Origin of the sequence: Acetobacter fabarum (assembly GCF_022483405.1) — a bacterium.
Classification (GTDB): Bacteria; Pseudomonadota; Alphaproteobacteria; order Acetobacterales; family Acetobacteraceae; genus Acetobacter; species Acetobacter fabarum.
This window is the reverse complement of the sequence record NZ_JAKVNI010000001.1, coordinates 1,927,672-1,975,000: the sequence shown is the minus strand read 5'-3', so window position 1 is coordinate 1,975,000 and position 47,329 is coordinate 1,927,672. Positions and strand designations below refer to the sequence as shown.

The following is a 47,329-nucleotide window of genomic DNA, read 5'->3' as shown; positions in this document are numbered from 1 at the left end:
AGGATGGCGTATGTCCGCCGTCTGGTATTTCCGAACTGCGTGGCAGCTGCCATCGGCGTAATTCCTCTCCCGTTTTGACTGTAAACTTCCGCGACAAAGAGGCTCCTAATAGGAAAGAGTTGTCCGGTCGTCAAAAACCTTGATGCGATACCCCTCCCCCGTTGCCCAGGTTGCCGTTAAAATACGGGATTGTCACAACGTTTCGGCATTGCCCTTTTGCTCTTTCCATGACATGTCATTTTCTTCACTTTCCAGACGTCTGGCAGTCCTGTTCATGTCCTTTTTTCGCTCCGGTGTTGTTTCCCTTATTGTGGCCTCGACCCTATGTGGTCAGGCCATGGCCAAGACCGCGTGCGATACCGCATCCGATGGGCAGATTGAAATTTCCATGAAGGAAGTTGGCGCAGCCATTGGCTATATGTGGGGGCATGGAACGCTAACATATGGCGGCCAGCGTTACCCTATATCGGTCAAGGGTGGTGGTGCTCTGGCCCTTGGTAGCGCAACGGTTACAGGCTCTGGCTGCGTTAGGAACCTCTCCCGGCTGGTGGATTTTGAAGGCACGTACTGGACCGTTGGCGGAGACGTTGCCATTGGCTCCGGCCCGGCTGGAATTGTGATGGAAAATGCCAAGGGTGTGGATATGTCGTTCTCCGGCAACACCCATGGCGCACACCTTTCTGGCCAGATTTCACGCCTTTATTTCAAGATTGATTCGTTCTGAACTCTTGGCGGTATTTGCAGTCAACCCGACTGCAAATACCGGGGTTGGTACACGCTCTGGGCTCTGACGCCTGAGACGAGCCGGCTTTCCAGAATAAAAATTATTTTATGCGCCCCATAGCAAAAAAGGCCTGTGGAAATCTCCACAGGCCTTTTTTGGTTACTTATTCAGCAGCAATCCTGCGGAATACCTTAGAACGCCCAAGTTGCATCACAGCTGAACCAGAACATGTTGTTCGTACCATTGTTAACGATCGGGTTAGCAACAGTGCCTGCCTGGTTGAAGGGGTGCGTGCCGTTGAGCGACTTATCCAGACGGACTTCAGGCCGGATAATGAAGCCACCCAGAGCCAGCTTTTTATTAATGAACTCCGGCTTATACGTTACACCAACCGTGAGTTCACCATAAGTTGTCGGCATGGCGCTGTAGTAAGGATACGGCTTGTTGGTCAGATACTGCGTGAAGGAGTTGAAGCTGGAATACTCCGCAATCACCATACCCGAATTATCGCGGAAAATTTCGCCACGGGCATTCAGGGTCAGCCACGGGTGGAAAGCGTATGAGAAGTACGTGCTGACACCATAAACATCGTCACGCAGGGCATCATCATGCAGATAGGTGCCGTTGACGGAAACTGTCATCTTATCATTCACATGATAAGTTGCCATGAAGTCCCCGTTATACTGCATCAGGCTGTTGGCAGGCTTACCCAGACCAGAGCTCAGCCAGCCTTCGGCGGACTGTACCTGACGGCCATTGTTGCCCTGAGGGCCAAAATGGCCGATAGCGTGCATATCCAGCTTGCCATCAAGCAGCTTGTTCCATGCAAAACCAAAATACCCTTTGGGCTTGTTGTTGTTCCCCGAAGCGCCAAAGGTTGTGGAGTTCCCCGCATCCACCCCAAGGATCCAGTCCATATGCTGGGTCAGATGCATGGTGGCCAGAATACCTACTGTTTCAAACGGTACGATATAATCGGACGCATAGTTGAAAGTGTAGAACGGACGGGCCTGTGCGGGCGTGCCCTCCGCCCCCATGATCCCGTACATCTGGCCGACCTGAACATCAATCCCGCGCTTGAAAATCCACGGCAGGTGAGCATCAATATGAGCCTGCGTAGGCGCCCACTGGTACAGACCATGCAAGGAGCCAGAACCCATGCCAATGGTCGGGTCAAAGCGTGCATCCGAGCCATACATGGCTTCAAACACAAACCCCAGACCATAGCCTTTGCCAACAGACGTGACCGGATGGGAGATGGAGCCCATAATCTGGTTAAGGGTCGCGGTGTTGGCGCGGTCGGTGTAGTACTGCGCAAAGTTGCGGCCCGAACGTGTCCAGGGGTTGCCGGTTACACCCCCTTCAACCGACACATGCGCCTCCAGCCCCTGCCAGTAATTGGGGGCCTGCCCGGCTTTGGGGTGAAAGAGATTGCCCACGGTGGGCTTCATCGCATCATCTTCGCTGCTTACAGCAGCGGGGACTTCCTCACCATCAGAAGGCGTGCCTGCGGCTTTTTCCGCTTCAGGCGGCGCGCTGATGGGCGCATTCACCACCTGAGCAGAGTTCAGGGACACAGGAGCAACTGTAGTTTCTGCTGCATGGGCATACGACGCAAGCAACGAGCCGCCAGATACACACGCCGCAAGGAGGAAGTGAACTTCCTGAACAAAGTTTTTACGCATCTCAACAATCCCAATCCAAGAAAGAAACTATATCTTGTGGCTACGGCTCATTCTTTTTTGAATTTACTCATGAAGAATACTGTACAAACCAGCATGATAGTTGAATAGATAAAAAATATTTCGATGTTGTAATAAATTACGACAGCGAGGGCGATCAGCGCCGCGACAAGGGCAAAGCCCGGCAGAACGGGGTAAAGTGGGGCCTTGTAGCTACGCACTAGCGTGGGTTCGGTCCGGCGCAGACGGAACAGGCTGATCATGCTGAGCATATACATGGTCAACGCACCAAAGACGGACATGGTGACCAATGTGGCGGTCAGTGACTGCCCCTGAATGCTGACCAGATCATCGGAGAAAATAGCGGCAATACCGATGGCACCACCCGCCAGCGTTGCCACATCCGGGGTTTTAAAGCGCGGATGCAACCGCCCCAGCACTTCCGGCAGGAACCCAGCACGGGCAAGGGCGAACATCTGGCGTGCATACCCCATGATAATCCCATGCAAGGAGGCCACAAGCCCAAACAGCCCCAGCCAGACCAGCATGTGCAGCCAGCCACTATGCGCGCCTACAACCTGCTTCATGGCCTGGGGCAAGGGATCGTTCAGGTTGGACAGGGTATGCCAGTCACCCACACCACCGGCAAAAATCATGACACCAAAAGCAAGCGTTACAAGGGTAAGAATACCGGCAATATACGCAATGGGAATGGAGCGGCGGGGTTCGCGCGCTTCTTCCGCAGCCATGGCGACACCTTCCACGGCCAGAAAAAACCAGATGGCAAAAGGCATGGCTGCAAAAATACCGCCCAGCGCCTGCCAGCCAAAATGGGGAGCCCCACCCCAGCCGTCTGCCAGAAAATGGTCCCATGTAAAGGCAGGTGCCACAACACCCATAAACACCAGCAGCTCAACAATGGCAGCAATGGTGATAAACAGCTCAAAGGTGGCTGCAATATGCACGCCTACGATGTTGAGCGTCATGAACACCAGATACGCACCCAGAGCTGCCACCTTGGGAGAAAGCCCGGGAAACTGCACGTTCAGGTAAGCGCCAATAGCCAGCGCAATGGCTGGTGGCGCAAAAATGAACTCGATCAGGGTTGCAAGGCCGGCAATAAGCCCGCCCCAGCGGCCCAGTGCCCGAAAGCTGTAGGCAAAAGGACCACCTGCATGCGGGATAGAGCACGTCAGTTCTGTAAAACTGAAGATAAAGGCCGTGTACATCAAAGCCACAAAAACGGTGGCCACCAAAAACCCGAGCGTTCCGGCGGTTCCCCACCCGTAACTCCAGCCAAAATACTCGCCAGAAATGACAAGTCCAACGGCAATCCCCCACAAATGGAAGGCACCGAGAGACTGGCTGAGCTTGGTCCCGCTGCTCTCACTCATGCGTCTGTGTCCTTATCATGTATAGATAGTGTGTTGCTGCCTGCCAGCTGGTCCGGGGCAGCGTCTTTCAAACCGACACCTGTCAGGCCAAGCCGTCTGGCCTCCTGCATCAGCCATGCCAGCTTGCTTGCGCCAGCAGGTATCGTCATGCCGTGTGCATGGATGTTGGACAGGCAGTTCCGTGAGGAATCCGGGCACCCCACATACGGTGCGTATGTCAGGTAAATGCCAAGGCTGTCCGCAACGCTCAGGCCGGGGCGCTCGCCAATCATCATGACGACCATGCTGGCCCCCATGGCCTGTGCAATCTCATCCCCCAAAGCAACGCGGCTTTGCGTTGCAATCACCAAAGGAGCAATCCGCCACCCCTGCAAAAGAGGCTGCATGGCTTGAAAAACAGGTATGGCGTTTGTCTGGGTCGCGATGGAGGAAAGACCATCCGCTGCTACAAAAACAACGTCCCACGCCTCTTTGCGCAGCATATGCAAAGAGTTTTCCGAAAGCCTGCGGCCCAGATCCGGGCGGCGCAGGTAAGTGGCGCGGTCCATGGCCCGGCTTTGCACATGCAGGCAGGGAGCGCCACGTAACTGCTGCTCCATGGCCTGCACGTTCAGCGGTGCATGTACGGCATCGCGCGCCTGAGCATGCGCGGCCTGAAAAGCCAGAACGTCCGTTGTACGTTGTGCATTGCCACTACGGCCCAGACCAATGCGCGCACGGGTCAGGCCACGCAGGGGCTGCCACGCATCTGCTACCGCACCGGGCTGGGTCTGGGGTTTGCCGTATTCCGTCATGCTGCACCCACCAGCCTAGCCAGTTGCGTCTGCCCGAGTTCCAGCGGGCGCATATGGTTGGTCAGGCTGTCATACAGCCCCATACGTTCCAGCCATGCGGCAAATTCGGGGGCCGGGCGTGCGCCAAGCATGTTCCGCAAGGTCAGAATATCGTGAAAAGACAGGCTCTGGTAATTGAGCATGATGTCATCCGCGCCGGGCACCCCGATCAGGAAGGTAATGCCCGCCACGCCCAGCAGGGTCATCAGGTTGTCCATATCGTCCTGATCAACTTCGGCGTGGTTTGTGTAGCAGGCGTCACACCCCATGGGCACACCCATAAGCTTGGCGCAAAAATGGTCTTCCAGCCCTGCGCGTATGACCTGTTTGCCGTCATACAGGTATTCGGGGCCAATAAAGCCGACCACCGTGTTCACCAGCAAAGGGTTGAACGCCCGCGCCACGGCATAGGCCCGGGCCTCTACCGTCTGCTGGTCAATGCCGTGATGTGCCCCTGCGGACAGGGCTGCCCCCTGCCCGGTTTCAAAATACATGACATTCTGCCCGACCGTGCCACGGCCAAGTGCCAGAGCCGCATCATACGCCTCCTGCAGAATGGCAAGGTTGACCCCAAACCCCTCATTCGCTTTTTGCGTGCCCGCCACGGACTGGAACACAAGGTCCACCGCGCCGCCACGGTTCATGATTTCCAGCGTATTGGTAACGTGGGTCAGCACGCAGGTCTGGGTTGGAATGTCATAAAGCTGGCGGGCCTGATCGAGCATATCCAGCAGGGCCAGACCATTGGCCACACTATCGGTTGCCGGGTTAATGCCAATAACGGCATCCCCCATACCGTAAAGCAGGCCATCCAGCGTAGAGGCCGCAATGCCTTTGAGGTCATCTGTCGGGTGGTTCGGTTGGAGGCGTGAGGACAGGCAACCGGGCAAGCCGATCGTATTGCGGAAGCTGGTAATGACCCGGATTTTGCGCGCAACGCTTATCAGGTCCTGGTTCCGCATGAGCTTGCTTACAGCAGCAGCCATTTCTGGCGTAATACCCGGCGCAATCCGTGCAAGGGCTGCCGTATCCGCCTCGTGCGAGAGCAGCCAGTCACGGAACTCTCCCACCGTCATATGCGCTATGAGTGCAAAGGCTTTATGATCATGGGTATCCACGATCAGGCGCGTCACTTCGTCTTCTTCGTACGGAACAAGTGCGGTCTGGATAAAACTGCGCAACGGAACATCGGCCAAGGCATAACGGGCGGCCATTCTCTGGGCATCGGACTGGGCAGCCAAGCCGGCCAACTGGTCCCCCGAGCGCACGGATGAGGCAACGGCCAGAAGGGTTTTGAGATCGGGGAAGTGGTAAGTCTCCCCCCCCAGTCCATGACGATATCCCATTAAGGCCAGCCTCCTGCCCCAGCACAATCCCGCTGCAAGGGGCCGGAGCGGGGCACCTCGCAGTTTAGTTCGATACCGTTACAATAGCAGCATCACCCGCTTGAGACTTGACTGGAGGGAACAATTTATTGATCATTCAAAACAAACTGCACCCTTACATAGACGTATCCTGCCATGTCTGACCCGATGCAAAGCCCGACATCTGGTGTGCTGGCCGCCGCCGCAACCGGTGTTGAAGACTTCATTACCTCCCGCGGGGGGGATATTGACCGGATTGCCGGGCGTTCGGGCCTGTCTACCGGCCAGTTCGCCCTGCCCACTGACATGCTGGACCTGACGGCATACTGCCGTTTGTTTGAAGAAGCCGCGCGTGAGACACAGGATGGCAATCTGGGCCTCTGGTTCGGGCAGCAGTTCCAGCCGGAAATGCTGGGCCTTGTAGGGTATATTGCACTCCTGTCCGCCACGGCGGAGGATGCCGTGCGCAATCTGGCGAGCCATTTTGGCTACCACCAGTGCAACACACACACGCAACTAATCGAGCAGGAAAACGGGCTACTCCGGCTGGAATACGCTATTCAGGACCCCAGCATTACCCAGCGCAGGCATGATGCCGAGCTGACCATGGGCATGTTCTGCAATGTGCTCCGCCACGCCATGGGGGAGGACTGGGTGCCCGAAGCCGTTCTGTTTGAACACCACCAGCCCGAACAGGCTCACGAACACAGGGATGCGTTTCAGGCCGATATTCGCTTTGGCCATGTGACAAATGCCCTGCTGTTCCGCAAGGCCGGGCAGGAACGCCCCATGCCCAAGGCCAACGCAAACATGCTCGAAATCATGCGGGCATCGCTGATTTCCCTCTCCCGCAACCACCACAGCAACGGGCAGAGTGCCTCGGCCCCATCGCTCAAGGAGCAGATTGCCTCCATGATCCGCGCAGGGCTGGCCGAGCGCTGCTGCACACTCTCGGACATTGCCCAGCGCATGAACATGCCAGCATGGACGCTGCAACGCAGGCTAGCCCAGTTCAACCTGTCCTTCGGCACATTGCTTGAAGAAGTCCGCTACGCTGAAGCCTGCCGCCAGCTTGGGCAGGCTGGCCCGGATATGGGGGAAATCGCCCTCGCCCTTGGCTATACCGAGACAAGCGCTTTCAGCCGGGCATTCCGCAAATGGAGTGGCCTTTCCCCCCGTGCATGGCGCGAACAGCAGTTGATAAAAGCCACCCTGCTCAACGCGGGCTAGGCAGCTTTATACCTGCCCTGCTCCGCCCCTGCCCCATTCATATTTGCATCCTCCCCGCATAATATGAGACACGGACAGGGCATGAAGCAGAGTGCCCCTCCCCTCCGCCGTGGCTGGACCACGGGCAGTTGCGCAACGGCTGCGGCCAAAGCCGCATGGCTGGTGCTGCTGGGGCGTGAACCCCCTGCCAGCGTAACCATTACCCTGCCATCGGGGCAGGACGTTGCTTTCAGCATATGCCAGTATGGCGGCACGCCCGACGCGCCCTGCGCTGCCGTAATAAAAGACGCAGGGGATGACCCCGATATTACACATGGCGCCATGATCCGCTGCACGGTGCGTGCTCTGGCTACCGGGGCGGGTCTTGTGTTCAAGGCCGGGCCGGGTGTTGGCACCATTACGCGCCCCGGCCTGCCGCTGCCACCGGGTGAACCCGCGATTAACCCCGTCCCCCGCGCCATGATCCGCACAGCCCTGACGCAGGCCAACAAAGGCACACTCCCGGACGCGGAAGTTACAATCAGCATTGATCACGGGCAGGAACTGGCAAAACGCACACTCAATGCACGGCTGGGTATTGTGGGGGGGCTGTCCGTTCTGGGCACAACGGGCATTGTCATGCCGTTTTCATGCTCGGCATGGATACAGAGCATTCACCGCGGGATTGATGTGGCACGGGCGGAAAACCTGCCCCATGTGCTGGGTGCTACGGGCAATGTGTCGGAAAAAGCAGGACAGGCCCTGTACGACCTACCGGATATGGCCCTGATTGAAATGGGGGATTTTGCGGGCGGGCTGCTCAAATATATCCGCCACCACCCTGTCTCCCGCCTGAGCCTTGCTGGCGGCATTGCCAAGATGACCAAACTTGGTCAGGGCTGTCTGGACCTGCATTCCAGCCGCAGCCGGGCAGACATGCCCGCACTGGCACAACTGGCCGCACAACATGGTGCGCCAGACACCCTGCCAGAGTTGATCCGCGCCAGCCCCACGGTGGCGGAGGCTTTTCTGCTGGCCCGCAGCCACAACTTCCCCTTGGGTGAGGTCCTTGCACATGCGGCTTGGGCTGTGGCCCACAAAACCCTCAGCCCGGCCCCTGTTCTGTTGGATATTCTGGTATTTGACCGCTCGGGCACACTGGTCGGCAAGGCTGATGGGCCTTTTACCCCTTAGCTGCGGAACCGGCGGCGGTAATCGGGGTCATACAGAGCACTCTCCCGCCCGGCAATGCCAGCAAGGGCAGGGCCAACCAGCACGAGTGCCGTGCGCTCGATCGGGTTCTGTTCGAGTTCTTTTTCAATGCTTTCCAGCGTGCCATGCAGCACAATCTGGTCGGGCCAGGATGCACGGGCAACAATGGCCACAGGGCATTGCGGGCCGTAAAACGGCGTTAACTCGGCAACAATACGCCCCAAGGCATGCACGGCAAGGTGTATGGCCAGCGTGGCCCCCGTTGCGGCAAAGGATTCCAGTTTTTCACGCTCGGGCATGGCCGAGGCGCGGCCATTAACGCGGGTCAGCACAAGGCTTTGCGCCACGCCCGGCACAGTCAGCTCCCGCCCCAGAACAGATGCCGCAGCTGCAAACGCAGGCACACCCGGGGTCATGGTCCATGGGATTGCATTGCGCTCCAGCCTGCGGATCTGCTCGGCAACCGCGCTGTAAATGGACAGGTCACCCGAATGCAGGCGCGCAACATCCTGCCCTGCTTTATGAGCGCGCACATATTCGGCCTCAATCTCATCCAGAGACATGGGAGCCGTATCCACCAGCCGGGCATTGTCGGGGCAATACTGGAGCATATCAGGCGGCACAATGGACCCGGCGTAAAGGCAGACCGGGCAGGAGGCCAGAATATCCCGCCCCCGAATGGTCAACAGGTCCGCAGCCCCCGGGCCAGCGCCAATAAAATGAACAGTCACTTTCTATCTCCTTCTGCCACCGCGCAGGTTACACCACACAATACCTGACGGGTCAGGCACAACCGCGCTCCATCCCCCGCACCGGCAAGAGCACATGCCTCCGCAACAGATGCAACCCCCACATGCCGCATAACCGTGGAGGACGCCGTATGGCAGGCAGCCTGCACCTGCTGGAGTTGTGTGCGTGTAATCCACAACACCCCAGCCCCCCACCTGTGCGCAACACTCTGGGGCAGGGTATCCGCGTTTTTAAAATCTGGGACCGCAATATAATCAGGCGCGCTGGCCCCAAGCATGTGCAGGCTTTGCGCAACCAGTTCCAGCGCATGCTCCGCCAGTGCGGCACTCTGCCAGCCCATGCCCACCACGATCATGCGCTATGGGGTTTGCTGGCCACCCATTGGGTGACGGTCATGGCGGGCCGAAAAGCATGGAAGCCCCCCACCCCGTCCAGCCGTGCGACAGAAAGGCGGGTAAGCCGCCCCCCCCACTCCTGCATGGCCTGTACAAGGCGTACTTCTGTTTCCACCACCACGGCATTGACCACCATACGCCCACCCGGGCGCAGAGCCGCCCAGGCCTGTTCCAACACACCCGGCCTGCTGGCACCGCCCCCCACAAACACGGCATCCGGCGTGTCCAGCCCGCCCAGACCATCCGGGGCGCGGGCCTGCACCACATGCAGGTCGGGCACCCCCAGTGCCTGTGCATTGCGGGCAATGCGGGCAGCACGCTCTGGCACGCTTTCAAGCGTTATGGCGCGGCACCCCTGGGCTGCCAGCATCCATTCGATGGAAACAGAGCCCGCACCCCCTCCAATATCCCACAGCAGTTCCCCAGCACGCGGGGCTAAGGCAGAAAGGGTTACAGCCCTTATTTCCTGCCGCGTTAGCTGCCCATCATGCTCAAAACAGGTATCAGGCAGGCCGCTGCACCGGGGCAGGCAGGCCTCTGTAACCTCTGCGGGCACATCCAGCGCCAGCAGGTTAAGGCTGGCAACATCATCCGGCGGGCCATCTTTGGCCATAAAGCTACGGCACCGCTCGTTAGGTCCGCCAAGTGCTTCCATAACGGAGCAACGGACAGTCCCGAACCCCAGCTCTACCAGCCACCGAGCCAGTTCGCGCGGTGTTTGCGCATCGGCGGAAAGGACAATCAAGCGCGCCCGTGGCTGCAAAAATGGCCGTAGTCGCGCCATGGGCCTACCGCAGACAGAGACAACATGGCACTGCTCCTGCGCCCAGCCAAGCCGCGCACAGGCCAGCGCCACGGACGATGGAGCAGGCAGACAAAGCATTTCCCCCGCCTCCAGACTGCGGGCCAGCACACCACCCACCCCGTAAAAAAACGGATCGCCCGAGGCCAGTACAACAACAGAGTGCCCACGCAAGGCCAGAACCTGCTGCACCCCGGCACTAAAGGGAGTAGGCCATGCCACACACCGCCCTCGTGGCAAAGGGGCCACCAGTCCCAAATGGCGTGCACCGCCAAAAACATACTCGGCTTGCACTATCAGGGTTCTGGCCGTGCTGCTTAGCTCGTCCAGACCGTTTTCTCCCACCCCGATCACACTCAGCCACGGCGTGGCCTCAGGGTTATGCGGTTCTGGCATTGCTTGCCCCTTCCAACATACAGCGCACCAAGCCTACCCATGCTTGCCCATGCCTGTAGCAAGCGGATATAGATCGGCTGCTATCATTCGCCGCCAAGGTTTTTGCATGCTTCCAGCGCCCCCCACCCCCTGCACCAACACAGGGAACACCATGCCGCCCAGCCTGCGTGTGCTGGTATTGGGAGGCACAACGGAAGCCAGTAGCCTGTGCCGCATGCTGGGCACAACATGGCCAGCATGCCATGCCGTGCTCTCCCTTGCCGGAGCAACCAGCCAGCCACACCTGCCGGATATGACCACACGCATCGGGGGCTTTGGCGGCGTAGCGGGGCTGACCAACTGGCTGCGTGAGCATGCCATAGATGCCGTTGTGGATGCGACCCACCCATTTGCCGCGCAAATGAGCCAGCATGCCGCCATGGCCTGCGCCGCCACACAACGGCCTCTCCTGCGGCTGGAACGACCGGGCTGGACCGCCACCCCGCAGGACACGTGGTTTATGGTGCCCAGTATTGCCGAAGCCGCCAGCGCACTTGCCCGGTCCAGCAGATGGAGTGCCAAATCGCAGTCCGTGTTCCTGACGACCGGACGCAAGGAAACCCGGCCTTTTCTGGCAGCTCCCCAGCACCACTATCTGTTCCGTTCCATTGAACCGCCCCACCCGGCTGACCTTCCTCCACAGACCAGTGTGATCTGTGCACGCGGGCCGTTTGATCTGGAGGCCGAGCTTAAACTCATGCGTGAACACCAGATTACCGTGCTGGTCACCAAAAACTCCGGTGGCACTGCAACCCATGCCAAGCTCGAAGCTGCACGCATACTGGGTGTACCTGTGCTGATGGTATCCCGCCCTCCTGCGCAGGATACCCCGCATGCCAAAGACACGGCTGCTGCTCTGGCATGGTTGCATCAATGTGCTGCTTCAACCTTGCGCGCTGTATAAAGCCAGGGTTCCTGCCCGTTTGGGCGGCTGACAAGCCGTGTTGCGGGGCAGCCGATCAGCACCAGTGTGCTCATATCTGCCCAGTCTGCATTGGCCTGCGCAATGGTGGACAGGCGAACGGCCTCATCAGGCCGCCCGATGGCACGGGCAAATGCAACGGGTTCATCCCCCCCCATGCTTTGCCGCAGGTGCTCAAACGCGGCCCCAAGCTGCCACGGCCGCGCATGCGAGCGCGGGTTGTACAGCGCAATAACAAACCTCGCCTGAGCCGCCAGACGCAAACGCTCCAGCACAACCGGCCACGGCTTGAGGTTATCGGAAAGGGAAATAACGCAAAAATCCCCCCCCAGCGGTGCGCCAAGCCGGGCGGCCGCAGCCAGCACGGCACTCACACCGGGAATGACCTGAATAGGGAGGCTACGCCAAATGGCGGGACCATTTTCCACCGCTTCGAACACAGCACTTGCCATGCCGAACACCCCGGCATCCCCCCCTGAAACCACAGCCACATGCCGCCCGCTCAGGGCCATTTCCAGCGCGTGCCGGGCGCGGGAGATTTCCTCCCGGTTGTCTGAAATATGGCGTACAACCTCTGGCCCTGCCTCCACCCGTTTGACGTAGGGGGCGTAGCCGACCAAATCCGTTGCGCGGGCCAGAGCATGGCGTGCCTGCGGGGTCAACTGCTCCGGATTACCGGGGCCAAGCCCCACAATGACCAGAGAACCACCGCTCATCGTACACGCTTCCTTCCGGGCAGGAGCACAAGGGAAAAATACGGCGCTTTGCCATCCTGCTCCGCCATGGGGGCAATCACCTGCGCGCCTTGCGTACCGCGCTCCACATACACGGCTTCGTCCATACGTCCGCTACGGGTGATGGCCTGACGGACATGGGGCATATTCCGCCCGATCTTCATGATCACGGCAGCATCAGCACGCTCCAGCCAGCCTACCAGTTCGGCCTCGGGCAAGGTTGCGGGCAGCACGCACAGCACATCATCCCCATGGGTCATGGGGGCAAGGGCCTGAGCCCAGCAGCCGTTCATGGCCATAATGCCGGGCACGACCTGCGTCTGGCAGCGTGTTCGCAGCCGGTCAAACACATACATGGCCGAGCCATACAAAAACGGGTCGCCCTCACACAGGAGCGTAACATCGTTACCCGTTGCCAGTTCTTCAGCCAGCCGTTCAGCACTCTGGTCATAAAAGGCGGACATATTCTGGTGGTATGCCGGGTCGTTGACTGAAACCTCGGTTGTAAACGGGTAAATCAGCCGCATTTCCCGCGTGGCAGAGCCAATATGGGCCTGTGCAATGGTCCGTGCCTGACTGGGGTGTTTTTCGCGGCAGAAATACGCAACCACCGGCGCAGACCCAATCAGGCGTGCGGCGCGCAGGGTTATCAGTTCCGGGTCACCCGGCCCTACGCCAACAATGCTGAGTGTGCCCGCCATTATTCAACCTCGCAGGCAAGGGCGTTAAGGGCGGCAGCAGCCATGGCGCTCCCCCCAAGCCGACCGTGCACGACCAGCCATGGCACGTCATGCCTTTTGGTCAGCGCCTCCTTGGATTCAGCCGCCCCGACAAAGCCCACCGGCACACCCAGCACCGCAGCAGGCCGGGGGGCGCCAGCATCCAGCATTTCCAGCAGGTGGAACAGGGCGGTAGGGGCATTGCCTATGGCCACAACGGCCCCAGCAAGTTTGTCCCCCCAAAAATCCAGCGCGGCGGCGGAGCGGGTATTACCAATAGCCAAGGCCTGCGGCGGTGTGCGCGGGTCACGCAATGTGCAGATTACCTCGTTATCGGCTGGCAGACGGGTGCGGGTTACCCCCCTTGCCACCATTTCCGCATCGCACAGAATGGCACAGCCATCACGCAAAGCCTGCCGGGCGCGCGGCACAAGATCCGCGCTCATGGCAACCGATTGCGCCACATCCACCATGCCGCAGGCGTGAATGATGCGTACAACTACGGTGGCCTGTTCCGGCGTAAAGGCGCTTAGGTCCGCCTCTGCCCGAATGGTTGCAAAAGAACGCTGGTAGATGGCCGCCCCATCCCGAATATACTCATAGGCCGGCATCCACCGCTCCTTCCTTTTTGAATGACTCAAATGCTGTATAAACAGCCTGTTCGCCTACGAACAGGCTTTCCACATCCCCCGAAGCCGAACCATTGCGCACCAACCCGTAGCCCTGATCACCTGCCACCAGAGTATAATCGGCAGAACCCGGGTGGGCGCACCCTTTGCGGCAGCCCGAAACATGCAGGCTGGCCCCTGCTGGCAGCAGCGGAGCCAGATTACGCGCCAGATTTTCCGTCTCCCCGGCAGCCTGCGCACAAGCACTGGCACCACTACAGGCCCAGATACGCAAGAGGGGGGAATGGGGGTCTGTTACCATCCCGGCCACAACAGGCGCCTGCTCCATACCGCCCAGCACCAGAGTATGCCACGGGGTCAGGCGCAAAATGCCATCCCCCTGCGTTGCGGCAACAGTTGCGCAGTCATGCAGCATGGTCGCAGTCATGCACCCCATAGGGGCAGACAGGGCAAACAATCCGTGTCCCAGTGGCCCTACTCGGCCACAGCAAACCTCGGCCTGCGTAGGTTTGGGTGCCACCACCTGCCCCGCCAGCCCCAGAATCTGGAACAGCACCTGCCCCACAGCCCGGTCCCGCTGGGGGCGCACGCTTTGGTGCGATGTTACAAAAGCACGAGCCAAAGCAACGGCCTGCCCAACTGCGAGCGTATAAGTAGTGGGAACCGCACACATGGCGCCGCACACAACGGACCACAGCCCATCTTCCGTGGCGCGCAGGGTAATATCTGCCTGCAACAGCCCCGTGGGGTAAAGCCCACCACCATCCACCGCAAAACCGAATTTGCCCGGCAGGGCCGTTAGCTCCTCCGCACCGATCAGCGCAGTACGCAGGGACTCCGCACAGGCCACGGTCTGTGCCGCACAGCTCGGGTCATCCCCCGCCAGGGGGGAAACAAGCATGGCCTGCCGCCGCTCCATACCCGCATCGGACAGACCAAGCCCCGCAGCCACCGCAATTTCAGGAAACCGGCGTGCAGCATCGGCCCCAAACCCACGGAGTTGCAGGCTGGCCCTGTTGGTTAGCCCTATACGGCCATTCCCCTGCCTTTGGGCCACATCCGCCAGCAAAAATGCCTGAGCTGCTTCCAGCCGCCCCAGCGTAGGCCGCACACGCACAAGCCAGCCATCCGCTGCCTCCATGGGTGCGAAAAGACCTGGGCACCACCCTTTGACTTCCGGTTGAGCAAAACCGCCATACACCCCGGTTACTCCCGTCTGATCGGCCACCTGAGCGCCTGAACCGAGAAGATCGCTCCCCGCCATGTTGGCACGCGGCGTCCTGTAAAAACGACAAGGGCTATGGCACCACACCCGCCCCCATGGTGGAACAGAGCCATCCAGCCAGAACGCCGGATACTCGCCCCTGTTCCGCCCCTTGCACACAACATGCAGGGGCTGGTCCGCGTTCGTGTTAGGCCGCCCGATATGGACTTGTCAAAGCGCTCCATGGCACGGCAGGCATCCACTTTTATGCCCTTTGACGCAGCTTCCTCTTGCATCGCGGGCAAAACCCTGCTTGCAGCATGACTCATGCAAGCTTCATTTGAGCAAACCAGCTGGTTTCCCATCATGCTCCATCTGGAAGGGGCACGTGTTCTTGTGGCAGGCGGCGGTAATGTCGCGGCCAACAAGGTGCAGCTTCTTGTGCCTACAGGTGCGCGGGTGGAAATTCTCTCCCCCACACTCTGCCCCGAACTCGAACGCCTTGTGGCGGACGGCAAGGCAGAGGTCACACGCCAAGACGCCACGGTAGAAAGCCTGACAGCCCGCCTGCCCGGCTGCCGTATGGTTTATCTGGCCACCAGCAACCGTGCGCTCAATGCCGAACTCAGCGCGCTGTGCCAGAGTATGAACATACCCGTATGCGCGGTGGATGCTCCCGAGGTTTCCAGCTTTATTACCCCGGCCATGACCACACGCGGCGCTGTACAGATTGCGGTTTCCACCGGTGGGGCCGCCCCTGTGCTGGCCCGCAGGCTCCGCGCGAAAATTGAAGAGATCATGCCCGCTGGCCTGCACAGGCTGGCGGCATTCATGCAGCAAAGCCGTCTAGCCCTGCGCACCCGCGTACCGGATTCCGCCATACGCCGCCGTGTATGGGAAGATTTTCTGGATGGAACAGGTGGCGCTCTGGCCATGGCGGGCAACACGCAGGCCGCCCGGAACGAGCTCGACCGCATTCTGGACCAGGGCCATGCCAGAACAGGGGAAGTGTGGCTTGTTGGCGCAGGCCCGGGCAACCCGGACCTGCTGACGCTCGCAGCACTGCGGCTTATGCAGGATGCAGATAGCGTTTTATACGACAATCTGGTTGGGCCGGATATTCTGAACTACGTGCGCCGCGATGCCGAGCGGGTGTTTGTTGGCAAGCAGACCAATAACCACACACTCCCCCAAGATGGCATTAATGCCGAGCTTATCCGCCGCGCCAAAGCGGGGGAACGTGTGCTCCGGCTTAAAGGGGGCGACCCGTTTATTTTTGGCCGTGGCGGGGAGGAAATAGAGGCACTGATGGCCGCAGGCGTGCCATTCCGCATTATCCCCGGCATTTCGGCCGCCAACGGGTGCGCTGCTTATGCTGGCATACCGCTCACACACCGTGACTGCGCACAGGCCTGCCTGTTTATTACCGGCCATGCCCGGGCCGATGGCACCCTGAATCTGGCGTGGGAAACCATTGCCCTGCGCAGCCAGACCATTGTTATTTACATGGGCCTTACGCTGGTTGCACAGCTCTGCGCCCGGCTGGTGGAGCATGGCCTGCCAGCAGACTGGCCCGCAGCCATTGTGGAAGGGGGCACCCTGCCACACCAGCGGGTATTAAGCGGCACTCTCAGCACGCTACCCCAACAGGTTGCGGAGAACCACATAACCAGCCCTGCCCTGATTATTGTGGGTCAGGTTGTGCGGCACCGGGTTGTATCGTCCGCTCCTGCGTAAAGCTCCTGGCCGTGCTAGGCGCAATGGGCCTGATGGGCGTATAGCGCTCTGGCACCATTGCGCTCCAGAAGCTGATCAGCCCTTACGCAGAGCGCATCCGTTGCCGGGGGACGCCCGAACATGCGCCGGTATTCCCGGCTGAACTGGGATGGACTCTCATACCCCACGGCAAAGGCGGCCTCTGCGGCATCCACATTCTCGCTGACCATACGTCTGCGTGCTTCCTGCAGGCGCAACTGGGTCCGGTATTGCAAGGGGCTCATGTTGGTCGCCGCGCGGAAATGCCGGTGGAAGGTGGAAAGCCCCATACCTGCCACACGGGCCGCCCGGCCAATATCAAACGGCTCCGCATAATGCTGGGCAATCCAGTGGATGGCCCTGTTGATGTGGGAAAGGTTGCTCCCAGCCGTTGCAATCTGCCTGAGTGCACACCCCTGATCCCCCTGCAACAGCCGGTAAAGCAGTTCACGCACGATCAGGGGTTTGAGGATGGGAATATCCTCTGGCTGGTCCAGCAGCTTCATCAACCGCAAGAGTGGCTCGGTAATGGCCGAATTAAGCGGGCTTAGCCCCATACCCATAATGCACGCCTGATTGGGGTCCACCTGCTGGTCGTTCACCACCAGCAGCAGTTCCGCAATCAGGGCCGGGTCCAGCGCCAGACACAGGGCCAAGTAGGGGCGCTCTGGCGTGGCCTGTGTAATGCAGCCGGCTACAGGCAGGTCCACAGCCGTAACAAGGTAGTGGCTGTCATCATAATCAAACACACGGTCCCGGAGCATGACCTGCTTTTTGCCCTGCACAATAACGTACACGCGGGGTTCAAACACAAAGGGAATAGGCTCGCTCACGACCTCGGCCCGGTAGAGCGTGAGCTCGGGGATAGCGGTTGTTACCGTGGAATGGGCACAGTGCCTGAGCACCAGCTTCTGCAATTCCGCCAGATTACCGACCATACGTGCCTCTTTGTTACGCCATGCCATACCTACCCCCAACAGACGGGGCAGCCAGCACCATTCCAGATAGAGCAGAATAAGGCAATCAGCCACGCCCATGCCTTGCTTGAAACAGCAGGCAAATTGCCTAACAGAGAGAATCAGGCAAGAAGTGGGCAGAATTGCTCTATCCCCCTCGCCCTCTTCCGTCCCATTGTGGCATCACTGATCACACAGCCAAGGAAGAACAGGCTTATGGCTTACGCCACAACAAACCCCTACACGGGCGAAGTCGTCAAAACTTTTGCCGATGCAACCGACCAAGAAGTGCAGACCGCACTGGACGCAGCCTATACCGCATTCCAGTCTTGGCGTGATGCGTCCTTTGCTGAGCGCGCAAAGGTTATGTCTGCCGCAGCACAGATCCTGCGCGACAACATGGATGATTACGCTGCCCTGCTGACGCTGGAAATGGGCAAGGTTTTTGGCGAAGCCAAAGCCGAAGTCACGCTCTCGGCCGAAATTTTTGAATACTACGCCGAGCACGCCGAACGCCTGCTGGCCGCCGAAGCCCTGCCGGTTAAAAACCCTGAAGAAGGTCAGGCCATGCTGGTCCATGAACCTCAGGGCATTGTGTTTGCCATTGAGCCGTGGAACTTCCCCTACTACCAGATCGCCCGCATCATTGCGCCCCAGCTTTCCGCCGGGAATACGGTCATCCTCAAGCACGCTTCCAACGTGCCGCAGTGTGCCGCAGCCTTTGATGACCTGATGCGCAAGGCTGGCCTGCCGGAAGGTGCATTCCGCAACCTGTACCTTGCCCGCCATCACACCGAAACCGTGCTGAACGACCCGCGCGTATGCGGCGTGGCCCTGACCGGCTCCGAAGGCGCTGGCGCCATTGTGGCATCCGTTGCAGGCAAGGCGCTCAAAAAAGCAACCATGGAACTTGGTGGTTCGGACGCATTTGTTGTGCTCGAAGACGCTGATCTGGAAAAAGCAGTCAAATGGGCTGTTTTTGGCCGCCACTGGAATGCAGGGCAGGTTTGCGTTTCTTCCAAGCGGTTGATCGTGGCCGACGCCATTTATGACCGCTTTGTAGAACTCTACAAAAAAGGCGTTGCCGAACTGAAGGCAGGGGACCCGATGGACCCGGCTACCACGCTGGCCCCGCTCTCCTCCCAAAAAGCAGCGGACGACCTGCGCACACAGGTTGATGAAGCCTGCAAACTGGGCGCCAAAGCCGAAGTTATTGGCGCTCCTGTGCCCGAAAAAGGTGCTTTTTTCCGTCCGGTGCTGCTCACCAACCTGGAAAACAACCCCGCCCGCCTGTGGGAATTCTTTGGCCCGGTTACCCAGCTTTACCGCGCAAAAGACACCGAAGATGCCATTCGCATTGCCAATGACTCTCCCTACGGTCTGGGTGGCTCTGTCTTTACGCAGAACACCAAGCTTGGGGTGGAAGTAGCCCGCCGCATTTACACCGGCATGGTCTACATCAACCACCCGACAATGGTAAAAGCCGACCTGCCGTTTGGTGGCGTGGCCCGCTCCGGCTTTGGCCGCGAGCTGATCGGCCTCGGCATTAAGGAATTTGTCAATCACAAGCTGATTGACGTGGTGGATATTGACGCACCGTTCTAATCGAACGGCGGAGCAGGACCGTAAGCCGCATTAACCGGCGGCTTACTGCCCAACCATGCAAAAGGCCCGGCAGTTCTGCCGGGCCTTTTGTGTACTTACCCCCAAATTATCGTTCAGTTTGCCCCACAGCCAGACGCAGCAGAATATGCTCGCGCAGTTTCTGGGGGAGCAGACGTTCAACCACACGCAGAACGCGGAACGGCCACGGAAAAATATATTCCCGCCGCCCCTGCGCAATGGCGCGGGCAATCAGGCGGGCTGCTTTTTTGGCTGGAACCAGAAAAGGACGTGGGCCTTCGAGCCGCTGGCTCATGGGGGTGTCCACAAAACCGGGCACGATCAATGTTAGCTGCACGCCATATTGCCACCAGGCAAGCCCGGCAGACTTGGCAAAAAATGCCAGTCCGGATTTGGAGCTGCTATAGGCGGCAGAAAAGGGCATTTCGTAAAACCCGGCAACAGAGCCTATGAGCGCAATATGCCCACTGCGCCGCTCCACCATGCTCTTGGCTGCCGCCGTGGCCAGCGTAACCGGCGTTGCATAATTGACCAGCCCAAGCTGGAGCACCTTCTGCGGGTCTTCCGTTTTGTCGTCCAGAGACTGGATGTCAGACAGGCCTGCACCAAGCACCACACAGTCGGGCTTGTGGGCTGCATCATCTTCCTCAAAGGCCTTCAGGGCGGCGGCTCCATCGCACAGGTCTATCTGGCGTGTATGCACTACGGCCCCACTGGAGCAGCATTCCATGGCCAGCTGGCTCAGCCGCTGGGCATTTCTACCCCACAAAATCAGGGTCCGGCCGGGTGCCGCATAATGGTGCGCAAGCTCCGCACCAATGCCGCCCGTAGCCCCTGTAATCAGCACGGAACGCAGAACGCCTTCCCCCGATGCATCAGATTTCACATTTTTTCCTTTCCCATTGAGAGAGAATGAGGCATCACCCGTGGAGTTTTTCATGTTCCGTTCCATGGAGGGGCAATGTCTTTCCCGACTCAGATTACCGTTTCCCCTGTTTCGGGCTCACGTCAGCTTTCTCTCTTTATAAAGCTTCCACGCCAGATTTACGATGGCCTGCCCGGATATGTTGCCCCTTTGGACATGGAAGAGCGCGATATGCTCTCCCCCAAAAAATCTCGTTTTTTCGACCACGGCTTTGCCTGTTACTTTCTGGCATGGCGTAATGGCAAACCGATTGGCCGCATATCTGCCCAGATAGACTCCCTTGTGCTCAAGCAGCCCGGCCCCAGAACCGGCTTTTTTGGAGCGCTGGATACGGCTGAACCCGCCTGTGTTCCCCTCCTGCTTGAAGCCGCCACCAAATGGCTTGAAACACGTGGTGTTGAACGCATCCGCGGTCCATGGACACTGAACAGCAACGGCCAGTCCGGTGTTATGATTGCAGGGCAGAATGAAATGCCCATGATCGGCACCCCATGGCACCCCGCAACCCTCGGCCCTGCCGTTGAGGAAGCGGGCTTTGAAAAAGCGATGGACCTGCTCTCCTACAGTATGGAAACAGGGCCACAGGCCGAGCGTGCCAACCAGATTCCCGCCAACCTGCGCCAGCGTCTTGGCAAGATTACCATGCGCGGCCTGCGCTTGAAACACATTCCAGAAGACGCCACGATCCTGCGCGAAATCTATAATGACGCCTGGGCCGACACATGGGGCAACGTGCCCCTGACCTCTAACGAGGTTGAATCCCTGCTCAAGGCGATCAAGCCCATCCTGCGGCCTGAGCAGTATGTACTGGCCGAGGTTGAAGGCGAACCGGCGGCCATAGCGCTGGTTATACCCAATATGTTTGACATCAGCGGGGATCTGGGCGGCGCGCCCTCCCCTCTGGGCTGGCTCAAGCTTGGCTCGCGCATTCTCCGGCATGACTTTCATTCCGCCCGGGTTGTGCTCCTTGGCGTGCGCAAAAAATATATGGGCACTGCCCTGCGCGCCATGCTGCCTGTACTGATTATTGATGAACTGATGAAGCGCGGGCATGTCTTGCCCTACCGGACCATTGAACTGGGCTGGGTGCTGGAAACGCATACAGGGTTGCGCAACCTTATTGAGCGTATTGTGCCCACACCGTACAAAACCCACCGTATGTACGAAAAAATTCTGGCTCAGCCAGAAGCCTGAATTCTTCCGCAACAACAGGCAAGCGCCACAACGCGGCGCTCAACCTTTAGGCCGGAGCCCAGCCCCCGTTTACAGGTGGCTCCAGCCCCTGGCCCTGAAGTGCATGGGCTGCCCTGCACCATCCATAACGGACACACCCGGCACGCCTGCCTCAAACTGACCTATCCGGGTTACAGGCACCACCCCATATGGGGTGGGCAGACTTGGGCAGGATAGTAGCTGATGCTCCTGCTCGGGCGGCACGGCAAACAGGATTTCATAATCATCTCCGCCCGTCAGGCAGACTTCCTGCCACGCAGGCCCCAATGCGCGTGCCGCAGCCGAGAGCGGAACCTGATCGGCCTGTATGCGCACATGCAGAGCGTTTTCCCGCGCCAGATGGCCAGCATCCTGTACCAGCCCGTCAGACACATCCATCGCGGCGGATGCCAGACCATGCAGGGGTAGCCCTATCCGTGGTTGCGGCAGGCGGTAGCGTTCCGCCAGATGACCCGTAGGGTCAGCCAGAGGAGGTTCTACCCCCTGCAGCACACGCAGGCCCAGCGCTCCATCCCCTATGGTCCCACTCACCCACAGTCCATCCCCCGCCCGCGCACCACATCGCTGGATAGCCTGACCGGGCAGGACCGAGCCAACAATGGTCAATGAGAGAACAAGTGGCCCGGAGGTGGAGGTTGTATCGCCTCCCATCAGGCTCAACCCAAAGCGGGCCTGATCCTGCGCCAGACCAGCGCAGAACTGCTCCACCCACGCATCCGTAATATGGGGGGGGCGTGCAAACGCCAGCAACCAGCCTTCCGGCCTGCTCCCCATAGCGGCAAGGTCGGACAGGTTGCACCGCAACAGCTTGCGGCCAATTGTATCGGGGGGGTCAGTTGGTAGAAAATGCACATTTTCTACCATGGCATCTACCGCCATCACCATTTCTCGCCCCTGTGGGGGCGAGAACACCGCGGCATCATCCTGCAGGTTCAGGGCGGCAGGGCCAGCCAGTGCTAAAAAATGCCGCCGTATAAACGCAAACTCAGGCGGCAGATCAGTCTTCGGTTGGGGGGACGGCGGTGCTGTCATGATCTTCAACCGGTGCGGGGGTTTTGAAAAGCGTATCCAGCACACCATTCACCAGACGCGGCTCATCCCCAAAAAAGAAGCCATGTGCTACGTCCATATACTCGTTGATCAGGACCGCAGCAGGCGCGTCTTCGTGGCGAAACTCCGCAATAGCCGCCATAAAAAGAGCGCGCAGGACCGGGTCCAGCCGCTCGATCGGCCAGGTGGACGGCAGGGTCTGGGCAATATCACCCTCAATTGCCGTACGGTTGGAAACAGCCCCTTTTACAATGGCGGTAAACAGAGCCACATCCGCTTCGGGAATACGCCCATCCTCGTAGGATTCACCGCTCAGGGTGGTGCCAAACCGATGGACCAGAAACTGCTCAATAACGGAATCCGGACGATCCCCATTCTGCTCAATCTGGAACAGGGCCTGCACGGCGGCAACACGCGCGGCTGTGCGCGGGCGTTGTGCGGCTTTGAGCTTGGGTTGGTCCTGTAGTTCGGTCATCGTTCTCTCCTGCTCCGCTTTTATGCGAAGCCGCGTTTTGTGGCGTTTTTACACATAAAGGTCTAGTCTTTTTGTTCGCTCTGCTGGGTTTTGCTTTCCATGAGCGTCAGAATCTCGGAAAAATCGCGGGCCTCCGTAAAGTCCCGGTACACGCTGGCAAAACGCACATACCCCACGCCGTCCACTTCCTTGAGCGCATCCATGGCAAGCTCACCAATGCGGGCGGAGGCAACTTCCGTATCCCCCGACGCTTCAAGCTGGCGTACGACCCCGGTTACAATCTGCTCCATCTGCTCATCCGATACCGGGCGCTTGCGCAGAGCAATACGGATGGAGCGGGAAATTTTATCCCGATCAAACGGCGCTCGCCGCCCATCCTGCTTGACCACCACCAGCTCGCGCAGTTGCACACGCTCTACCGTGGTAAAGCGCTGCCCGCAGGACAGGCAAGCCCTGCGGCGGCGGATAGCCGACCCTTCTTCATTCGGGCGACTGTCCTTGACCTGACTATCCGGGTTCCCGCAAAAAGGGCAACGCATGATGGTACCAACCTTCCCTCAGGCGCGTATCCGACGGCATTGTGCTGTTCAAAGAGCGCTAGGTGACAATCAGATATTTGTTTTAACCGGGTTCGTCCATACTGCTCATGCCCCAAGGCGCACGGAGACACCATGAAACCTCGTTACCAAGCAATACTGGCCAGCGCTCTGATCAGCCTGCTGGCACTCGGCCCCGCACAGGCACAAGAACACAATAACGGGCAATCCGTTCCCGGACAGGCTGATGCCCAGAAAGACATCTCCATTACCGATATTTCACTCCATCAGCCTGCCACACAGGGGCAAGGGCAGACGGAGCTGTATTTTAGCCTTACCAATAACAGCCACACAACCCATTTGCTGACCGGCGTTGTCTCCCCCGCCTGCAGCACACTGGTTGGCTACCACACTGATCAGGAAAACACCCCCGGCACCCGCCACCTGTTCCAGCATCTGGCTCTGCCAGAAGTTACAACACTGGTATTTGCCAGTGCTGGCTACCACATGCTGTGCGTTGGCCCTGTTGCACAGGTGCTCACCCAGCCCAATGTGCCGGTTACATTCCAGTTTCTGGGCGGGTCCAGCAAAACCGTGTCTGCACCGGTTACTTCCGCCGCCCGGTAGTGCAGGAACAGGAACCAAAAGAGCCGGAGCACGCTCCGGCCACTTTTTGGGGCCCCTTCCTCTTAGCCGCCGGTATAGGTGCTAAGCGTACGCTTAACAGCCTGATGCCAGCCAGCAATCATGGTGCGGCGCTGGGTGCTGTCCATTTTGGGTTCAAACAGGGAACCCCGCGCCCATTCCGCCGCTACGTTTGCTTCATTTTCCCAGACACCGGTTGCCATACCGGCCAGGAAGCCAGCGCCCAGCGCCGTTGTTTCAACATTGCGTGGGCGCTCAACCTTGGCTTGCAGCATGTCAGCAAGGAACTGGCAGTACCAGTCATTGGCGGACATGCCACCATCCACACGGATGCTCTCCGTAGTGCCACCACCGTCCTGCACCATGGCACTCACCAGATCCAGCGTCTGGTACGCCACGGATTCCAGAGCCGCACGGGCAATATGGGCCGCAGTGGCATCCAGCGTCAGGCCACAGATCAGGCCGCGTGCATCCGGGTCCCAATGAGGCGCGCCCAAGCCGACAAACCCTGGCACCATGTACACGCCATGGCTGTGCGGCACACGGGTTGCCATATCATCCGTCTGGGACGCATGGGTGATCAGGTGCAAGCCATCACGCAGCCATTTAATGGCTGCACCAGCCACAAAAATGGAGCCTTCAAGGGCGTATGTTGGTTTGCCATTGAGCCGGTAAGCAACCGTGGTCAACATCCGGTTGCGTGATTCCACGGGCTTGTCCCCCGTGTTCAGCAGCAAAAAACACCCCGTACCGTAGGTGGCCTTGGCCATACCCGGCGTAAAGCAGGCCTGCCCCACAACGGCTGCCTGCTGGTCGCCTGCAATCCCGGCAATGGGAATGGCCCGTCCAAACAGGGCTGGGTCTGTTTCCCCATACAGAGTGCTGCTGTCCTTGACTTCCGGCAGCAGGCTGGCGGGAATACGGAACAGCTTCAGGAGATCCTGATCCCACTGCTGGCGATGAATATCAAACAGCATGGTGCGCGAAGCATTGGTTGCATCGGTTGCGTGGACCTTACCGCCCGTCAGCCGCCACAGGATAAACGAATCAATGGTGCCAAATGCCAGCTCACCTTTTTCGGCGCGGGCGCGGGCATCGGCCACGTTGTCGAGCAGCCATGCCAGTTTGGTGGCGGAAAAATAGGGGTCCAGCAGCAGGCCAGTGCGTTCACGCACCAGAGCCTCGGCCCCCTCGTCACGCAGTTTCTGGCAGACACTGGCCGTCCGCCGGTCCTGCCAGACAATGGCGCGGTGGATCGGCTTGCCCGTGCTGCGCTCCCACACCACAATGGTTTCGCGCTGGTTGGTAATGCCAATACCGGCAATGCGGTCCGCAGCCCCGCTCTGCTCCAGTGCCGCGCGCGCTGTGTTGAGCACATCGGTCCAGATGTCTTCTGGGCAATGCTCCACCCACCCAGCGTTGGGATAATGCTGCGGGAACTCCTGACGGGCCGCAGCCAGTTCGTTGGCGTCACGATCAAAAACGATGCTGCGGGTTGATGTTGTTCCCTGATCAATCGCCAGAACACAATCTTTTTTGGTCATGGGGAATATCCCTTCTTATTCTGAGCAGTCAGTCTGCCGCAGGAGTGGAGTGACGGCCCAGTGCGGGCATGAACGGACGCAGCAGCGTCTGGTAAATCGTGGCCCCGATAAGCCCACCCATAAGTGGGCCTACAACAGGCACCCACCAGTAATTCTGGGGAGAAGGAAGAGCCGTACGCCCCCACCCTGCCACAAAGCAGAACAGGCGAGGCCCAAAATCGCGCGCAGGGTTAATGGCCCACCCTTCCAGATACCCTGAAGATGCACCGATAATGGCAACCAGCAGGCCAATGATCAATGCGCCCGAGTTAGCCTGTGGGGCAGCCGTATTGTACTGGCAGGTCACTGCAAAAATACCAAGGACCAGAAATGCCGTCAGGATTGTTTCGTTCAGCAGTGCATGCAGGGGCGTTACAAAATCACCCGGATGGGTAAAGAACACGCCTGACGCGGCGCCATCATTGGCAAAATCCAGATGATGGGACACCGCATAATGCACGATAACCGAGCCATACAGGGCATAAACCAGACAGGCTCCCAAAAAGCCACCCACCACCTGCGCCACCCAGTATGGCAGCACCTTGCGCCATGCGAACCCACGGTAACAGGCAAGCGCCAGCGTAACCGCAGGGTTGGCATGTGTGCCAGAAACAGCACCGGTCACGTAAATGGCCAGGGTCACACCCAGCCCCCACGTAATGGCAACTCCCCAGTAGGAGAGCTGGTAGGGGCTTGGGTCATATAGCGAGTACATGGCTGCAACGGAATCACCGACCAGAATAATGATCAGCACCGCCAGACATTCGGCTATCAACTCGCCCCAGAGACTATTCTTTACCTTATCCATATCTTTCCTCTTTTTGTTTTTTTTTGTTCGGAAAGCGGCGTTTTACAGATCAGACAGCTTTCTTCTGAACATAGGTTTCAACGCGGGCTTTTTCCGCGTCATTCAGGTGCAGGCCCAGCTTGCTGCGCCGCCAGAGCACATCTTCTGCCTTACGGGCCCATTCACGCGCCATCAGGTAATCTACTTCACGCGTGCTCAGGTCCCCACCCAGCAGTTCACCCATATCGTCCATGCTGTTGGCCTGTCCGATAATTTCGTATGTGCGGCTGCCGTAATTACGCATCAGACGCCATGCCAGTTCTTCCGGCAACCAGGGGGCTACGCGGCGCAACCGGGCAAGGGCACCGTCAAAGCCACCTTCACCAATATCCCCACCGGGCAGCACTTCGCTTGCGGTCCAGCTCTGACCACCAACTACGGGCAGCACAGGGGCCAGCTTTTCCAGCGCATGTTCGGCCAGCTTGCGGTAGGTCGTGATTTTGCCACCAAAAATGGAAAGCAGGGGCGCACCATCCTGCGTGTCCAGGTCCAGAACATAATCGCGGGTAACGGCAGAGGCGTTGGCAGAGGCATCGTCATACAACGGACGCAGCCCTGCGTAGCTCCACACCACATCGCTCTCACGGACCTGCACGTTCAGGTAGCGGTTCACGCTTTCGCACAGATACGTTACTTCATCGGGTGCTATGCCCACCTTGCCCGGCTCATCCTTCCACGGAATGTCCGTGGTGCCGATCAGAGTGAACTTCTGCTCGTATGGAATGGCGAACACAATCCGCTTGTCAGGGTTCTGGAAAATGTAAGCCTGCGGCCCCTCGTACACACGCGGGACAATAATGTGGCTGCCCTTGACCAGACGTACCGATTTGGAATTAGGGATTTTAAGCGTATCGGCCAGCAGGCGGGCAACCCACGGGCCAGCAGCGTTCACCATGGCCTTGGCACGCACGGTCTGGGTCTGGCCGGTTATGCGGTCTTCCAGAGTTGCCACCCACTGCCCGTTCACGCGCTGCGCGGCAGTCAGGCGGGTGCGCACGCGCACATCGGCCCCACGCTCGGCCGCGTCCATGGCGTTCAGCACAACGAGGCGGCTGTCCTGCACCCAGCCATCGGAATAGATGAAGCCCTTGGTGTATTCAGGCTTGAGCGCACGCCCCGAAGAATGCTTGCGAAAATCCACGCCAATGGATTTAGGCAGCGTCATGTTGGATGCCAGATGATCGTACAGGAACAGCCCGGCCTTGAGCATCCAAGCCGGACGCACCAGCTTGGAATGCGGCAGCACAAAGCGCAGCGGCCACATGATATGGGGAGCCATGGTCAGCAGGCGTTCACGCTCCATCAGCGCTTCACGCACAAGGCGGAACTCATAGTATTCCAGATAGCGCAGGCCACCATGGATCAGCTTGGTGCTGGAAGACGAAGTATAGCTTGCCAGATCATCCTGCTCCACCAGCAGGACGGATGCACCACGCCCGCAGGCGTCACGCGCAATGCCGGTGCCGTTAACGCCCCCCCCGATAACGAGAAGGTCATAAATACGCTCGGATGTTTCTGCTGCTGACATGGTTTTTATCGGTTCCATCTATACGAAGGCTTTGTTCGTTTTATTCGATTTCGAAAACAGAACGCAAGAACTATGGTTATCGTCCCCGATGGATGCGTTTTTTTGAGCCATGATGTTCTTTTACGAACACTCCTGCGCGCCAGTAACATGGAGCTGCACATCATGCTCGCGCAAAATGGCACGAATACCCGGCGGAGGAGGCTGGTCCGTAAAAAACGCATTGATCTGGGATATATGCCCCACACGCGCCATGGGCCTGCGCAAGAACTTGGTGTGGTCGGCGAGCAGGAACACCGTTCTGGCGTTGCGTATGATCGCCTGCGCTGCGTTAATTTCGTCCGCATCAAAATCCAGCAGTGTACCATCCGCATCAATGCCGGAAATGCCGATAACACCAAAATCCGCCCGATACTGCTCGATCATGGCCGCTGCCGCCGGGCCAACAATGCCACCATCGCGCAGGCGTACGCTGCCACCTGTAATGATCAGGCTACATTCAGGAGCCGGAGCCAGCAGGGTTGCCACATGGATATTATTGGTAATAACCCGCAGGGTTCTGTGGGTGCGCAGCGACCGGGCAAAAGCTTCCGTTGTGGTGCCGATGTTAATGAACAGGGAGGCCCCGTCCGGTATGGCCTTTGCCGCTTCCCGCCCTATGGCGTCCTTGGCTTGCAGGTTCAGGATCTGCCGGTCTGAATAAGCAATGTTCTCGGCGGGGGAAAGGCTGCTGGCCCCTCCATGGTGGCGAGCAAGAAGGCCCTGCCCGGCCATAATGTTAACGTCCCGCCTTACTGTCTGCACGGTTACGCCCAGCTCGCGCGCCAGTTCCTCGCTGGCAACATACCCGTGCTGGTTGACCAGCCGCAGAATATGCCTGCGTCGTTTTTCCAGCGCATTGCTCATGCCGGTTCCGCCTCAATAACCGCCAGCACGGCCTCTCCGTAGCGTTCCAGCTTGGAGCGGCCTACGCCTTTGATCTCACCCAGCGTATCCAGATCATCGGGTTTTTCGAGCGCTATGTCTTTCAAAACCGAATCATGGAAAATGACATACGGCGGAATTTCCTGCTCCTTGGCTTCTTCCCGCCGCCATTTGCGTAGAGCTTCAAACAGGGCCAAACGGTCTTCAGGCAGGTCCAGAACAGCAGATTGCCTCTGCCCCCGAGTACCCCCCACATTGCCGGTGTGTTCCACAACCGGGTCTGCCCGCAAGGCAACGTTTTCCTCCCCCCGCAGGATCGGGCGGGCGATGTCGGGGTTCAGTCGCAACCCACCATACTGCCCTTCTATCCGCAGGGCGCCGCGCGCAATAAGCTGGCGGACCACACCACGCCAGAACGACTCGCTTCTATCCTGACCAATCCCCCAGACCGAAAGTTTGTCGTGCCCGTTCCGGCTTATGCCGTCGGTCCTCTTGGCCCGCAAAACGGCAATAACATGCAGCGCGCCAAAACTTTCCCCCGTGCGATACACTGCGGACAGCAGCTTGCGGGCAGCTTCCGTTCCATCAAATGTCAGCACCGGGTGGCGGCAGTTATCACAATGCCCGCAGGGCTGTTCCAGTTCCTCGCCAAAACAGTGCAGCAGTGCCTGCGTGCGGCACCCTGTGGTTTCAGTAAACGCGATCATGGCCTCCAGACGGCTGCGCATGATCCGTTTTTCGTTATCTGGAGCTGCGGACTGGTCCAGCCAGTAACGGGCACGGGCTATATCCTCCCCCCCGTATAACAGCACGGTATCAGACGGCAGGCCATCGCGCCCGGCCCGGCCGATCTGCTGGTAATACGCCTCGGGCGAGGAGGGCATATCCAGATGCACAACTGCGCGCACATCCGGGCGGTCTATGCCCATGCCAAAAGCCACCGTGGCCACAATCACCAGCGGTTCCCCCGAGCGAAAACGCAACAATACCGCGCGCTTTTCCACCGGAGACAACCCCGCATGATACGCCAGCGCAGGCCAGCCGCGCTCCCGCAGGGAGGCTGCTATACGCTCGGTTCTGGCACGGCTGCCACAATAGACAATGGACGCATCTTCCCTGTAGCGCTCAAGGGCTACAAGCAGTTGCTTCAGTTCCGAACCTTTGGGCTGCACGGCAATATTGAGGTTGGGCCGATGAAAGCTTGAAACCAGAACCTGCGCGTGCGGCATATCCAATGCCGCCAGAATATCGTCCCGCGTGCGTTCGTCCGCCGTGGCGGTCAGGGCAAGCCGTGGCACATTGGGAAAATGCCGCGGCAGGGCGGTCAGGGCCCTGTATTCGGGCCGGAACTCATGCCCCCAAGCCGAAATGCAATGCGCTTCGTCTATGGCAATAATGGATAGTGCTATGCGCGTCAGACGGTCCAGCGTGCCTGACGACAAAAGGCGTTCAGGCGAAATATAGAGCAGGTCCACACGGCCATTGGCCAGATCGGACCTGATCTGGGCTGATTCGTTTTCGTCCAGCTCGGAATGCAGGGCAGCGGCATTAACCCCAAGCTGCCTGAGCCCTGCCACCTGGTCGTCCATAAGCGCGATAAGAGGAGAGATGACCAGCCCCATGCCCGGCCGGCACAGGGCTGGAATCTGGTAACATACGCTTTTGCCCCCGCCCGTGGGCATGAGCACAAGGGCATCCTGCCCCTGCATGGCGCATTCTACAGCCTGCGCCTGCAAGCTCCTGAACCCGGGGAACCCAAAGACAGCCTGCAGCACCTCCTGCACGGACCGGTTACAAAACCGGTCACGCGGGGGCACTCCCGGCCCCCTTTCCTCCGGCAAGCCTAATGGTGGCTCATAAGGGGGAATGTCGGCATATGCAGGCTCTCTTTCCTCCATGGCAATCAGGGGCTTGTCAGTTCGATCTCTACACGGCGGGAGCCAACAACCATCCCTTCAAGGTTGGAAGGGGCGCGCGGTGTTTCCACAATACGGTCACTGCGCACGCCATCGGCCTGCAACTTGGCCGTTACGGCCTTGGCCCGCTGGATTGCCACCAGTGCATCGGCAGACAGGTCCTTGCCAGCCCCGGCATACCCTTCAACCCGAACAATGCGGGAGGGGTGCTTGTCTGCTTCCTGCGCGACCTGCGCAACCACTTCCTGCCCGGCCTGATCAAGCTCGGCCGACTGGTTGGAAAAAAAGACAACATATTTACGAGGGGCCTGACTGGCGCAGGCAGCCAGAAGGCTCAGGCAGGCGACTGAAAATAAGCGGCGCATAATGATCATTCCTGAATTATCAAAACAAAACCGTTTTATTTGGTGCCCCTCCGGGCTGCTGGCGTCAACAACGATTCCAGCAGGCCTAGGCCGCGGCAGCTTTTGCCACACCATCGGACAGGCGCCAGATGCGGTCCAGCTTTTCCACCCCGGTCAGGCGGTGGGCTATCAGTATGACCGTGCGGCCCTCGGTTACGGTGTTCAGAGTCCGGAGGAAGTCCTGCTCCGTCTGCGCATCCAGCCCTGTTGCGGGTTCATCCAGAATAAGAATGGGAGCAGGTGCCAATAGCGTACGCGCCAGCGCAATACGCCGCCCCTGCCCACCGGAGAGACGAATACCCCCCTCACCTACCCAGGTATCCAGCCCTTCGGGCAGAGACCGCACAACATCGGACACCGCGGCCTGATCAAGAGCCTTCCACAAATCATCTTCGGAAGCATCAGGCCGGCCGAGCAGCAGATTGGCACGAATGGTATCGTCAAACAGGTGTGTTGCCTGCGAAAGCCAGGCCATTTTGCTGCGCACGGCATCGGGGCGTATGGTGGTAATATCTTCCCCCCCCAGACAAATCTGGCCTTCCTGCGGGCTAGCCGCCCGTAACAGCAAAGCCGCTAGGCTGGACTTACCCGTGCCAGACGGCCCCAGAATAGCCACCCGCGCCCCTGCGGGAATATCCAGCGTAAGCCCTTTTAAAACCCACGGCCGATCATCCGCCCACCGGAAACGCACATTGTTCAGGCGGATGCTGGTATCCACAGGGGCATGCTCATGCGTAACCTGCGCATTGGCAGCAGCGGGCTGCACTGCCATTTCCACCACCCTGCGGGCGGAAACCCCCATAATGCCAGCCTGCAAACCGGCACGCGTAAGGGTGACTGCACTTTCAAATGCAGCAACGGTCAAAAACAGTATGCTCACCCCTTCAAGGGCGCCCACCTTGGGTAGCAGAATACCGCCAATGGCCAGCAGCACCATGAACACGGCAATCTGCCCAAATAAAAAGGCCAGAGCATTGGCAAAAGCCGCACGGCGGGCCACAGCCATCTGCCCTTGCAACAATGCGGCATCCGCAGCCTGCACACGGGCCAGCATTCGCCCTTCCGCGCCGAATGCCCGGATTTCGCGCAGGCCGCCTACCAGGTCCAGCACGGAAATACGCAAATGCGCCAGCAGATGGGCAGCCTGATCAGCCGCCTTCTGCCCCGACCGCGCGATCAGCCACGGCACCAGAAAAGATGCACAGGCAAATAGCACGCCAACAGCCACTCCCAGCACAAGGCTCTGCCGCCCCACAATAACCAGCAGGGCCGGAAAGGTCAGTCCCGCACAAACCAGCGGCACAACAATCCGCAGGTATAACCCATCCAGCGCGCCAATATCGGATACCAGACGGGACAGCATATCCCCCGCCCGGCGGAAGCCCAGCCCTGCCGCTGCACCGTGGGCAAGGGAATGAAAAAACCAGACCCGCAAATCTGCCAGCGCACGGAACATGGCATCGTGCGCAAACAGGCGCTCTGCATAGCGCAGCGTCACGCGCCCCACGCCAACCCAGCGCAGCAGTGCGGTTGTCACCACCACTTCGCCCAGCACACACCCTGCCAGCCGCAAGCCGGACACCTGCATAAGCGCAAGACCACAAGCCAGCGCAGCCAGTGCCAGCAGCACGCCCACAACCAGCCGCACTCCCTGCCTGCGCCACAGGCCGAATATAATGCACACCGCCTGCCAGTCCGTAAATCTGGCTGTGTGCGGCACGGGCACATCCTGCAGCCTTGCGGTCGGCTGCACGGCTGATGTCTGATCTTGCATTGCCATGTTACGCAGCCCCCTGCCGATTGATAACACGCCCGTTTTGCAGGTCTATCCGCCGCCCCTTAAACATATGAGCCGCAGCCGAGTGCGTGGCCAGAATAACCGTGCGGCCAACGGCCAGCCGTTGCAGGCTTTCAAAAACACTTTTTTCGGTAGCAGGGTCCAGATGCGCTGTGGGTTCATCCAGCAGCAGAACTGGGGCGTTTTTGAGGTAAGCCCGCGCAATGGCAATACGTTGCGCCTGCCCACCAGACAAACCAAACCCACCTTCACCGATCTGTGTATCCAGCCCGTTGGGCAGGGTCGGCAGGAACTCATCCACGGCGGCGGAACGCAGGGCATTTGCCAGTTCACGCTCGTCTGCATCTGGTTTGGCGAACAGGATATTATCCCGCAGGGACCCGGCAAACAGCACAGGTTTCTGCCCGATCCATGACACAACGCGGGACAGGGCATCGGGGACTATGCTCTGCAAAGGCGCGCCATTAAACAGCACCCGCCCGTTCTGGGGGGTAATAAACCCCAGCAGCAGCTCCATGATCGTGGACTTGCCTGCACCGGATGGACCAGCCAGCACCAGCGTTTCCCCCGCTGGCACGGTAAAGGTAACATGCTCCAGCGCAGGCCCGCGAGCGGGGTCCCATGTAAAGCCGACATCATCAAAGGCCACCATCACGCCGTTGGCGTTAACGGTTCTGGCCCCTTCCAGCACCGGCCGCTCTGTTACTTCGGGCAGGTCCAGTATGGCGGTAGCTGCCCCTTGGGCGTGTGCACGGTCCTGATACGCCAGTGCAAGGCCGCGCAGGGGAGCAAAAAACTCCGGCACTACCAGCAGGGCAAACAGGCTGGCAACCACGGTGTGCTGCAATGCGAGGGATGGACCACTGGCCTGCATGGCCAATGCCTGCCGCCCGTCGAGCACGGCCAGCAGGATGAACGCAATGACCATAGCGCAGTCAATGGATGCGGAGGAAAGGAATGCCACCCGCAGCACCTTCATGGTACGCACGCGCAGCTCTTCTGCGGCATCCCCCAAACGGCGGGTTTCGTCCTCGGTCCGGCCAGCCAGAACAATGGTGGCAATCCCTTTGATACGGTCCAGAAAACGTGCCTGAAGGCGGGTCATGGCCAAAAACTGGTTGCGTGATGCCACAGCCGCACCGATACCAAACACAGCTTGCCCAACAGGAACGGCCACACCACACAGGCCCAGAATGACAGCCGCACGCGGCTGCATAATGCCCACGGGCAGCAAAATCAGTACGGGCGCCACCATCCACAGTACGGAGGCAGGCACCCAGCGGCCAAAAAAGCCATCCAGCGCTTCTATCCGGTCCACAACAATGGAGGCCAGCACACCGCTATGCGTGCGGCGTAGCAATGCAGGACCGCCGGCAAGAATGGAGGCCATGACCTCCCCCCGCAAACGCCTGCGCGCCACAATACCGGCTTGAGCAGCCGCCACATCTGCCTTGATCATGCACAGGGCACGCAACATAGCCAGAGCCGGGAACAGCATAAAGGGCCACGCTGGAAAAGCAGCCCCCTGCCCGCCTGCCTGCCACGCCACAAGGGCATGCCCAAGAACAACAGCCACACACCATGCCTGCCCAATACCGGCAAGACTGGAGAGCAGCCCGGACCCAACCACTGATCGCGCTGCCTGACGACCAAGACGCGACTGGAGGCGCGTCCAGTTACGTATTGCTGCTTTCTCGTTCCTCATGACAGACAGCGTTTATACTGCTCTGCCAAGGACGCAACAGTTTAGATCGCCACTCCCTGCTGCGCTTAAGGCATGCCAACGCTCTGCGGGCTGCCTTATTTTACGGGTTTTCCGCTTTCTCCAGATGCAGGACCAGTGTGAACTGCACACCATCCTTGCCGCTATAGCTCAAAGATGCCTTTAGCTGTCTGGCAAAACCATGAATGAGCTTGAGCCCGATCCCCTGCGTGCCGGATGCGGGGTCGAAGGAACAGCCAATCCCGTTATCACCAACATTCAGCGTGACCAGATTGCCATTTTTTGTCAGCCGCACATGAATAACGCCCATCCGGCCATCGGGGAATGCGTATTTGATCGAGTTTGTCACAACCTCGGTCACGATCAGCGCCAGAGGCACGGCCTGATCCGGGTCCATCCAGAAACTGTCTGAATCCACCTGTAGGCGAATACGCCCTGCATCCGCCTCCCCTGCGATATGGAAGGTCTGCTCGCACAGGTCTTTTAAAAAAACGGCCATGTTCAGGCTGGTCAGTGAATCCTCGGCGTAAAGGGTGCGGTGCAGCGTTGCCAGCGCCCGGATTCGGTCGCGCGCCAGAGCAAACTCGGCCCGGACCTCGGGGTGGGCAATCTGGTTGGCTTGAAGATTGAGCAGGGACGCCACGATCTGGAGGTTGTTTTTAACCCGGTGGTGAATCTCCTTCATCAGGAGTTCCTGATGCGCCATGGCCTTCTTCAGCCGCGCTTCATGCCGGGAGAGGCGCTGTGTTGCACGCGTAAAAGCCTGCCCCAGCCTTTGCAGCTCAAGCGGCATGGTGCGTGTAACGCGCCCGTCAAACACCCCTTCCATCTGCCATTTACGAACGGAATAGGTCAGCCGCCGCAAAGGCCAGACAAGCACGATATTGGCCGCAAGCGTAACGCCCACCAGCCCCGCAGCCAGCAGGAACAGCAGGGCCGCAATCTGGAAAACCATGGCCCGCAGGGCGTCGGCTTCTATGGGCGTGCGCTGGGTTGAAACAAAAATATCCGCACCACCCGCAATGCCACCAAGGGCATACCCCCCCTGCATGGACGGGAGCGACACAACCGAACGGTCACTTTTTTCCAGCTTTTCCTTTAACGGAAAGACAAGCCCGGGTGACGGCTGCTCCCAGTTGCAGTCGGTGCAAACGGGAAAAAGCTCTCCATCGTGCATAAGCAGCCACGCCTGCACGGGGTTTGTATCATCCGAAAATGCATCCCACCCCGAAGCACCACCAAGATAAGCCCGTGTGCGCGAAATTTGCAGGATACCAACCAGATAACCATGGGCCTCCGGCTCTGCAAGAAAAACGGCAGGCACGGTTATCCGCAAAAATGCCCCGTTATCTTCCCCACCACCACTTTTTTGCACGGCTTCCATAACCGTGGCGTTAATCCGTGCGGGCGGGGTTAAGGTCCCGACCTCCGCACAGGAGCGGCCTGAGGGGGAAACAGAATCGAGCTTTTTGCCTCTTTCATCCAGAACAGCCAAAAAGCAGTATCGCTGCCCACTAATGGTTTCGGCCAGTTTGAGCGCATGCACGAGCTGGTCATGCGTGAGGTCCATATTGCCAATTGTTTCAAGCGCACTGCGCAGGCGGTCCGTATCGTGCCGGAACTGCTGGTCCAGCCGCATAATGGCGGCAACAGCACGCTGGGCGCTCCCCACCCGGACTTCCTGATAATTCCGCAGGGCCAAAACAGCGCCAATACTGAGCACGGGAATACCCGAGAGGCAGATAAGCACACGCATACGCGCGCTGGTGGTGATAAACACCCGCCCCAACCCGGACATAAGCAGGGCGCCAACACGCCGGGCAGCCTGCTCAAGCACGGAAAAGACAGACAAAAGGCTCAGTCCTGCTTGCTCCGGTCTTCCTCAATCAGCTTCAGCAGCTCTTCGGGCACAGGTTCATTCACAACATCATCAAAAAGCTGGTGCAGGCCGCGCTTCAGCCAGACATCAAAAGCCTGATCCCGAGACTGCCTGCCTTTGCGGGGGGGAGCGCCGTCCATACTCTTTCCCATTCCGAACCTTGGATCCTGCCGTTGTGTGCCTGACGCCACTGTGTGCGGAGCAGGCAACTCATCCCCGACAGACCTGCAACTTATAAGCCCAGCATGCGCCATGTTCAGACCACTGCTGCGCTCATACGAGAGGAAACCCGCTGCGCGCCGCCATTCTTTTTTGCCGCCCCGGCCTGAACACGCTCGCCTTTTTTGCGGTCACCTGCATCAGACACGGATTCTTCTCCAGTTAACCAGACTTCAAGCTGACGCCGGGCACGGAAAACCCTGCTTTTGGCCGTACCAACAGCGCAGCCGGACATTTCCGCCAGTTCCTGATAGCTCATTCCTTCGAGAACCCCCAGCACCAAAGCTTCCCGCTGGTCATCTGGCAGCCGTGCAAGCGCTGCATCCAACTCCATCAGGCTCAGCCGGTCATCATGCCGGGCAGCAACCGCCAGCATGGACTGGGGGGCATCATCAATATCCGTAGTTTCGCGCTTTTTACGCAGGTCGGAAATAAAGCGGTTCCGCAGGATGCGGTGCATCCATGCGCCAAAATTGGTTCCGGGGATAAAACTCTGCTGAGCGGCCAGCGCGTTGCAAACAGCGTCCTGCACCAGATCTTCTGCGGCGGTGCGGTTGCGGGTCAACGCCAGTGCCTGCACACGCAGCTTGGGCAGGATAGCAATAACCTGATCGTGGAATAACGAGGCTGTCATTGTTTTTACTCCGCTCTTCTTCCGTTTTATGGGAGCAATGAACAAGACCCCGCCAAGGTTACATCCGGATGCATTTTTTGTAATCACGAAAACGAGAGCACGTAACCCTGCAGGCTCCGCCCCTCTATTCCGCCTGTGGCTGCGCCAGTTTGTGCAGCATGGTTCGAGCGCGGGACACACGGGCCTTGATGGTCCCGACATCCACCTCGCAAATCTCTGCTGCCTCGGCATAGGTCATGCCCTGCGCACCAATGAGCACCAGTGCCTCCCGCAAAAGCGGCGTAAGCTGCCACAGCAGGGCTTCAAGCTCATGCACTTCCTGCCGCCCATCTGCCGGAGATACGGCCCGTTGCGGCGGGTGCTGCCCGTAATTGGCCAGCACCTCACGCTCTTTTTTGCCGCGCCGCCGCTGTTCCAGAAAAAGGTTGCGCAGGATGGTAAAGCACCATGCCTTCAGGCTGGTACCAACCTCATACTGCGCCATACGGTCCAGCGCGCGCAAAACGGTTTCCTGCACCAGATCATCTGCCAGAGCGGGGTCGCGCGCCAAAAAGCGCGCAAAGCCGCGCAGGGATGGCAAAAGCGCCAGCAATTCCACCCTAAAAGGTGAACGCGCATCGCCCTGATCGGGATTTGGTGTGTTAATCAGGATTCATCCCCTTTCGGCAAACGCCGCTCCGTGGCATCATTGCCTTACCGTATGTTTTTATCATGACCTAATCATAAGGAGATTTGTCATGTCAGAGTCACTGCGTGACGGGCTGATCCGGGCTCTCCCTTATGGCAGACGTTATGCACGCGCCCTGACAGGCAACCAGCCCGAGGGCGATCTGCTGGTAGCACAAAGCCTGAGGGGCCTGACCTCCCAACCCCCGGCGGAGGGGTTTACCCCCCTGCTCCAGCTTTATCAGGCCATCTCGCGTCTTTATGCTACGGATGAAACACACAGAAGCACCCAGGGGCCGGGACTTTCCTCCACACAGCGGCAGTTGCTGCTGCTGACTACGCTGGAAGAAATCAGTGTGGAAACGGTGGCGAGAATTATCGGCCTGCCCCACGATCAGGCCGCACAAGAGCTGGAAAGCGCGCAAAAGCAGCTCCACAAAGGGGTGCAGACCTCCGTCCTGATTATTGAAGACGAACCCATTATTGCCATGGATATTGAACTGCTGGTCATGCAGTGTGGCCACAAGGTTGCAGGCATTGCCCACACGCAGGCCGATGCCGTGCAACTTGCCGCACAAACCCGGCCGGGCCTTATTCTGGCGGACATCAACCTTGGTCCGGGAGGGGATGGCATGGCGGCGGTGGCTGAAATTACGGCAAGCTTTAAGGTACCCGTCATTTACGTAACGGCCTACCCCGAACGACTGCTGACGGGCGAAAAGCTGGAACCCAGTTTTGTCATTACCAAGCCGTTTGACCCCTTAACCCTTGCCGTTGCCACCTATCAGGCCGTAAGCAGTATGGGTGTAGCTCAGACCTGATTTGTTGGGTAAAAAGCTGCCAGAAACCTTGATCGACCTTATTCTGGAACGGCTGGCAATCTGTTATGGCGCTACCCCCCCTACTTCATTTGCAGGATATTACCCTAACCCTTGGTGGCAAACCGCTCCTTGATGGCGCGGGGTTTGCCGTTGGCAAGGGCGAGCGCGTCTGTCTGGTCGGGCGGAACGGGTCGGGCAAATCCACTTTGCTCAAAATCGCCGCGGGTCTTATTCAGCCAGATGGTGGCAGCGTTTTTCTCCAGCCCGGTGCTTCCTTACGTTACCTCCCCCAAGAACCAGACCTGAGCGCATACGCAACAACAGCCGACTATGTTGCCGCCCAGATTGCAGACCCCAACATGGAATGGCGTACCGGCCCCATGCTGGATGCCCTTGGCCTGAGCGGGACGGAAAGCACAGCGCATCTTTCAGGCGGGGAGGTCCGGCGTTGCGCCATTGCCGGTGTGCTGGCCGCAGCCCCGGATGTGCTGCTGCTTGATGAGCCAACCAACCATCTGGACATGCCAACCATTGAATGGCTGGAGCGCGAACTGCTCAGTCTTGGTTCGGCCATGATCATGATCAGCCATGACCGGCGGCTACTCTCCACCCTTTCTCGCTCCGTGGTCTGGCTGGACCGGGGCATAACCCGCAGGCTGGATGAGGGGTTTGACCGCTTTGAAGCCTGGCGCGAAGACGTGCTGGAACAGGAAGAGCGCGACGCTCACAAGCTGGACCGCCAGATTGCGCGGGAAGAAGACTGGATGCGCTACGGCGTAACAGCCCGCCGCAAACGCAACGTGCGCCGTGTGCGCGAACTGGCCGCCCTGCGCACAGCCCGGCGCGATGCGGTGCGCGCTCCGGGCACGGTTACTCTCAATGCCCAGTCCGCCTCCACCTCCAGCCGCCTTGTGGCGGTGGCGGAGGACGTGAACAAGGCGTGGGGGGACAAATGCGTAATCCAGAACCTGAACCTGCGCGTCCTGCGCGGGGACAGGTTGGGCGTTGTGGGGGCAAACGGCGCGGGCAAAACCACCCTGCTGCGGCTGCTGACCGGGGGTGACCAGCCAGATAGTGGCACCATTAACCTTGGCCCGTCCCTAAGCATGGTCACACTGGACCAGCAACGCCGCTCCCTTAACCCCGAACGTACTCTGGCCGAAACCCTGACCGATGGGGGGGGAGATATGGTGCAGATCGGGGATGAAAAGCGCCATGTTATTGGCTACATGAAGGACTTCCTGTTCCGCCCCGAGCAGGCGCGCACCCCTGTTAGCGCTCTGTCTGGCGGGGAACGGGGCCGCCTGATGCTGGCCTGCGCACTGGCAAAGCCATCCAACCTGCTGGTTCTGGACGAACCAACCAACGATCTGGACCTGGAAACGCTGGATATCCTGCAAGATATGCTCAGCACCTACCCCGGCACGGTTCTGCTGGTCAGCCATGACCGTGATTTTCTGGACCGTATTGCCACATCCGTGCTGGTGGCCGAAGGCGGAGGTGCATGGGTGGAATATGCCGGTGGCTACAGTGACATGCTGGTGCAGCGGAACCTGCAACCGCTGGAAACAGCCCCCGTTGTCCCCACTTCCGAACCAGCAAAACCGCGTGAGCAGGCTACCCGGCAAGCCACCCGCAAACTCAGCTACAAAGACCAGTATGCGCTGGACAACCTGCCGCTGGAAATGGAAAAACTGGAAGCCAAAGCACAGACACACCGCACCAGCATGGCGGACCCCGACCTGTATAGCAAAGACCCCAAAGCGTTTGACCGGCACTCCACCGAGCTACAGAAAATTGAGGCCAGACTGGCTGAATGTGAAGAACAGTGGCTTGAACTAGAAATGAAGCGTGAAGCATTACTGACGGAGCAGGGCTGACCCTGCCCGCTCCCCGCGTAACGCCGCAAGGTGACTTTACCCCTTGAGGACCTGATAAATGCAGGCACGATGACAAAGCCATCTAACACGCACAGACCTTCTGCTGGCCCATGGGCCAGCGCGCTGCGGTCATTGCTGCGCAACCGCGCGGCACTTGCCTCGGTTGCGGTTCTTGCCTTTATTGTGGTGGCAAGCCTGTGTGCGCCGTTTTATGCCCGTCACATTGCCCATACTGACCCGTTTGTATCCAATGTTGCAGGCACCATTATGCTCAACGGGCAGGAAACAGACATCATGCAGCCCAACGACAACCCGCTGCATCTGGGGCTTAGCCCCATTGGCCCCACCGGGCACACTGCTTACCTGCTAGGGGCAGACAGTCAGGGGCGCGACATTATGGCCCGACTGCTCTATGGGGGGCGGAACTCCCTGCTTATTTCCTTCAGTGCGGCGATACTCTGCCTTGTTATGGCCGGAACTGTTGGGATTGCCGCCGGTTTTTTTGGCGGGGTAACAGATATGATCCTGTCCCGGTTGATGGATATTATGTGGGCCGTACCGGTTTACCTGTTCGCCATATCGCTCTCCATTGTCACAATCACTTCGGGCCTGCGGATCGGACCTTTTGTTATAGAGGCCGATAACCTGCTTATTCCCATTGTAATTATTGCACTGGTGTATGTGCCCTATGCCGCTCGCCCGGTGCGCGGGCGCGTTATTGCGCTACGGCAGGCCGAGTTTGTAACCGCGGCCAAATGCCTTGGCGTACCCCGGTGGCGTATTGTACTGCGCGACATTCTGCCCAATGTCAGTACAACGCTTGTGGTTATGGGGCCACTGCTTATGGCCATGGCGCTGCTGGCGGAAAGTGCCCTGTCTTTCCTCTCCATTGGTGTGCAGGCCCCGGCGGCTTCTTGGGGGACTATCATTCTGGATGGCGAGGGATTGATTTACACCCGCCCCATGGTGGCCATTGCCCCCGGTCTGGCCATTGTGGCCGTAGTGCTTGCCCTGAACATTCTGGGCGATGGCCTGCGTGATGCGCTGGATGTGCGCGATGCCTCCCGGCGGGAATAGGAGGAAGGACAGACCATGATCATGCCCCTCCTGCGCCGTCTGGGTCAGACGGTTTTTGTTCTGTTCGGCATTTCCGCGCTGGTGTTTGCCGTTTTTTTTGCAACCCCCGGAGCAGACCCCACGGCCCGTATTGCAGGGCGCAATGCCGCCCCCCAGACCATGGAAAAAGTCCGTAAGGAATACGGCTTTGACCGCCCGTTGCCCGTGCAATACGCCATTATGATGAAAAAACTGTTCATCACCCGTGATCTGGCAAGCTACGCCAACCGTGGTGAACTGGTTGTGCCCGAAATCATGCGGGCGGCCCCTGTAACCCTCTCGCTGGTAAGCGGAGCCGCTGTTATTTGGGTGGTGCTGTCCATTGGCATGGGGGTTGTTGCCGCTGCATGCAAAGGGTCATGGATTGACCGCACACTCATGATGGCCGGGCTGGTTGGTATTTCCATTCCCGTTTTCTGGCTTGGGCAGGTTGTTAACCTGATCACCCAGAACCGTTACCACGATACATGGCTGTTTTTCTGGGTGCCGGGGCTGGGGTATGTGCCTTTTACCCAAAGTCCATACGGCTGGTTTTTGGCGCTGGTTATTCCGTGGTGCGTGCTGGCAGTCATGTTTGTTGGCATTTACAGCCGCATTTTACGGGCTGATCTGGTCGCGATTATGGGGGAGGACTTCATACGCACGGCCCGTGCCAAAGGGTTATCCCCTGCCCGCATCCTGCTCCGCCATGGCCTGCGCACAGCGCTTATAACCTTTGTTTCGCTCTTTGGCATGGACTTTGCACAGCTTGTTGGTGGGGGTGCATTGCTGACAGAGGTTGTTTTTGGCCTGCCCGGCGTGGGCCGCCTGACCTATCAGGCGCTCAACAGCCTTGATCTGCCCCTGATCATGGCCACGGTCATGTATTCGGCCGTATTTGTGGTGCTGGCCAATGCTCTGGTGGATGCGGCTTATCTTTTCCTTGACCCAAGGGTGCGCGATGCCCACTAACACGCCCTCCCCCCCGTTGCTGGATGTACACGATCTGTGCGTGAGCTTTACCTCACGTGGGCAGGTCATCCCTATTGTGGAGAACCTGTCCTTCAGCATTGGTGAGCAGGAAATACTGGGGCTGGTGGGAGAATCCGGGTCAGGCAAATCCGTTACAGCCATGGCCCTTATGGGGCTGATTGATGCGCCCGGCGTGCATGTAAGCGGCTCCGCCCGCTTTAAGGGGCAGGATCTGCTTGGCCTGTCTGGCAAACAGATGCGTGCTTTACGTGGCCGGGAAATCGCCATGATTTTCCAGGACCCGATGACCGCCTTTACCCCCGTTTACACCATTGGCTGGCAGATTGATGAGCAGTTGCGTGTCCACCAGAACCTCTCCCGCAGGCAGGCCCGCACCCGCACGGTAGAACTACTGGGGGAAATGGGGGTGCCAGACCCCGCCAATACTGCCAACAGATACCCGCATCAACTCTCTGGCGGCCTGCGCCAGCGCGCCATGATCGCCATGGCACTCTCCTGCAACCCGTCCCTGCTGATCGCAGATGAACCCACTACAGCACTGGACGTAACCGTACAGGCCCAGATTCTGGACCTCATGCGCAGGCTCCGTACCGCCTACGGTTCCTCTGTCCTGCTGATCACGCACGATATGGGTGTAGTGGCCGAAACATGCGATAGCACATTAGTCCTATATTCCGGCCGGGCGGCGGAAACAGGTGCTACCCAAGACCTGTTTGCTCACCCTCAGCACCCCTACACAGCAGCTCTTTTAGTCTCCATCCCACCCATGAACGGCCCGCGCCCGGACAGGCTACCAGCCATTCCCGGCACGCCCCCCCAACCTCTGGAGCGCCCGGCAGGCTGCGCCTTTGCACCGCGCTGCACGTATACCCATGCCTCCTGCCTGCCTGCACCACCCGCTGCGTTTTGCACGGTTGGCCCGGCGCATAAAGTTGCCTGTGTGTTACCGAGGGAAGGAAACCCCCTCCCCAAGCGCGCCTACACCAGCGCAATGCCTGTTCTGTGAGAAGCCCCATGCAGTTCCCTTCCCCCACCGTGCAGGCGGCTCCCCCTCGCTCATCTTCAGGTGCAACGCAGCCTTTGCTGGCAGTAAAGGATGTTTACAAGACCTACAGCCTCAAACACGGGCAAACACTCCGGGCGGTAGATGGCGTCTCCTTTACCGTTATGCCCGGCGAGGTGCTGGGTCTTGTAGGGGAATCCGGTTGCGGCAAGTCCACACTAGGGCGCTGCCTGCTGCGGCTTAATGATGTGTCTGCCGGCCAGATTATTTTTGATGGTCAGGATATAACGCGCCTGCCCGAGCGTATTTTGCGCCCCCTGCGCCAGCAGATGCAGATGGTCTTTCAGGACTCATACGCATCCCTTAACCCCCGCAGGCGGATCGGGGACCTGCTGGCAGAACCCCTGCGGGTTCACCGCACACCGGATGGGCGCAAACATACGCCCATGGCCATAGCGCATAGGCTGGAAGAACTGATGGAGCTGGTCAGCCTGCCCCGTGCGGCGCTGGAACGCTACCCGCACGAATTTTCGGGTGGGCAGCGCCAGCGCATTAATATTGCCCGCGCTCTGGTGCTTTCCCCCCGCCTTGTGGTGGCAGATGAACCTGTTTCAGCTCTGGATGTTTCGGTTCAGGCCCAGATTGTCAACCTGTTTGCAGATTTACAAAAAAGCCTAGGCCTGACCTATGTTTTTATTGCCCATGACCTTGCCGTGGTCCGGCAGGTATCCACCCGTGTTGCGGTCATGTATCTTGGCGTGATTGTAGAACTGGGGGAGACAGATACCGTTCTGCACAACCCGGCCCACCCCTACACCATAGCCTTGACGCAAGCCGTGCCCCGCCCGGTTGTGGGGGCACCAAGGCATGCTCCTTTGCGTGGAGAAATTCCAAGCCCTGTTAACAAGCCTTCAGGCTGCCGCTTCCATACCCGTTGCCCGGCTGTGCAAACCCGCTGCCAGAACGAAGCCCCGGCCTTAACGCCAATTGCTCCCAACCACGCAGTTGCCTGCCACTACCCTGTGTTAAAGAATACGAACGCATAAATAGTACCACGCCTTGCCCGACAGAGTAGAGGCCCCTGAGTTCTTGCATAACTACCGATCAAGCCAGCAGCCACGCTGGAGTAATTGCATCGAAATCATATTTCGGCCGGGTCAAGGACTGAGGCATATCGTCACCTTACTACGCATGCTGCCCCTGCGCCTTTTTCTCGGCCACCTATCCCGCTGTAACTGTCGTATTTGAGCAAGATTGTTTGAGGCCCTCGAATACGCCGCCCTCGCATGGGTAGGCTGGCTCAACAACTGCCGTATCCTTGAACCTGTCCGCCACATCACACCAGCCGAGGCCGAGTAACATTTTTATGTAACTATGGACCAAATTCTCATGGCCGCGTAACTTGTAAAACTAGGTCCCCACCAATCCCGGGACTGTTAAAGCATCGCGTAATCCAGCAAAAACTGTTCAGGGTTCAAGATATTGTCTCGACGCCTTCTGCTTTCTTCCCTGAGCCTTGTTGCCCTTCCGGCTCTTTACCTCGCGCCGTGCAGTCGGGCGGCCTCTGCTGAGTCCGCGCCTTTCGCGTTCCAGCGCACCTCTCTTGATGCAACAGGCGAACACCCTGAAATCTGTCTGCATTTCAATCAGAACCTGAACGCACAAAAAACATCAACACTGGCCCGTTCGGTCCATCTCTCACCCAAAAGCGCCTTCACACCCCGTGTTGAGAACGACACATTCTGCCTTGGCAAGCTTGCTTTCGGGCAGGGTTACACAATAACAGTCGACCCGGATTTTACTTCAGCCGATGGTCAGAATCTCGCCACCCCTCTCACGCTCAGCGCCCGTTTTGGGCGTCGTGATGCGCATGTCGGGCTAACAGGAGATGGCTTTATCCTACCCGGACGCACGACCGGGCGTACGCCTGCCCTCGCGATCGAAACTGTTAACGTCTCCGCTGTTCGTCTCCACGTCTTTCGGGTGGCTGCATATCAGCAATTTCCCGGCACAGATCATATCGACAGCACACTCCCGGATCTGAACCAGACCAGTTTTGACCCTTATACATTCCAGAACCTGCTGGACACGACCATGCGTGAAATCTGGCATGGCAGCATGGCTATTGATCATGCCCCAGATCGGTCTGTGACAACTGGATTCCCGCTGGCAGAAACAATTGGCGCAGGACAGAACGGACTTTATCTGGTGACGGTTGAAGACGCCGCAACGCCGCCCGAAAAAAGCACAGTGGAAACCGCCCTTAAACGTGGGAACACCAACGCCGATCCGCTGCAAGGCAAGCCTATTTCTGCCCGCTGGGTTAATCTGAGCGATCTTGGCCTGACCATGCTGCGGGGTGAAGACGGGCTGACAGTCAGTGCCCGCTCCCTGATGAGCGGACAGCCTACTCCTGATGTTACGCTAACACTGCGCGCGCGTGATGGCGGCACTCTGGCGACAGTCAAAACGGATGCGAGTGGCCTTGGGCATTTTGATGCCCCCCTGCTCCGTGGCACCATGGCAGACCGCTCCTCGGTCCTGCTGGCCAGCAAGGGAGAGGATTTCGGCTTTCTGCATCTTGACCGGCAATGGTTCGATTTTTCAGAACAGCACCTTGAAGGCGCAGTCAGCCCTTTTCAGGGGAGCAGTCGCGCGCTCGTGCAGCCTGACCGCGGGATCTATCGTCCCGGGGAGAGCGTGCACCTCCTCACTCTTCTGCGTAACCGCGCAGGGCAGGCTATTCCAGACACGCACCCGGTCCTTGTTCTGTACCGTCCCGATCTGATGGAAGAACGGCGCATTCCGCTTACAGGTGCGGCAGAGGGCGGCTACGCCACCACCCTGCCCCTGAGCGCCAGCGCTCCCGCGGGCCTGTGGCGGGCCGATATTCTGCTCGACCCTTCCCTGCCCGCTATCGGTTCGGCCCGTTTCAGCGTTCAGGATTTCGTGCCACCCAGTATCGAAGCCAGTTTTAAGCCCCCAGCTTCCGCAATCGCCGGACAGACCGTTGAGATTGATGCCTCGGCACGTTTTCTCTACGGCGCACCCGGTGCGAGCCTTAAAAGTGACAGTTCCTACAAGCTTGTCCCCGTAACCGATCCGATCCCTGGCCTTACAGGCTGGGCTTTCGGGTTTGAGAACGAGGAGACACCATCAGCCAGCGGCGATATCAGCGCAGATCCAACGGACCATGAAGGCCATACGCAGTTA

Annotated in this window: 44 protein-coding genes (2 of these 44 running past the window's edge); 15 read left to right on the top strand and 29 right to left on the bottom strand. The window is 59.0% G+C overall.

The genetic code is table 11. The features are described from left to right. On the bottom strand, window positions 1–53 hold the start of the coding sequence (locus LKE65_RS09185; RefSeq protein WP_086646489.1) for a dicarboxylate/amino acid:cation symporter. The gene continues 1,204 nt to the left of window position 1, outside the view; only the first 53 of its 1,257 coding nucleotides appear in the window; its start codon is at window positions 51–53; its stop codon lies off the left edge, out of view. Between the two features lie 221 nt (window positions 54–274). On the opposite strand from LKE65_RS09185, the gene LKE65_RS09180 reads away from it, so the two are divergent. Further along, the gene (locus LKE65_RS09180; RefSeq protein WP_086646488.1) at window positions 275–724 is read left to right on the top strand and encodes a hypothetical protein; all 450 of its coding nucleotides are present in this window, start codon (window positions 275–277) and stop codon (window positions 722–724) included. Window positions 725–915: 191 nt separating this feature from the next. Here LKE65_RS09180 and LKE65_RS09175 read toward each other — a convergent pair whose 3' ends face one another. From LKE65_RS09175 to LKE65_RS09160, 4 genes are read right to left on the bottom strand one after another with little or no spacing between them, the layout of a single operon-like run. After that, complete coding sequence (locus LKE65_RS09175) at window positions 916–2,409, bottom strand: outer membrane beta-barrel protein (RefSeq protein WP_086646487.1); 1,494 nt, start codon at window positions 2,407–2,409, stop codon at window positions 916–918. Between the two features lie 47 nt (window positions 2,410–2,456). Further along, entirely contained in the window at window positions 2,457–3,800 is a 1,344-nt protein-coding gene (gene eat, locus LKE65_RS09170) for an ethanolamine permease (RefSeq protein ID WP_278741096.1), read from the bottom strand. Continuing rightward, a complete protein-coding gene (eutC, locus tag LKE65_RS09165; RefSeq protein WP_278741094.1) occupies window positions 3,797–4,594 on the bottom strand; it encodes an ethanolamine ammonia-lyase subunit EutC in 798 nt (265 codons plus the stop codon). Before eutC ends, eat begins: the two co-directional genes overlap by 4 nt. Then, the gene (locus tag LKE65_RS09160; protein ID WP_165926001.1) at window positions 4,591–5,979 is read right to left on the bottom strand and encodes an ethanolamine ammonia-lyase subunit EutB; all 1,389 of its coding nucleotides are present in this window, start codon (window positions 5,977–5,979) and stop codon (window positions 4,591–4,593) included. The genes eutC and LKE65_RS09160 overlap by 4 nt, the downstream gene beginning before the upstream one ends. 174 nt (window positions 5,980–6,153) lie before the next feature. Here LKE65_RS09160 and qhpR point away from each other — a divergent pair, with 174 nt between their 5' ends. Both qhpR and LKE65_RS09150 read left to right on the top strand, forming a co-directional pair. Further along, window positions 6,154–7,227 carry an AraC-like transcriptional regulator QhpR gene (gene qhpR, locus LKE65_RS09155; protein WP_278741092.1) on the top strand — a complete coding sequence of 358 codons (1,074 nt, stop codon included), beginning with the start codon at window positions 6,154–6,156 and terminating at the stop codon, window positions 7,225–7,227. Between the two features lie 81 nt (window positions 7,228–7,308). Next, window positions 7,309–8,400 (top strand): cobalt-precorrin-5B (C(1))-methyltransferase, encoded by a 1,092-nt coding sequence (locus LKE65_RS09150; RefSeq protein ID WP_278741091.1) that lies wholly within the window; start codon window positions 7,309–7,311, stop codon window positions 8,398–8,400. Here the strand turns inward: LKE65_RS09150 and cobM are convergent. From cobM to cbiE, 3 genes are read right to left on the bottom strand one after another with little or no spacing between them, the layout of a single operon-like run. Then, window positions 8,397–9,149 carry a precorrin-4 C(11)-methyltransferase gene (gene cobM, locus LKE65_RS09145; RefSeq protein ID WP_095349833.1) on the bottom strand — a complete coding sequence of 251 codons (753 nt, stop codon included), beginning with the start codon at window positions 9,147–9,149 and terminating at the stop codon, window positions 8,397–8,399. The genes LKE65_RS09150 and cobM overlap by 4 nt on opposite strands. Continuing rightward, window positions 9,146–9,523, bottom strand: coding sequence for a cobalamin biosynthesis protein (locus tag LKE65_RS09140; RefSeq protein WP_278741090.1), 378 nt, complete (start codon window positions 9,521–9,523; stop codon window positions 9,146–9,148). Before LKE65_RS09140 ends, cobM begins: the two co-directional genes overlap by 4 nt. Continuing rightward, entirely contained in the window at window positions 9,520–10,761 is a 1,242-nt protein-coding gene (gene cbiE, locus LKE65_RS09135) for a precorrin-6y C5,15-methyltransferase (decarboxylating) subunit CbiE (protein ID WP_278741089.1), read from the bottom strand. The genes LKE65_RS09140 and cbiE overlap by 4 nt, the downstream gene beginning before the upstream one ends. Before the next feature lie 106 nt (window positions 10,762–10,867). Between cbiE and LKE65_RS09130 the strand changes: the two genes are divergently transcribed. Then, window positions 10,868–11,704: a cobalt-precorrin-6A reductase gene (locus LKE65_RS09130; protein WP_278741088.1), complete on the top strand. Its 837-nt coding sequence runs from the start codon at window positions 10,868–10,870 to the stop codon at window positions 11,702–11,704. On the opposite strand, the gene cobJ is transcribed toward LKE65_RS09130, so the two are convergent. From cobJ to cobG, 4 genes are read right to left on the bottom strand one after another with little or no spacing between them, the layout of a single operon-like run. Next, on the bottom strand, window positions 11,671–12,438 hold the full coding sequence (cobJ, locus tag LKE65_RS09125; protein WP_278741086.1) for a precorrin-3B C(17)-methyltransferase: 768 nt from the start codon (window positions 12,436–12,438) through the stop codon (window positions 11,671–11,673). The two genes, LKE65_RS09130 and cobJ, sit on opposite strands and share 34 nt — an antisense overlap. Then, window positions 12,435–13,160, bottom strand: a complete 726-nt coding sequence (locus tag LKE65_RS09120) for a precorrin-2 C(20)-methyltransferase (RefSeq protein WP_278741830.1) — start codon at window positions 13,158–13,160, stop codon at window positions 12,435–12,437. Before LKE65_RS09120 ends, cobJ begins: the two co-directional genes overlap by 4 nt. Beyond that, the gene (locus tag LKE65_RS09115; protein WP_165925995.1) at window positions 13,157–13,786 is read right to left on the bottom strand and encodes a precorrin-8X methylmutase; all 630 of its coding nucleotides are present in this window, start codon (window positions 13,784–13,786) and stop codon (window positions 13,157–13,159) included. The genes LKE65_RS09120 and LKE65_RS09115 overlap by 4 nt, the downstream gene beginning before the upstream one ends. Continuing rightward, entirely contained in the window at window positions 13,773–15,068 is a 1,296-nt protein-coding gene (cobG, locus tag LKE65_RS09110) for a precorrin-3B synthase (RefSeq protein ID WP_278741084.1), read from the bottom strand. Before cobG ends, LKE65_RS09115 begins: the two co-directional genes overlap by 14 nt. A gap of 267 nt (window positions 15,069–15,335) precedes the next feature. Here cobG and cysG point away from each other — a divergent pair, with 267 nt between their 5' ends. Then, the gene (cysG, locus tag LKE65_RS09105; protein WP_278741083.1) at window positions 15,336–16,745 is read left to right on the top strand and encodes a siroheme synthase CysG; all 1,410 of its coding nucleotides are present in this window, start codon (window positions 15,336–15,338) and stop codon (window positions 16,743–16,745) included. A gap of 14 nt (window positions 16,746–16,759) precedes the next feature. Here the strand turns inward: cysG and LKE65_RS09100 are convergent, their stop codons facing one another. Continuing rightward, window positions 16,760–17,794, bottom strand: a complete 1,035-nt coding sequence (locus LKE65_RS09100) for an AraC family transcriptional regulator (protein ID WP_278741082.1) — start codon at window positions 17,792–17,794, stop codon at window positions 16,760–16,762. Window positions 17,795–17,935: 141 nt separating this feature from the next. Here LKE65_RS09100 and LKE65_RS09095 point away from each other — a divergent pair, with 141 nt between their 5' ends. Then, window positions 17,936–19,324, top strand: a complete 1,389-nt coding sequence (locus LKE65_RS09095) for an NAD-dependent succinate-semialdehyde dehydrogenase (protein ID WP_165925992.1) — start codon at window positions 17,936–17,938, stop codon at window positions 19,322–19,324. 106 nt (window positions 19,325–19,430) lie between these two features. Here the strand turns inward: LKE65_RS09095 and LKE65_RS09090 are convergent, their stop codons facing one another. Next, window positions 19,431–20,282: an SDR family NAD(P)-dependent oxidoreductase gene (locus LKE65_RS09090; protein ID WP_278741080.1), complete on the bottom strand. Its 852-nt coding sequence runs from the start codon at window positions 20,280–20,282 to the stop codon at window positions 19,431–19,433. A gap of 21 nt (window positions 20,283–20,303) precedes the next feature. Here LKE65_RS09090 and LKE65_RS09085 point away from each other — a divergent pair, with 21 nt between their 5' ends. Continuing rightward, window positions 20,304–21,461, top strand: coding sequence for a hypothetical protein (locus tag LKE65_RS09085; protein WP_086646471.1), 1,158 nt, complete (start codon window positions 20,304–20,306; stop codon window positions 21,459–21,461). 69 nt (window positions 21,462–21,530) lie between these two features. On the opposite strand, the gene thiL is transcribed toward LKE65_RS09085, so the two are convergent. From thiL to nrdR, 3 genes are all read right to left on the bottom strand, one after another. Beyond that, on the bottom strand, window positions 21,531–22,532 hold the full coding sequence (gene thiL / locus LKE65_RS09080) for a thiamine-phosphate kinase (protein WP_278741078.1): 1,002 nt from the start codon (window positions 22,530–22,532) through the stop codon (window positions 21,531–21,533). Then, a complete protein-coding gene (gene nusB / locus LKE65_RS09075; RefSeq protein WP_086646469.1) occupies window positions 22,498–23,025 on the bottom strand; it encodes a transcription antitermination factor NusB in 528 nt (175 codons plus the stop codon). The genes thiL and nusB overlap by 35 nt, the downstream gene beginning before the upstream one ends. A gap of 62 nt (window positions 23,026–23,087) precedes the next feature. Beyond that, window positions 23,088–23,564 carry a transcriptional regulator NrdR gene (gene nrdR / locus LKE65_RS09070; protein WP_086646468.1) on the bottom strand — a complete coding sequence of 159 codons (477 nt, stop codon included), beginning with the start codon at window positions 23,562–23,564 and terminating at the stop codon, window positions 23,088–23,090. Between the two features lie 132 nt (window positions 23,565–23,696). Here nrdR and LKE65_RS09065 point away from each other — a divergent pair, with 132 nt between their 5' ends. Further along, window positions 23,697–24,188, top strand: coding sequence for a copper chaperone PCu(A)C (locus tag LKE65_RS09065; RefSeq protein WP_086646467.1), 492 nt, complete (start codon window positions 23,697–23,699; stop codon window positions 24,186–24,188). Window positions 24,189–24,250: 62 nt separating this feature from the next. Here LKE65_RS09065 and glpK read toward each other — a convergent pair whose 3' ends face one another. The 12 genes from glpK to LKE65_RS09005 form a co-directional block, all read right to left on the bottom strand. Further along, a complete protein-coding gene (gene glpK, locus LKE65_RS09060) occupies window positions 24,251–25,750 on the bottom strand; it encodes a glycerol kinase GlpK (RefSeq protein ID WP_095349822.1) in 1,500 nt (499 codons plus the stop codon). Window positions 25,751–25,778: 28 nt separating this feature from the next. Beyond that, window positions 25,779–26,597: an MIP/aquaporin family protein gene (locus LKE65_RS09055; RefSeq protein ID WP_095349821.1), complete on the bottom strand. Its 819-nt coding sequence runs from the start codon at window positions 26,595–26,597 to the stop codon at window positions 25,779–25,781. Between the two features lie 49 nt (window positions 26,598–26,646). Continuing rightward, window positions 26,647–28,182 (bottom strand): glycerol-3-phosphate dehydrogenase, encoded by a 1,536-nt coding sequence (glpD, locus tag LKE65_RS09050; RefSeq protein ID WP_408744062.1) that lies wholly within the window; start codon window positions 28,180–28,182, stop codon window positions 26,647–26,649. A 102-nt stretch (window positions 28,183–28,284) separates the two neighbouring features. Next, window positions 28,285–29,067, bottom strand: coding sequence for a DeoR/GlpR family DNA-binding transcription regulator (locus LKE65_RS09045; protein WP_095349820.1), 783 nt, complete (start codon window positions 29,065–29,067; stop codon window positions 28,285–28,287). Then, window positions 29,064–30,860 carry a DNA helicase RecQ gene (gene recQ, locus LKE65_RS09040; RefSeq protein ID WP_408744061.1) on the bottom strand — a complete coding sequence of 599 codons (1,797 nt, stop codon included), beginning with the start codon at window positions 30,858–30,860 and terminating at the stop codon, window positions 29,064–29,066. Before recQ ends, LKE65_RS09045 begins: the two co-directional genes overlap by 4 nt. A gap of 128 nt (window positions 30,861–30,988) precedes the next feature. Further along, complete coding sequence (locus LKE65_RS09035) at window positions 30,989–31,366, bottom strand: OmpA family protein (protein WP_086646495.1); 378 nt, start codon at window positions 31,364–31,366, stop codon at window positions 30,989–30,991. Window positions 31,367–31,451: 85 nt separating this feature from the next. Further along, window positions 31,452–33,140 (bottom strand): thiol reductant ABC exporter subunit CydC, encoded by a 1,689-nt coding sequence (gene cydC, locus LKE65_RS09030; RefSeq protein WP_408744098.1) that lies wholly within the window; start codon window positions 33,138–33,140, stop codon window positions 31,452–31,454. Window positions 33,141–33,186: 46 nt separating this feature from the next. Continuing rightward, window positions 33,187–34,908, bottom strand: coding sequence for a thiol reductant ABC exporter subunit CydD (cydD, locus tag LKE65_RS09025; RefSeq protein WP_278741074.1), 1,722 nt, complete (start codon window positions 34,906–34,908; stop codon window positions 33,187–33,189). A gap of 100 nt (window positions 34,909–35,008) precedes the next feature. Further along, on the bottom strand, window positions 35,009–36,682 hold the full coding sequence (locus LKE65_RS09020) for a sensor histidine kinase (RefSeq protein ID WP_086646493.1): 1,674 nt from the start codon (window positions 36,680–36,682) through the stop codon (window positions 35,009–35,011). 101 nt (window positions 36,683–36,783) lie between these two features. Continuing rightward, window positions 36,784–36,945, bottom strand: a complete 162-nt coding sequence (locus LKE65_RS09015; protein WP_231945768.1) for a NepR family anti-sigma factor — start codon at window positions 36,943–36,945, stop codon at window positions 36,784–36,786. A gap of 116 nt (window positions 36,946–37,061) precedes the next feature. After that, on the bottom strand, window positions 37,062–37,658 hold the full coding sequence (locus LKE65_RS09010) for a sigma-70 family RNA polymerase sigma factor (RefSeq protein ID WP_086646461.1): 597 nt from the start codon (window positions 37,656–37,658) through the stop codon (window positions 37,062–37,064). A gap of 124 nt (window positions 37,659–37,782) precedes the next feature. Next, window positions 37,783–38,229, bottom strand: coding sequence for a sigma-70 family RNA polymerase sigma factor (locus LKE65_RS09005; protein ID WP_242005828.1), 447 nt, complete (start codon window positions 38,227–38,229; stop codon window positions 37,783–37,785). A 166-nt stretch (window positions 38,230–38,395) separates the two neighbouring features. Here LKE65_RS09005 and LKE65_RS09000 point away from each other — a divergent pair, with 166 nt between their 5' ends. The 7 genes from LKE65_RS09000 to LKE65_RS08970 form a co-directional block, all read left to right on the top strand. Then, on the top strand, window positions 38,396–39,145 hold the full coding sequence (locus tag LKE65_RS09000) for a response regulator (RefSeq protein ID WP_278741069.1): 750 nt from the start codon (window positions 38,396–38,398) through the stop codon (window positions 39,143–39,145). Between the two features lie 65 nt (window positions 39,146–39,210). Further along, complete coding sequence (locus LKE65_RS08995; protein WP_278741068.1) at window positions 39,211–41,025, top strand: ABC-F family ATP-binding cassette domain-containing protein; 1,815 nt, start codon at window positions 39,211–39,213, stop codon at window positions 41,023–41,025. Between the two features lie 69 nt (window positions 41,026–41,094). Next, window positions 41,095–42,102 (top strand): ABC transporter permease, encoded by a 1,008-nt coding sequence (locus LKE65_RS08990; protein WP_086646458.1) that lies wholly within the window; start codon window positions 41,095–41,097, stop codon window positions 42,100–42,102. A gap of 15 nt (window positions 42,103–42,117) precedes the next feature. Beyond that, the gene (locus LKE65_RS08985; RefSeq protein ID WP_278741067.1) at window positions 42,118–43,092 is read left to right on the top strand and encodes an ABC transporter permease; all 975 of its coding nucleotides are present in this window, start codon (window positions 42,118–42,120) and stop codon (window positions 43,090–43,092) included. Next, window positions 43,082–44,119 (top strand): ABC transporter ATP-binding protein, encoded by a 1,038-nt coding sequence (locus LKE65_RS08980; protein ID WP_278741066.1) that lies wholly within the window; start codon window positions 43,082–43,084, stop codon window positions 44,117–44,119. The genes LKE65_RS08985 and LKE65_RS08980 overlap by 11 nt, the downstream gene beginning before the upstream one ends. Before the next feature lie 8 nt (window positions 44,120–44,127). Continuing rightward, window positions 44,128–45,162 carry an ABC transporter ATP-binding protein gene (locus LKE65_RS08975; RefSeq protein WP_408744060.1) on the top strand — a complete coding sequence of 345 codons (1,035 nt, stop codon included), beginning with the start codon at window positions 44,128–44,130 and terminating at the stop codon, window positions 45,160–45,162. 436 nt (window positions 45,163–45,598) lie between these two features. Beyond that, window positions 45,599–47,329 carry the 5' portion of an alpha-2-macroglobulin family protein gene (locus LKE65_RS08970; RefSeq protein ID WP_278741065.1) on the top strand. 3,330 nt of this gene lie beyond the right edge of the window, so only the first 1,731 of its 5,061 coding nucleotides appear in the window; it begins with the start codon at window positions 45,599–45,601; the stop codon falls past the right edge of the window.

Excerpts from the sequence above, each read along its gene's own strand:
- LKE65_RS09180 (WP_086646488.1), top strand. The coding sequence starts at position 275 with ATGTCCTTTTTTCGCTCCGGTGTTGTTTCCCTTATTGTGGCCTCGACC.
- LKE65_RS09175 (WP_086646487.1), bottom strand. The coding sequence starts at position 2,409 with ATGCGTAAAAACTTTGTTCAGGAAGTTCACTTCCTCCTTGCGGCGTGT.
- eat (WP_278741096.1), bottom strand. The coding sequence starts at position 3,800 with ATGAGTGAGAGCAGCGGGACCAAGCTCAGCCAGTCTCTCGGTGCCTTC.
- eutC (WP_278741094.1), bottom strand. The coding sequence starts at position 4,594 with ATGACGGAATACGGCAAACCCCAGACCCAGCCCGGTGCGGTAGCAGAT.
- LKE65_RS09160 (WP_165926001.1), bottom strand. The coding sequence starts at position 5,979 with ATGGGATATCGTCATGGACTGGGGGGGGAGACTTACCACTTCCCCGAT.
- qhpR (WP_278741092.1), top strand. The coding sequence starts at position 6,154 with ATGTCTGACCCGATGCAAAGCCCGACATCTGGTGTGCTGGCCGCCGCC.
- LKE65_RS09150 (WP_278741091.1), top strand. The coding sequence starts at position 7,309 with ATGAAGCAGAGTGCCCCTCCCCTCCGCCGTGGCTGGACCACGGGCAGT.
- LKE65_RS09140 (WP_278741090.1), bottom strand. The coding sequence starts at position 9,523 with ATGATCGTGGTGGGCATGGGCTGGCAGAGTGCCGCACTGGCGGAGCAT.
- cbiE (WP_278741089.1), bottom strand. The coding sequence starts at position 10,761 with ATGCCAGAACCGCATAACCCTGAGGCCACGCCGTGGCTGAGTGTGATC.
- LKE65_RS09130 (WP_278741088.1), top strand. The coding sequence starts at position 10,868 with ATGCTTCCAGCGCCCCCCACCCCCTGCACCAACACAGGGAACACCATG.
- cobJ (WP_278741086.1), bottom strand. The coding sequence starts at position 12,438 with ATGAGCGGTGGTTCTCTGGTCATTGTGGGGCTTGGCCCCGGTAATCCG.
- LKE65_RS09115 (WP_165925995.1), bottom strand. The coding sequence starts at position 13,786 with ATGCCGGCCTATGAGTATATTCGGGATGGGGCGGCCATCTACCAGCGT.
- cobG (WP_278741084.1), bottom strand. The coding sequence starts at position 15,068 with ATGGCGGGGAGCGATCTTCTCGGTTCAGGCGCTCAGGTGGCCGATCAG.
- cysG (WP_278741083.1), top strand. The coding sequence starts at position 15,336 with ATGCAAGCTTCATTTGAGCAAACCAGCTGGTTTCCCATCATGCTCCAT.
- LKE65_RS09095 (WP_165925992.1), top strand. The coding sequence starts at position 17,936 with ATGGCTTACGCCACAACAAACCCCTACACGGGCGAAGTCGTCAAAACT.
- LKE65_RS09090 (WP_278741080.1), bottom strand. The coding sequence starts at position 20,282 with ATGAAAAACTCCACGGGTGATGCCTCATTCTCTCTCAATGGGAAAGGA.
- LKE65_RS09085 (WP_086646471.1), top strand. The coding sequence starts at position 20,304 with ATGTCTTTCCCGACTCAGATTACCGTTTCCCCTGTTTCGGGCTCACGT.
- thiL (WP_278741078.1), bottom strand. The coding sequence starts at position 22,532 with ATGACAGCACCGCCGTCCCCCCAACCGAAGACTGATCTGCCGCCTGAG.
- nusB (WP_086646469.1), bottom strand. The coding sequence starts at position 23,025 with ATGACCGAACTACAGGACCAACCCAAGCTCAAAGCCGCACAACGCCCG.
- nrdR (WP_086646468.1), bottom strand. The coding sequence starts at position 23,564 with ATGCGTTGCCCTTTTTGCGGGAACCCGGATAGTCAGGTCAAGGACAGT.
- LKE65_RS09065 (WP_086646467.1), top strand. The coding sequence starts at position 23,697 with ATGAAACCTCGTTACCAAGCAATACTGGCCAGCGCTCTGATCAGCCTG.
- glpK (WP_095349822.1), bottom strand. The coding sequence starts at position 25,750 with ATGACCAAAAAAGATTGTGTTCTGGCGATTGATCAGGGAACAACATCA.
- LKE65_RS09055 (WP_095349821.1), bottom strand. The coding sequence starts at position 26,597 with ATGGATAAGGTAAAGAATAGTCTCTGGGGCGAGTTGATAGCCGAATGT.
- glpD (WP_408744062.1), bottom strand. The coding sequence starts at position 28,182 with ATGGAACCGATAAAAACCATGTCAGCAGCAGAAACATCCGAGCGTATT.
- LKE65_RS09045 (WP_095349820.1), bottom strand. The coding sequence starts at position 29,067 with ATGAGCAATGCGCTGGAAAAACGACGCAGGCATATTCTGCGGCTGGTC.
- LKE65_RS09035 (WP_086646495.1), bottom strand. The coding sequence starts at position 31,366 with ATGCGCCGCTTATTTTCAGTCGCCTGCCTGAGCCTTCTGGCTGCCTGC.
- cydD (WP_278741074.1), bottom strand. The coding sequence starts at position 34,908 with ATGAGGAACGAGAAAGCAGCAATACGTAACTGGACGCGCCTCCAGTCG.
- LKE65_RS09020 (WP_086646493.1), bottom strand. The coding sequence starts at position 36,682 with ATGCGTGTGCTTATCTGCCTCTCGGGTATTCCCGTGCTCAGTATTGGC.
- LKE65_RS09015 (WP_231945768.1), bottom strand. The coding sequence starts at position 36,945 with ATGGACGGCGCTCCCCCCCGCAAAGGCAGGCAGTCTCGGGATCAGGCT.
- LKE65_RS09010 (WP_086646461.1), bottom strand. The coding sequence starts at position 37,658 with ATGACAGCCTCGTTATTCCACGATCAGGTTATTGCTATCCTGCCCAAG.
- LKE65_RS09000 (WP_278741069.1), top strand. The coding sequence starts at position 38,396 with ATGTCAGAGTCACTGCGTGACGGGCTGATCCGGGCTCTCCCTTATGGC.
- LKE65_RS08995 (WP_278741068.1), top strand. The coding sequence starts at position 39,211 with ATGGCGCTACCCCCCCTACTTCATTTGCAGGATATTACCCTAACCCTT.
- LKE65_RS08990 (WP_086646458.1), top strand. The coding sequence starts at position 41,095 with ATGACAAAGCCATCTAACACGCACAGACCTTCTGCTGGCCCATGGGCC.
- LKE65_RS08985 (WP_278741067.1), top strand. The coding sequence starts at position 42,118 with ATGATCATGCCCCTCCTGCGCCGTCTGGGTCAGACGGTTTTTGTTCTG.
- LKE65_RS08980 (WP_278741066.1), top strand. The coding sequence starts at position 43,082 with ATGCCCACTAACACGCCCTCCCCCCCGTTGCTGGATGTACACGATCTG.
- LKE65_RS08975 (WP_408744060.1), top strand. The coding sequence starts at position 44,128 with ATGCAGTTCCCTTCCCCCACCGTGCAGGCGGCTCCCCCTCGCTCATCT.